This window comes from Pseudomonas sp. WC2 (assembly GCF_050586545.1).
GTDB lineage: Bacteria > Pseudomonadota > Gammaproteobacteria > Pseudomonadales > Pseudomonadaceae > Aquipseudomonas.
In genome coordinates this window covers 1-56,687 of record NZ_JBOBDR010000027.1, presented here as the reverse complement: position 1 = coordinate 56,687, position 56,687 = coordinate 1, and the positions used below count along the sequence as shown (strand labels likewise).

Sequence of the window (56,687 nt, the reverse complement as noted above, 5' to 3'; positions counted from 1 at the left end):
CTTTATCGACTCCACCAACCAGAACGACGTGGTGCTGATCGACGCCTCCAGCCTCGGCACCAAGGTCAAAGAGGGCAAAACCCAAAAAACATCGCTAACAGTAGCCGAAGAAGACCGCATCATCGCCACCTTCAACGGCAAAGAGACGGTAGAGGAATTCTCGGTAGTGGTGAGCTACGAGGCTGTCGCCGCCAAGAACTATAGCTTGAGTGCCGGACAGTATTTCGACGTGAAGATTGAATATACCGATCTGACGCCGTCGCAGTTCGCTTCGAAAATGCAGGGATTTAGTGCCAATCTGGATGAGCTGTTCAAGGAGTCGGCCGGGCTGGAGCAGGAAATTCGTAAGCAAATGGCGGGGTTGCAGTATGAGTAAGGTTCTCAACCACCTGCCACTTGGCGAGATCGCTGTTTTTAGAAACGGCCTTAACTTTGGGAAAGAGAGTCGCGGCAACGGGTGTATGTTAGTTGGCGTGCCAGATTTTCAGAACCGATTCTCGCCAGATTATGAGTCATTATCAGAAATAAATCCCGATGGAATTGTTAGAGCGGATGATTATCTCCAACAAGGAGACATTGTTTTTGTTAGGTCAAATGGAAACAAGGCACTTGTTGGAAGAAGTCTCTACATTAGCAAAGACGTTAAGGCACTTTTTTCTGGGTTCTGCATACGTGCTAGATTAATATCGGAGGATGTCGATAAGCTATTCTTTGCATACTACACCAAGACGAAGAATTTTAAGTCGCAAATATCCTCTTCCTCTGGAACCAATATTAATAACCTGAATCAGGGGATTCTTAGTCAAGTAAAAATACCCGTATTCCACAAAAGCTATCAGCAGAAAATCGCCGCAGTCCTTTCCGTCCTCGATTCCAAAATCGACTGCAACAATCGAATAAATGCCGAGTTAAAGGCAATCGCCAAGACTCTGTACGACTACTGGTTTGTACAGTTCGACTTCCCCGATGCCAACGGCAAACCCTATAAGTCCTCTGGCGGCAAGATGGAATACAACGCCACGCTGAAACGGGAAATTCCGGCTGGATGGAAGGTTAAACAGTTAAGTCAGATTGCCAATATAACCATGGGACAGTCTCCACCTGGGGAGTCCTTGACTGATTCCGGAGACGGGGTGGAGTTTTTCCAAGGGTCTACCGATTTTGGCTGGCAGTTCCCGACTGTGCGCCAGTTTACGACCCAACCTGCGCGTATGGCGAAACGCGGTGACATCCTGCTCAGCGTCCGAGCCCCGGTCGGAGACTTGAATGTTGCACACCTTGATTGTTGCATCGGGCGTGGATTGGCAGCGCTGAACAGCAGGGATGGATTTGACGGCTTCCTATTTTATGTCATGCAATATTTCAAGACCGTTTTCGACAGGCGAAACAGCGAGGGGACCACGTTCGGCTCCATTACCAAGGATGATCTGTATTCACTGCCACTCGCCTATCCGTCGACTGAACTACTAACGGAGTATGACAAGGTTGTGTTGAGGTATAACCAGATGGTCTTCACACGAAGCATGGAAAATCAACATCTCACACAACTCCGCGACTGGCTGTTGCCCATGCTGATGAACGGCCAGGTCACGGCGGCGTAAGGTGGTCTGTTATAACTGAAAATCACAAACGCACATCCGCAATCTCGCCGCCAAGCTTCTCGTTTTATTGGATTGGCCGGCGAGTCGGCGTGTACTGGGCCGGCGGATTGTCAGTAACAACGAGGAAGATAAGCAGTATGAGGCTGCAGACGCCGCGCCTATCGAGATTTTCTATCTTATGGCCCTGGGCCTACTGAGGTTGGCAGAGAAGCCATAACCTACTTGATCGCTCCTAATGATTCTGGCAAGACGGCTGCACTCCGAGCTCTATGCAGACTGTTCGCTTTCGATCCGTCCCCGCGTCGCATCCAGCGTTCTGACTTCCACGTTCCATCCGATGAGGAGGTTATTCCAGAAGAGCGTCCGCTATGTATCGAAGCAGATTCCTTTTTCCCTGAACTTGCGAATGACGAAGACAACACCACGGTTGTTCCTCATTTTTGTCACGTGCGCCTACGCAGCGCCTTAGTGTGGGTCAAAGTGTGGGTCAAAGATTATATTTTTTATGCAGCCCTTCTATTACGTGCCCTTCAGGCATTAAAAAGCCGGCTTGTGGCCGGCTTCTCGGGGACTGGCTTGGTTTATTTTTGGTAAACCGCGCCAGCCTTCAAAACGTACATCCGGATCTGCGTCCGGCTGTGGGACTTGGTCAGACGTTGGTCTGCCGCGTCGGGCGCTGTCTGAGCCGCGGGGCGGTCGATGCGCAAATGTGGGGCGCAGGATACTGAGTTTTGTCTGGAATTCCCAGTGCGGAGTGCGGTTTAGAGCGACTGCTGCGGTAGAAATTTGGGATTTGTACTGCTTTTCAGGGCCTCATCGAGAGCAGGCTCACTCCTACAGGGGGAGGTGCCAGCCGTCAGGTCAAAGAAACGGCACCACCGGCCGGCGTTTGCTCAGGGTCGACCACCAGAAGACCCAGCCCAATATGTGAATCCTTTGCGCTTCGATCTGTGCCGGATGGAAGACTTCGTCCGGGTATTCGGCGCTGTTGTGGCTGCGCAGTCGCAGGCCGTTGCCGGGCATGCGGTGCAGGTATTTGATGCGCAGCATGCCGTCGTGTTCGATGGCGTAGATTTCGCCGTCGACGACCTGGGTCAGGCCGCGGTCGATCGCGACGATGGAGCCGTCTTCGATGCGCTCGGCCATGCTGTTGCCGATCATTTGCGCGCAGATAGCGTCTGCATGCCGGATTTCCAGTTGATCAAGCTGGGCGCGAAGCAAGCGGATGGATTGATCCGGGTCCTGAATGACGTGGGTTTTTCCGGAGCCGTTGGTGAGCGGGGTTTCCTTGAGGAACGCCAGGTCGATGTCGTTGGGGTCGATGACGGTATAGACACCGCGAATGGCTTGGGCGTCGAAGGTGTCGCCGTTGCTGGCGTTCTGCAGACGCGGCGATTCTTTGGTGCCTTCGCCGCTTTTCAGCCATTCACTGTTGACCGAGAGCAGGCGCGCGACTTCTTCCAGTCGATAGGCCGGCACACCGCGGGTATACCAGTTGTGGACGTTTTGGGCTTCCGTGCCCCAGAACTTGGCGAATCCCGTGGTGGTGATGTTCGCTGCTTCCAGGAGTGCCTTGAATCGTGGACCGCTAGTGTTCTTTCTCATAAACACGGAGTCTACGGCCGTGCTAGAGCGGTTTGAATAAACCGGGCGTTCAAAAAGCGCCTGTATTTTGCGACGGGATGTAAGACCGTCTTGTGGGAAATTACACAGGTTAAAACTTTTCTGTAGTCCGCTATAAACACCCTGTTTAAAGCGGCATTTCCCAGACACAAAAAACCCCGGATCAACCGGGGTTTTCTTTAAGCGTCACGCGGGTCGCAGATGCTTAGCCTTTGTAGGCAGCAACCGACTTGGTGATCGCTTCGCGGGCGGCGTCAGCACCGGCCCAGCCTTCGATCTTGACCCATTTGCCTTTTTCGAGATCTTTGTAGTTAGCAAAGAAGTGCTCGATCTGCTGGATCAGCAGCGGTGGCAGGTCGGTGTATTCCTTCACGTCGACGTACAGCTGGGACAGCTTGTCGTGTGGGACTGCGATGACTTTGGCATCGCCGCCGCCGTCGTCGGTCATGTTCAGGATGCCGACTGGACGCGCGCGGATTACCGAGCCTGGAGCAACCGGGTAAGGTGTTACAACCAGCACGTCGAGGGGATCACCGTCATCAGCCAGAGTGTTCGGGATGTAACCGTAGTTGGCCGGGTAGAACATTGGGGTGGCCATGAAACGGTCAACGAACAGGCAATCGCTGTCTTTGTCGATTTCGTATTTGATCGGCGCGTGGTTGGCCGGGATCTCGATCGCGACGTAGATGTCGTTCGGCAGGTCTTTGCCAGCCGGAATCTTGCTGTAGCTCATTGGGCGTTGCCCCCGTAGTTGACCAAAAACACTTGGCCGGATTGACCAAAAAGTGGCGGCGATTATAGGCATATTCTGCCGTGGACGCCATGTGCCGAAAGTCGCGCAGCGCTTAGTCGTGCGCCTGATAGACCGGGTCTGTGGCCTGAAGTTGCCGCAACCTGCCCAACGGGTCCTGACGGTAGAAAAGCTGCAGTTGCGCATAGACCTGCGGATAAGCCTCGTGCAGCAGATCCGGGGCGCTGAAGAAGTATTCGCTGGTGACCGCAAAGAACTCCGCCGGATTTTCGGCGGCGTAAGGATCGATGGCCGTCTCGGCATCGGGGTTGCGCTCAAGCTGACCATCAAGATCGTCATAAGCGGCCTGCATCACCTTGGCCCACTCGCTGACACGCATGTCGGCGTGCAGCGGCGGCAGGCCGTTGGCGTCGCCGTTGAGCATGTCGAGTTTGTGCGCCAGTTCGTGGATCACCAGGTTGTAGCCTTCCCAGCCACCACTGGCCATGACACCAGGCCAGGCGAGAATGATCGGCCCCTGTTGCCAGGCTTCGCCGCTGTGTTCGCCGTCCCATTCGTGTTCAACGCCGCTGGCATCGCGATGGCGCTGCGGGCTGAGGAAGTCATCGGGGTATAGAACGATTTCGTGGAAACCCTGATACCAATTCAAATCACCCAGATTGAGCAGCGGCAATTGCGCTTGAGCGGCGAGCAACAAGCGTTGCTCCTGATGCAGCTCGACGCCGGGCAGGGCGGTCAGGTGTTTTTCTTCGAGAAACAGCACGCAGGCTTCGCGCAGCCACTGATCCTGCGCGGCGGTGATGCCGTCGAGAAAGCTCAGATGATGGCGCACCCGTTGCCACATATCGTCAGCAATCGGGTGCTTGGCCAGAATGCGCCGGCGTCGCCAAGCGCTCAGTGACCACATGGATTTAGTGCGATTCGGCTTTGCTGCCGCCGAAACGGCTGCGCACCACGCCAAGGATCATCGGTATCAGCGACAGCAGAATAATTGCGACCACCAGCAACGACAGGTTTTTCTTGATGAACGGTACGTTGCCGAAGAAGTAGCCCAGTGTGACCAGTCCGCCCACCCAGAGGATGGTGCCGAGCACGCTGAAGCCGAAAAAGCGCGGGTAAGGCATCCGCGCCACACCGGCGACGAACGGCGCGAAGGTGCGGATGATCGGCAGGAAGCGCGCCAGCGTTACGGTTTTGCCACCGTGCTTGTCATAGAAATCGTGGGTTTTTTGCAGGTAGTCGCGACGGAAGATTTTCGAGTTGGGATTGCTGAAGAGTTTTTCCCCCGCCGTTCGTCCGATCACGTAGTTGGTGCTGTCGCCCATGATCGCTGCCAGCATCAGCAAGCCGCCCAGCAGCACCGGATCCATACCACCGCCCGCCGCCACGGCACCGGCAATGAACAGCAGGGAATCGCCCGGCAGGAACGGCATCACCACCAGGCCGGTTTCACAGAAGATCACCAGAAACAGGATGGCGTAGATCCATGGCCCATAGTTGTTCACCAGCAAATCGAGGTAAACGTCGAGATGCAGGATAAGGTCGAGCGGGTTGAAATCCATGGGGGCACCTGTTTGACGGCCCAACTCGGCAGGCCTGTGCGGATGACTTCGTGTAAGCCTACAGCGGGGTGTAGTTTTTCTTACAAGCCGGAAAGATCGGGATTATACGGTTTGAGCGATGAAAAGCGTGTTGGTTTTGTAGCGAGGGATGTCGAGGTGTGAACAATTGTCAGCAAGGGGGAAGATGTTGCCAGAGCGAAAAGATCGCAGCCTTCGGCGGCTCCCGGAGGGGCATGCCTCGAACGCTGCGATCTTTTGCTGTCAGAGCTCGTCGCTGATCGGCAATACGTAGTTCTTGAATTCGGTGTCTTCCTTGAACCCGATGGATTCATAGGTTTTCTGCGCGACTTCGTTGTTGCTGCTGGTCGATACACGCATGCGCACGGCCTGGGTTTCCTTGGCCATTTTCTTCGCGGTGCGGATCAGGTTGTCGGCGACCAGTTGGCGGCGGGCGTCTTCGGCGACATAGATGTCATTGAGGATCCACACGCGTTTGAGCGATAGAGAGGAGAAGCTCGGATACAGCTGACAGAAACCCATCAGTTTCTTGTCGTCATCATCGGCCAGGGCCAGATAAATCACCGACTCCTTGCGGCGCAGGCGTTTTTCGAGAAACGCACGTGACGAATCCGGGTAAGGCAGGGAACCGTAGAACTCGCGATATTTGACGAACAACGGAGTCAACAAATCCAGATGTTCGAGGGTCGCTTGAATAATCCGCATGATAGGTCTCGTCTTCAAGTGGCTGTCTTCAACTGCTCTGACGGCGATGGGAAACCCTGGCGGCCGTGCATCGATCCTGCCTGAAACCTGCGCCGAAACGCAATGCGGAAACGGTTCAGGTTGTGGGCGGATCGAGTAGGAAATTGCTTTTCATGTCGACACCGGCGTCCGATTCCAGCGTGTGAACCTGTGCTTCGTCCTTCAGGTTGACCCCCGACAACTGTCGCCGAGAGGCTTCGCGCATCAGATACAGCAAGCGATGCGCCGCCATGCCGTAACTCAAGCCTTCGAGTCGCACGTTGGAGATGCAATTGCGGTAGGCATCGGTCAGCCCGACCTTTGGATTGTAGGTGAAATACAAACCCAGGCTGTCCGGCGAACTGAGGCCCGGCCGCTCGCCGATCAGCATCACCAGCATTTTCGCGCCGAGCAATTGACCGATTTCATCGCCGACGGCAACGCGTCCCTGTTCCACCAGAACCACCGGTGCTATCGACCAGCCGTCAGCGCTCATTTGCTCTTCCAGTCGGTTGAGAAACGGCAGCGTGTGGCGATGCACCGCCAGCGCCGACAAGCCGTCGGCCACGACAATCGCCAGATCAACACCGCCCGGATGCGCTGCGGCGTAGTCACGCAGGGTCTGCGCGGAGTCATCGCTGAGCTTGCGGCCCAGATCCGGACGTTGCAGGTAGCTGTTGCGATCCACGGCGGCGCTGTGCAGCAGCAGGCTCTCGCGCCCGCGTTCAGTCAATTGCGCACTGAGTCCGGCATGATCAAAAGGCAGATGCACGGCATCCCGCGCCTGGGCGTGGGCGAATTGGAAATCCAGTTGCGCACTCGTCGGCAAACTGGTGCCGGTGCGGCCCAGGGCGATCCGCGCCGGGGTCAGGCGGCGCAGTTCCAGCCAAGGGTTTTGCGGGTCGATGGGCGGCTTTTCCATATGACTCATCCCAGTTGCGCCAGCGCTTGGCGGAAGGCCGGTGGCAGGTTGTTACCGAAGCGAACCTTGCCGTCCGCCTGAGTGAAGATGCCCATGTTCGCCAGCCACTGCTCGAATTCCGGCGCCGGTTTCAAGCCCAGCGTCTGGCGCGCGTAGAGCGCGTCATGGAACGAGGTGGTCTGGTAGTTGAGCATGATGTCGTCGGAGCCGGGGATGCCCATGATGAAGTTGATCCCGGCGACGCCCAGCAGGGTCAGTAGGGTGTCCATGTCGTCCTGATCGGCTTCGGCGTGGTTGGTGTAGCAGATGTCGCAGCCCATCGGCACGCCGAGCAGCTTGCCGCAGAAATGGTCTTCGAGGCCGGCGCGGATGATTTGCTTACCGTTGTAGAGGTATTCCGGGCCGATAAATCCTACGACGGTGTTCACCAGAAACGGTTTGAAATGCCGTGCCACGGCATAGGCTCGGGTTTCGCAGGTCTGCTGATCGACGTCGTGGTGGGCGTTGGCCGACAGCGCGCTGCCCTGACCGGTCTCGAAATACATCAGGTTCTGCCCAAGGGTGCCGCGATTCAGGCTCAGGCCTGCGTCATAACCCTCCTGCAACACGTTCAGGTTGATGCCGAAACTGGCGTTGGCCGCTTCGGTGCCGGCGATGGACTGGAACACCAGATCCAGTGGCACGCCACGATTGATCGCCTCGATGGAGGTGGTGACGTGAGTCAGCACGCAGGCCTGAGTCGGAATGTCGTAGCGCTGGATGATCGCGTCGAGCATTTCCAGCATCGCGCAAATCGAAGCGATGCTGTCGGTGGCCGGGTTGATGCCGATCATCGCGTCGCCGTTACCGTAAAGCAGACCATCGAGAATGCTCGCGGCGATGCCGGACGGTTCGTCGGTCGGATGATTGGGTTGCAGGCGCGTCGACAGGCGACCGCGCAAGCCGAGGGTGCCGCGGAACTTCGTTACCACGCGAATTTTCTGCGCCACCAGCACCAGATCCTGCACGCGCATGATCTTCGATACGGCGGCGACCATTTCCGGGGTCAGACCGGGGGCGAGGTTGCGCAGGCTGGTTTCATCGGCGGCGTCGCTGAGCAGCCAGTCGCGAAAGCCGCCGACGGTGAGGTGGCTGACCACGGCGAAGGCCTGTGGATCGTGGGTGTCGATGATCAGGCGGGTGACTTCATCGGACTCGTAAGGAATCAACGCTTCGTGCAGGAAGTGCGCGAGCGGGATGTCGGCCAGCGCCATTTGCGCGGCCACGCGCTCGCCATCGTTGAGCGCGGCGACGCCGGCGAGAAAATCCCCCGAACGGGCCGGGCTGGCCTTGGCCATGACGTCCTTGAGGCTGTCGAAGCGATAGGTCTGGGCGCCGACCGTGTGTGCAAAACTGGCCATACAGAATTCTCCGTGACGGCGCGGGCCAAGCCTGCGCCGTGGTTTTCGGCAATCAGTGCAGTGCTTCTTCAGCTTTCTGAATCGCCGCGAATTCCTCTTCCGGCGTGCCTGCTACCAAGTGATGCCGACTGTAGAAAGCAAAGTAAGCAATTAACACTCCATAGATGACGGCGGCACCGATTACCACCCGTGGGTCGACCAGGAAGCCCGCAACCACGGCGATGCACGCCAGCACCAAGGCCACTCCTGAGGTAAATATGCCCCCTGGTGTGCGGTACGGTCGGTCCATTTTGGGGCGGCGAATCCGCAAGGTGATGTGCGCGGCCATCATCAGTACGTAGGAAATGGTTGCGCCGAACACCGCCACCAGAATCAGCAGGTCACCTTGGCCGGTCAGCGACAGGGCGAAACCGATGATGCCGGGAATCACCAGCGCCAGTACCGGAGCTTTGCTTTTATTGGTTTCGGACAATTTGCGTGGCAGATAGCCTGCACGGGACAGCGCGAAAATCTGCCGCGAGTAGGCATAAATGATCGAGAAGAAACTGGCGATCAGCCCGGCCAGCCCAACGAGGTTGACGAAACTGCCCATCCAGGTCGAGCCGCCGTAGGCTTTGCTCAACGCTTCGACTAGCGGGTTGCCGGACGTCAGCAGCGAGTTGGCGCCCGCACCGCCGGGGCCGACGATCAAAATCAGCAGGGCAAACATCAGCAGCACCAACATGGCGCCGATCAGGCCGCGTGGCAGGTCTCGCTTGGGATTCTTGGTTTCCTCGGCGGCCAGCGGCACGCCTTCAACGGCAAGGAAGAACCAGATCGCATAGGGAATCGCCGCCCAGACGCCGACGTAGCCGAATGGCAGAAACGGACTGGCTCCCGTAGCGGCAGTCACCGGAATGTCGAGCAGGTTGGCAATGTCGAAGTGCGGCACCATCGCCACCAAAAACACCCCCAGCGCCAGCGCGGCGATGGCGGTGATGACAAACATCAGCTTGAGCGCTTCGCCGACCCCGAAAATGTGGATGGCAATGAAGATGATGTAGAAGGCCAGATAGATCATCCAGCCGCCGATGCCAAATAAAGACTCGCAGTAGGCGCCGATGAACACCGCGATGGCCGCAGGGGCAATGGCGTATTCGATGAGGATCGCCGTGCCGGTGAGAAATCCGCCCCACGGCCCGAATGCGCTGCGGGCAAAACCGTAGCCACCCCCGGCGGTAGGGATCATCGAAGACAGTTCGGCGAGAGAGAAGCACATGCACAGATACATGGTGGCCATCAGCAGCGTGGCGAGAAACATGCCCCCCCAGCCACCTTGCGCCAAGCCGAAGTTCCAGCCGGCGTAGTCGCCGGAAATCACGTAAGCAACGCCCAGACCCACCAGCAATACCCAGCCGGCGGCACCCTTTTTCAGCTCGCGTTGTTGGAAGTAATCCGAACCGACTTTCTCAAAATCGACGGAGGCACCGGTCGCCGGAGCACCCGTCGGAAATTCGCTAGGCATAGGGTTCACCTTTCTTATTGTTGTATTGGCCCCGCAATTCGGTCAGGAACTGTCGGGGTTGAATAGCACACCGCTTTCGCGAGCAGGCTCGCTCCAACATTGGAGTTGTGTCGGGTCGAACATTGCGGGTGCACGCAACTCCCTGTGGGAGCGAGCCTGCTCGCGAAAGCTATCTGAGGGGCGTTGCAGAAACGACTGCCTCGCCCCTCATCCGCTTAGAAGAAGCCCAATGGATTGATGTCGTAGCTCACCAGCAGGTTCTTGGTCTGCTGATAGTGATCGAGCATCATCTTGTGGGTCTCACGGCCAACGCCGGACTTCTTGTACCCGCCGAACGCGGCGTGCGCCGGGTACAGGTGATAGCAGTTGGTCCAGACGCGACCGGCCTTGATCGCGCGGCCCATGCGGTAGGCGCGGTTGATGTCGCGGGTCCACAGGCCGGCGCCGAGGCCGAACTCGGTGTCGTTGGCGATCGCCAGCGCTTCGGCTTCGTCCTTGAACGTGGTGATGCTCACCACTGGGCCGAAGATTTCTTCCTGGAACACGCGCATCTTGTTGGTGCCCTTGAGCAGGGTCGGCTGGATGTAATAGCCGGTGGACAGATTGCCCTCGAGTTTTTCCACCTTGCCGCCAGTCAGCAGTTCGGCGCCTTCGCCCTTGGCAATTTCCAGGTACGAAAGAATCTTGTCGAATTGCTGTTCGGACGCCTGCGCGCCGACCATGGTGTCGGTGTCCAGCGGATCGCCGCGTTTGATTTGCAGGACTTTCTTCATCACAACGGCCATGAACTCGTCGTAGATCGATTCCTGGACCAGTGCGCGGGATGGGCAGGTACAGACTTCGCCCTGGTTGAAGAACGCCAGCACCAGACCTTCAGCGGCTTTTTCAATGAAGGTCGGCTCGGCCTGCATGATGTCTTCGAAGAAGATGTTCGGCGACTTGCCGCCCAGTTCCACGGTCGACGGAATGATGTTTTCGGCCGCACATTTCATGATGTGCGAGCCGACCGGGGTCGAGCCGGTGAAGGCGATCTTGGCGATGCGTTTGCTGGTCGCCAGCGCTTCGCCGGCTTCTTTGCCATAGCCCTGAACAATGTTCAGTACGCCTGGCGGCAGCAGGTCGCCGATGAGTTCCAGCAACACGGTGATGCCCAGCGGGGTTTGCTCGGCAGGCTTGAGCACGACACAGTTACCGGCGGCCAGCGCTGGGGCCAGTTTCCACGCGGCCATCAGGATCGGGAAGTTCCACGGGATGATCTGGCCGACCACGCCCAGCGGTTCATGAATGTGATACGCGACAGTGTTGCCGTCGATTTCGGCAGCGCTGCCTTCCTGGGCGCGCAGGCAGCCAGCGAAGTAGCGGAAGTGGTCGGCCGCCAGCGGGATGTCGGCGTTGAGGGTTTCGCGGATGGCTTTGCCGTTGTCCCAGGTTTCGGTGATCGCCAGTAGTTCGAGGTTCGCTTCAATGCGGTCGGCGATTTTCAGCAGGATCAGCGAGCGCGCCTGCACGGAAGTGGAACCCCACGCATCGGCTGCGGCGTGGGCGGCGTCCAGAGCCTTGTCGATATCTTCGGCAGTGGAACGCGGAAATTCGGCAATTGGCTGGCCATTCACTGGCGAGGTGTTGGTGAAGTACTGACCTTTGACAGGCGCGACGAACTCGCCGCCGATGTAGTTACCGTACTTGGCTTTGAACGAGACTTTGGCGCCTTCAGTACCGGGGTGAGCGTAACGCATGATGATGTTCTCCTTGGCTTTGTACTTATTAGAGAAACGCGCAAGTGCGCTTGCTATAAGCGTAGAGCAAGGGTCGGGCCACTGCCGTGCGGGGCAGTTAAATCAAGGGTTTAAGCGGTTTATGTCGGACGAGTGGATGACACCTGTGACGCTTTCGGTACAGCTAGGGTGACAGTCTGTACCGCTTCTGGCACAACCTGTGACCGGACAGTCTTGCCAGCATTGCAATGCGTCGGTGGCTGGAGGATGCTGGGCGTCACCTCAGCAGTGGGCCGTCGAGCCTCGGGGAGAACAATAAGAAATGCACGACAACCATTTGAGTCGCCATGCCCAACAGGTTCTCACCGTTACCCAGGGCAAATCGCACTTGCACGGGCCCGGATCTGATCCGTCGATTGCCCGGTCGTGGCTGCGGTGTCTGGAGGATTACCACCTCGATCCGGCCTTGGCCATCGCGCCCACTGTGCTCGAACACGGGCGCGTCCTCGAGAGCCGCGAACGTCTGCAACAGGTCTTGCAGATCGCCGGCAATGAAATGAGCAGCCTGCATCAACAACTCTCCGGCGCCGGCCACGCGGTGCTGCTGACCGACGCGCGCGGGGTGATCCTCAACTGCGTCACCGCACCCGCCGAACGCAAGATCTTTGAGCGCGCCGGCCTTTGGCTCGGCGCCGACTGGAGTGAGGCCTGCGAAGGCACCAACGGCATCGGCACCTGCCTGGTCGAGCGTCAGGCGCTGACCATCCATCAGGATGAACACTTTCGCGGTCGCCACACCGGCCTGACCTGCTCGGCGAGCCCGGTGTTCGATCCTCACGGCGAACTGCTCGCCGTCCTCGACGTGTCTTCGGCTCGCCATGATGTCTCGCGGCAGAGCCAGTTCCACACCATGGCGCTGGTCAATCTGTCGGCGAAGATGATCGAGAGTTGCTACTTCCTGCGCTGTTTCGATAACCAATGGTTGCTGCGTTTCCACCTGCAAGCCGAGTCCGTCGGGCTGTTCAGCGAAGGCTTGCTGGCGTTTGACGGGGAAGGGCGGATCAGCGCGGTCAACCAGAGTGCGCTGAACTTGCTCGGGCACATTCGTGGCGGTTTGCTGGGCAAACCGGTCGAAGCGTTCTTCGATTGCTCGCTGGATGAATTGCTCGGTCGCGCCAGCGCTCACGCCAGCGCCAGTTGGCCGCTGCGCACCCGCGATGGCCGGCATCTGTTTGCGGTGTTGCGCGGCGAGTCGCGCAAATCTCTGCCGATCATGCCGGCCCCGGTTGTGGCCAAGGCGCAACCATTGTCGGGCATTTGCCTCGGTGATCAGGCGCTGCAGGCCGATTTCCGCAAAGCCTTGCGCGTGTTCGAGCGTGATGTGCCGCTGTTGATCAACGGCGAAACCGGTTCCGGCAAAGAAGCCTTCGCCAAGGCTGTGCATCACGCCAGCCAGCGTTCGAACAAAGCCTTCGTCGCCCTCAACTGCGCGGCCATCCCTGAAAGCCTGATCGAGAGCGAACTGTTCGGCTATCGCGGCGGCAGTTTTACCGGCGCGCGCAAGGACGGCATGCGCGGCAAGTTGCAGCAGGCGGATGGCGGCACCTTGTTCCTCGATGAAATCGGCGACATGCCGCTGGCCTTGCAGACGCGGTTGTTGCGAGTGCTCGAAGACCGGCAGGTGGTGCCGATCGGTGGCGAGCCGGAAGCGGTCAATGTGCGGATCATCAGCGCCACCCACCGCAATCTGCTGGAGCGGGTCGCGGACGGCAGTTTCCGTGAGGATCTGTATTACCGGCTCAACGGTTTGGAAGTGGCATTGCCGGCGCTGCGCGCGCGCAGCGATAAATCGCAGTTGCTGGATTTTCTCCTGGCCGAGGAGGCGGGCGCTGAAACGATTGTGATCGACGAGGCGGCGCGTCAGGCCTTGCTGGCGTTCAACTGGCCGGGGAATGTGCGGCAATTGCGCAATGTGCTGCGTACGTTGGCGGCGCTGTGCGATGAAGGGCGAATCGGCATGGAGGATTTGCCGGTGATGATTCGGCTGGGGAGTCCGGCGATTTCACAGGTCGAGTGCTCGGAGCATCCGCTGGAAGACGCCGAGCGACTGGCGTTGCTCAATGCGCTGGAGCAAACCCGCTGGCACATGACCCAGACGGCGCAGCAACTGGGTGTCAGCCGCAATACCCTCTATAGAAAGCTGCGCAAACACGGTATCGCCCGATCTGCGTGATCTGATCGTTCCCACGCGGAGCGTGGGAACGATCATGTCGAGGCAGCTAAAGAGTGCGATTTCCCCCTCCCTACGCTAACCTGCGGCCATGTTTTACGAGGTCGACTATGCACATTCATATTCTGGGTATCTGCGGGACTTTCATGGGCTCGATGGCAGTGTTGGCCAAAGAACTGGGCCATCACGTGACCGGCTCCGACGCCAACGTCTATCCACCGATGAGCACGCAGCTTGAAGCCCAAGGCATTCAACTGACGCAGGGTTACGACCCGGCGCAGCTCGATCCGGCGCCGGATCTGGTGGTGATCGGCAACGCCATGTCGCGCGGCAATCCGGCGGTGGAATATGTGCTGAACAAAGGCCTGCCGTACGTCTCCGGCCCGCAGTGGCTGGCCGACCACGTGCTGCAAGGTCGCTGGGTGCTGGCGGTTGCCGGCACGCATGGCAAAACCACCACCAGCAGCATGCTCGCCTGGGTGCTGGAACACGCGGGCATGAGCCCGGGTTTCCTCATTGGCGGCGTACCGCAGAACTTCTCGGTGTCCGCTCGCTTGGGCGGCACGCCGTTCTTCGTGATTGAAGCCGACGAATACGACAGCGCCTTCTTCGACAAACGCTCGAAATTCGTTCACTACCGTCCGCGCACCGCGATCCTCAATAACCTTGAGTTCGATCACGCCGACATCTTCCCGGATCTGCCAGCGATCGAGCGGCAATTCCATCACTTGGTGCGCACCATTCCGAGTGAAGGCCTGGTCATTCATCCGACCACCGAGCCTGCCCTGCAGCGTGTCATCGAAATGGGCTGCTGGACCCCGGTGCAGACCACCGGTGCTGGCGGTCAATGGCAGGTCAAGTTGCTCAGCGAAGACGGCTCGGCGTTCGAAGTGATGTTCGAAGGCGTGTCCCAAGGCACTGTCGAGTGGGAGCTGACCGGTCAGCACAACGTCGCCAACGCCTTGGCTGCGCTTGCCGCCGCGCGCCATGTCGGCGTGGTGCCATCGATGGGCATCGCCGGGTTGAGCGCCTTCAAGAACGTCAAACGCCGGATGGAGAAAGTCGCCGAGGTACGTGGCATCACCATCTATGACGACTTCGCCCACCACCCGACCGCCATCGCCACCACCCTCGACGGTCTGCGCAAACGCATTGGCGACGCACCGCTGATCGCGATCATCGAGCCGCGCTCCAATTCGATGAAGCTCGGCGCGCACCGTGACGGCTTGCCGGACAGCGTGGTCGATGCCGACCAAGTGATCTGGTACGCCCCGGCCAACCTCGGCTGGGATCTGGCCGGCACCGCCGCGTTGTGCACTGTGCCATCGATTGTCAGCGATTCGCTGGAAGGCATCATCGAGCGCGTGAAGAGCCAGGCTCAGCCCGGCACCCACGTGGTGATCATGAGCAACGGCGGCTTCGGCGGCCTGCACGGCAAACTCGCCGAGGCGCTGCAATGAACACTCGTTTCGAGAGCAATGGCCCCGAGCGCATCACACTGGCGATGACCGGCGCGTCCGGCGCCCAGTACGGTTTGCGCCTGCTTGATTGTCTGGTGCGTGAAGATCGCGAAGTGCACTTCCTGATCTCCAAGGCTGCGCAATTGGTCATGGCCACCGAGACCGATGTAACGCTGCCACCGAAACCGCAGACCATGCAGGCGTTCCTCACCGAATACACCGGGGCGGCTGCCGGGCAGATCCGTGTGTATGGCAAGGAAGACTGGATGTCGCCGGTCGCTTCGGGTTCCGGCGCACCCGCGGCGATGGTGGTGGTGCCGTGTTCGACCGGCACGTTGTCGGCGATCGCCACGGGCGCCTGCAACAACCTGATCGAACGCGCTGCCGATGTCACTTTGAAAGAACGCCGCCAGTTGATTCTGGTGCCGCGTGAGGCGCCGTATTCGAGCATTCATCTGGAGCACATGCTCAAGCTGTCGAACATGGGCGTGACCATTCTGCCGGCGTCGCCGGGTTTCTATCACCAGCCGCAGACCATCGATGACCTGATCGATTTCGTCGTGGCGCGGATTCTCAATCTGCTCGGCATTCCTCAAGACATGCTGCCGCGTTGGGGCGAGCATCACCTGAGCAGCGATGAATAAACTGCTGGTAATCGTGCTGGCGCTGCAACTGGCTGGCTGCGCCACCGCGCGCACCCTCGATGCGGCAAAACCGGGCGCGCCGGTGGTGTATTCGGGAACGCGCCTGGATTTGTATGCGCTCAATGGCGGCTGTTGCGCGATGGATCGCTTTGGCGCCGAGGCCCCGAGTTACCCGGGCGTGGATCTGCCGGCCAGCGCGTTGCTCGACACGTTGCTGCTGCCGTTGTCATTGCTCACCGTGATCGGCGTGAGCTTCCAGGCCACTGGCGGCTTGTAAAACCCCGTTACGGCAGCGTGATCAATGGGGGCGGAAAGTGAATGCCGTCGGCAACCGTCTCCGCGCCTTTGTTCAACACGATGATGCGTTTGCCCGCGGCTGCCACCGCGTCGATCAAGGCATCGTATTCGTGCTGATTGGAGGCGCCACTCCAGGTGCGCGCCTCGATGGCATCAGCGTGGCTTTGTCCGGAAGTCCCGGCGCGTTCCAAGGTCTGGATAAACACATCCTCGACCAGTGCCGCACGGCTCATCTGTGAATTGACCAGCCAGATCCGCGCCGCGCTCAAGCCCCGCGCGGACATGGACACATGCCCTTCCTGATCACCCTCCGGAAACCAGGTTTTGCTGCCCTTTGGCCGCGGGTTGATGGCGTGCGCGTTGTACACCTGATTGTCTCGTCCCAATACCACCTCGACGTCGCGGGTGTCGAGCAAATAGCAGAAAGCGAACTTCTGTGCGCGGCGTTTCGGCGTGTAATCGTGGGTCAGGTGCAGCTCGCTGTCGGTCTGCGACTGTTGTCCGGAGTCTTCCGGTTTGCCAGGAAAGCGGTGCAATTGTGAGTCGTAGGCCAGCGCCTGGGCATTGGTCTGCTGAGCAAGCTTCATCGCGACCCCGAGACTGAGCGTTGCGCTGACCGCGATCTGGCTGGTGGTGCCTTCGGCGAGCGTTGTGCGGGGCAGCATGGTGCCGTCCCGGACAAACTCGAACGGGGAACGGTCATCGCCCCTGAACATCGCTGGAATATCCGTCCTGAACAGGCAGTTGTGGGTGTTGCGCTGAAAGCCGCTGTGCAAGAGCAAACCCTGGAAAAATGTCGCCGTCAGACTGGCCTGCAAGAAACTTTGGCGTTTTTCCCCATAGCGCAGTGTGAGGATTTCAGTGCGCAACTCCGGCATCAAGGCGTCGAAGCGTCGCGAGTTGGTGTCATCGAGCATGCTATCGCGATGGGCTTCCGCCCAACGCGGTAACCCGTCATCGATCCGGTGGGCAAATTGTCCGGAGATCTTCACCTCGTCGCACAGTTGCGCAAGTTGCTCGGTGGTCAGGTTGTAGTGGCGCAATGTTGTAATGAAGGCCGGGAGCTGCTTGAGCAAGGTTTGCGGGCTGCACCACAATCGCAGGTAATCGATCAACTGCTCTCGGCGCGATGCGTATTCGCGAATTTTTACCCATGTTGGCGGCTTGCCTGTCTGGGCCACTTCCGTGCGAAAACGCACGATGTCCGCGCCTTGGATTCGGTACAGATTCCAGATGTCGACATCACGCCAATAGGTACAAAAAGGGGCGACAACTGCAGCCGAATAGGGGGTGGGCTCGACAATGAACAGGTGCGCGCCGCTGCGAAATGCCAGTTGCAGCACCGGGCCGGCATCGTCGGTCAGTCCGGGCTTGCGGTGCAGTTCGATATAACCCTGAAAGTTCGGCTCGGCACGGTCCCATTGATAGTGTTTGGCATGACCGTACCCCGGTGGTTTGCTACTGGCTTGCGGCATTTTAGGGGCTGGCGCCGTTGCTGATGGCGTGGGCATATATGCAGCTTTCCAGTTCAGACTGACGTTGCCGATCTTCTTCGCCAGTTGCACGGGGGAGAAGTTGAAAGCCTGCAAGGTGCTGAGGAATAACTCGCGATCCATGTCGGGCGACGTCCAGCGCCGCAGTTCGTCCAGCAGATAGACGTTGTCCATGCGGTCGGCACGAATATTGGCCCAATGCGGTTTTTTACCGGTGGCGTGCGCTTCGCTGCGAAACTGCGTGATGTCGGCGCCCTCAAGTCCGTACAGGTTCCACAAATCGCGATCAGCCCAGGCCGGCAACAGTTCAGCCGGTTCATCAATGCGCGGGGCAGAAGGTTCAACACGAATCATCAGGCCGTTTTCGTCGCGAAACGCGTGGATTGGCGTGGATTCGGTGACGTCGCCCCAGCCCTTTTTGCGATAAAGCAACACATAGCCGTGGTGATTGGCAGCGGCGTCATTCCAAATGTATTGGCTGATGTCGATGTGGCCGGCAGCGGCCGTGACCGGCGGCACAGGTGTCAGCTCAATGCGGGGTTGTTTGGCGGACGATGCGCCGTCGTTGATGCCCGCTGGCGCAGCGGTAACATCTTCGATGCGAAAACCCGACCCAACCTCTTCTTGCTGCACCCTCGGCACCGTAACAACCGGCTCGGGGATCAACGGCAGGGTCGGTTCCAGGGCGGGGTTTGGCCCGGTATTGTCCTGGCGGATCAGCCTGGGAGTGTCGATGCTTGCAAGGTCAGGATTTGAATCAGGCGGGCGCGGCGCCGCCGTCGGGGGCTTTTTCGGAGACATCAAGGAGTCCTTTCATTGATTGCGTGAACGTTTATGGCGAGTGCGGCCCAGGCCAAAAAGGGCGGCGCAGCGCACCCGTCTTATGCAGGACACGCTAACGATCGAAAGGAGGGGGAATGTGGTATCGGGATATAGCGTGCGGGGGGATGTGCTTCAGTTTATTGCTGCTGATGAGTCGTCGAGCGCAGACAACGCAGAGCCTGCACTCGACGGTTCAATGGGACGGATCACTTGCCGAGTTTGCGCAAATCATCCGACTCGATCACCCGCACGCCATCCTGTTCTTCCAGCGCCAGACGCCACATCGCCCGGGCCAGTTGGCAGGCTTCGATGCCGCGATATTTGCCGGGAATCAGCTTCGACAACGGCCCGGCCAATTGCTCGGCCAGGCGCGGTTCGGTGCGCTCGCCCAACAACAGCGAAGGCCGGCAGATGGTCAGTTGCGGCCAGTCTTGCGCGCGCAAGGCCTGCTCCATTTCACCTTTGACCCGGTTGTAGAACACCGAGGACTTGGGATCGGCACCGATCGCGCTGATGACAATAAGATGCCGCGCGCCCATTTCCCGCGCACGCTTGCCGAAGGCCACGACCATATCCAGATCCACGGCGCGGAACGCCGCTTCCGAGCCTGCCTGCTTGATGGTGGTGCCCAGGCAGCAATAGGCGATATCGACGCGGCCACTGAGTTGTGGCAGAAACGTCTGCGGATCGCCGACCGGGTTTTCCAGGTGTGGATGTTCCGCCAGTGGTCGACGCGAGGGGGCAAGCACGCGAGAAATCGTTGGCTCGTTGAGCAAACGGTCGAGTAGATGTTCACCGGTCAAACCGGTGGCTCCGGCAAGCAATACGTGCTGAGGCGTCAAGTACATAGTGTCTCTCCCTTGATACTGTTCAGCTTAGTTGCTCTTTATCGCTCCGTCGTTCAATGCAGCACTTTGCAAAGCTTTTCTTGCTTGCTGTTTGCGCAGCAGTTGCCAGTGCGACAGCACGGTTTTCGGCGCCCAGATCTGCGGCTCCGAGGCTTCGAAATTGTCCGCCAGTTCACGCTCGGCGACGGTAGCTTTGGCCAGTTTGAAGGCTTGCTCCAGATCGTCGGTCTGGTTCAGCGCCTGGGCGAACAGCGCATCGCCGAAGTAGGTGAAGTTGGCTTCTTCCGAACATCCGAAGGACACCCGATCGGCGCGCGAGGCGGTCATGATCAGCGTGCGTTCGTCTTTCAGCGCCGGGATAAATCCGCCGGAGTAGCACGATGAAATCACGATGATCTTGTCACGGTTTTTCAGCGGCGCGAGCACGGCGGCGAGCTCGTCGGCGGGCAGGTCGGCCAACTCCATGCGCGGCTGGTCGAGCACCAGTTCATGTTCGGCAGTGCCGTGGCTGGTCAGGTAGATGAACAGCAGATCTTCCGGGCCGCTGCGTTCGGCCAGGGTTTGTGCGGCGCGGCGCAGGTTCTCGCGGGTGGCCATCGGCCGGTCGCCGAGGTGGTCGCGGTGGTTGACCAGACGAATCTGGCCATAGGCGCCGAAGCGCGTGCCGAGCATGTTGGCGACGTAGTCGGATTCGCGCAGGAATACGCTTTGCTTGCCGTCGCCACCGAGGGTCAAGGTGTACAGTTCGATTGCCGGGGTCGAGTGCGGAATGGCCGCCAGTGCATCGTCGAGCAAGCGGCCCTGCGCGAGCAGACCGAGTTCCAGCGTGTCGGGCAGCAACTTGCCATCGGCGTCACGCACGCGCTGGCCATTGATCCAGCTGCCGCTCATCACGCTGCCATCGGTCAGCACCAGGGTCCCGCGTCCGGAATAACTGTCGTTGTCGAAACCGCCGATGTAGAAGCTGCCGTCAGACAGATTCAAACGGCCCTGACCGCTGAAGCGCCAATCGCTGAATGTGCCGATGTAATGGCTGCCGTCGGCGCCGATCAGTTCGCCCTTGCCGCTCAGCGCACCTTCCTTGAATTGGCCGAGCCAGACATCGCCGTCAGCGTTTTCGTAGCGGCCCTTGCCGTGCAATTGATTGTTCTTGAAACCGCCGACATAGATGTCGCCGTCAGCGCTGTTGAAGGTGCCGTTGCCTTCCAGCTGACCGTTGACGAAGCGCCCGGTGAACGAGTTGCCGCTGGCGTCGCCACGCTGACCTTCGCCGTTGGGTTTGCCGTGGGCGAACTGGCCTTGATAAGAGCTGCCGTCATCCATTTCCAGCCGGCCGAGCCCGGAATACTGGTCGGACTTGAATTCACCACGGTAGGTCATGGCGTTTTCTTTCAGCGTGCCTTCGCCTTCGCGCCGGCCCTGCTTGAAGCCGCCGGTGTAATTGCTGGCGTTGGTGGTCAGGCTGCCCTGGCCGTCGAACAACCCTTGCTGGAACTGCCCGCGATAGACTTCGCCATTGCTGCCGTGCCATTCGCCCTGACCGTGCCACTGACCCTTGTCGAACTGCCCGGCATACCAACTGCCGTTGGGGTAATCGACGCGCCCCTGACCTTGCAGCAAGCCGTCGACCAGTTCACCGCGATAGCGTCCGCCGTCGGGCAGGCGCGCATCCGGAGGCAACAGCGATTCGCCGTCGCCGCAAGCGGTGAGCATCAGGGTCAAGGCAATGGGTGCAAGAGAAGCGAGTGAGCGCATAGCGGGATCCGGGCAATTAGGCGACCGAGTATGCCGCAGCTATGCGTCGCATAAATAGAGACGTGACGCGAAACAGCGTGCGCTGCTTCGCATCCAGAGCGATCAGACGAAGCAGAGCGACAGCGGCTCGGCGATATACGCCGGTTTGTCCGAACCTTCTATCTCAAGCGTTGCGGTGGCTTTGAGCAGCCACTGGCCCGGTTTTTTCTCGGTCACTTCGCCCAGATCGACCTTCAGGCGGACTTTCGAATTGACCTTCACTGGCTGGATGAAACGCACGCTGTCCAGGCCATAGTTGACCACCATCTTCACGCCTTGCGGCAGGACGAGGATATCTTCCATCAATTTCGGGATCAGCGACAACGACAGGAAACCGTGGGCAATGGTGCTGCCAAATGGCGTTTGCGCGGCTTTGACCGGGTCGACGTGAATGAACTGATAATCACCGGTGGCTTCAGCGAACAGGTTGATGCGCTCCTGATCGATGGTGAGCCATTCGGAACGTCCAAGTTCCTTGCCGACATAATCTTTGAGCTCTGCAACGGGAACATAGGGCATTGAGACTCTCCTTGGGTTCATCGGTTTTATAGTTTTTTCGGTGGGGGATTTGACCGCCCTGCGAACCACTGTAGATCATCATGGCGATTTGCTCCGGTCAACCGACCATGCTTTTGGCGAATGCCGATCCATAGCGCAGGCGTGCTTATAATGCGGGCGAATTGCACAGTGGAAAGTAAGACGGAGATGTCGGATGTTGCTACGTGGCCTGACCCTGCTGGTGCTGTTTCAATTGCTCGGCACCGCGCTCAATCACTTGCTGTTGCCGGTGCTGCCGGGGCCGATCATCGGCCTGCTGCTGTTGCTGATCTTCCTGATCGTGCGCGGTGAAGTCGGCGAGCCGCTGAACCTTGCGGCCGGCAGCCTGCTGCGTTATCTGCCGTTGCTGCTGGTGCCGCCGGCGGTGGGCGTGATGGTGTATGCGAGCGACATTGCCGCCGATTTCTGGGCAATTGTCGGCGCGTTGGTGTTGTCGCTGATCCTGTCGATGGCCTTCGCCGGCGTGCTGATGCAGCGCCTGGTCAAGCGCCACGCGCCGTCGTCGCCGGAGGAGTCCTGATGCTCTTTGATTGGCAGGGCGCCTGGGCCTCCGTTATCCACCACCCATTGTTCGGCATCGGCATCACCCTCGGCGCCTATCAGCTGGTGCTGGCGGCGTTCGAGAAAACCCGCTGGATCTTTCTGCAACCGGTGCTGGTCTCCATGCTGTTGGTGATCGGTGTGTTGGTCGGTTGCGGCCTGACTTACGCCGAGTACCGCAAGAGCACCGAGATCCTCAGCATTCTGCTCGGCCCGGCGACCGTCGCACTGGCCGTGCCGCTGTATCTCAACCTGCGACGTATTCGGCAATTGTTCTGGCCGATTTTTACTACGCTGGTGATAGGCGGGGTGGTCGCCACGGGCATGGGCGTGTTGCTGGGCTGGTGGTTCGGTGCCGAGCACATGATCCTGATGACCATGGCGCCGAAATCGGTGACCTCACCGATTGCCATGCTGGTCGCCGAGCAGATCGGTGGTGTTGCAGCATTGGCGGCGGTGTTCGTGTTGATCACCGGAGTGATCGGCGCGATCTTCGGCCCGGCCCTGCTGACGCGCCTCGGCGTGCACAGCCCCGAGGCGCGCGGCATGGCGCTGGGCATGACTGCGCACGCGGTGGGCACTTCGGTGGCGCTGCAGGAAAGTGATGAGTGCGGTGCCTTCGCGGCGCTGGCGATGAGTCTGATGGGCGTGGCCACGGCGGTGTTCCTGCCGTTGGCGGTGTCGATGGTGGTGTAAGGAAATGTCTATGAGTCTGCCGCTTTTCCCGCTGAACACAGTGCTGTTTCCCGGCTGCAATCTGGATTTGCAGATCTTCGAAGCGCGCTACCTCGACATGATTGGCCGCTGCATGAAACAAGGTGGTGGCTTCGGCGTCGTGTGCATCCTTGAGGGCAGCGAAGTCGGCCTCGCCCCGGAAGGTTTCGCGCTGGTGGGCTGCGAAGCGCGGATCACTGATTTCCAGCAGCAGGATAACGGTCTGCTGGGGATTCGTGTGCAGGGCGGGCGTCGCTTCAATGTGTTGCGCACCGAAGTGCAACGCGATCAGTTGATCCTCGCCGACGTCGAGTGGCTCGACGAAGAGCCCGAGCAACCGCTGCAGGACGAAGACGCCGATCTGGTCGCGCTGCTCAAGGCCTTGGCCGAGCACCCGATGGTCGAGGCGTTGAACATGGGCACCGACGCGGTTGGCCAGCAATCGCTGGCCAACCAGTTGGCGTACCTGCTGCCGTTCGCTGAGGAAGACAAGATCGACCTGCTGCAACTCGACGATCCACAGCAGCGGCTGGATGCGATCCAGGCGCTGCTCGACGAGTTGCAGGGCGAGTTGTTTGCCTGATAGCGTCTGGCGCCGGGCGTGCAATCAATGCGTGCGCGAGTCGATCCTCTCTGGGAAGACGACGTCGTCGGCAAACGCATCCGGGCTCAGCCTGAGAATCGGCTTGCCGGCGCGGTCCAGTGATTCGATCAGATCATCGTATTCAAACTTGTTGCGCTGACCCTCGTGGGTGCGCGTCTCGATATCGGCGCCGGTGTCTCCTGCGTGAGCAGCAATGTCCTTGATGTTGGCCGCTTTGGTGCGGCTTGAGTTCAGCAGCCAGAGCCGGTCGGCGGGAATGCCGTCGTCTTTCGGTACGGACAGATGCACCTCCAGGTCGTCATCCGGAAGCCAGGAATCCTTGCTGCCGCCCTTCGCGTTGAAAACGCTGTTCTCGTCGCGCAACACCACTTCCATGCCGCGGCTGTCGATGACGTAAACGAAATTGACCTGCTGCTTGTGGCGGATCATGGCGGTGTTGTCATCCGAGCCGGAGGTCTGCGAGGACATCGAGCTGTCGTCATCCGATGACGCGGAATCATCGTCGGATCTATTCGGATCTCGCACTGGACGAAGGTCGGTCTGGTAGTTGTATTTCAAGTATTCGGCAGGCGGCGCCCAGTTGTAGCCATAATTGGCGAGGTGGTTGTGCGCCAGGCTCAATGTCGCGCTCATGGGGGTGCCCGTTGTCGACCCGTCGGTGTGTTTCATTCGCGGCAGCATTACGCCGTCCCTGCTCAGCTCGAACAACGTGCGGTCATCGACCCTGAACAGCGCGGGAATATCGCTGCGATAAAGCAAGCCGTTGACGTTGCGACGGTAGCCCAGCGAGTCCAGAAACCCCTGCAGAAACCCGGAACTGACGCTGTCCTCAAAGCCGTCGAAGGTTTTCCAATCGTAGGTTTCATTGCGGATCGAGCGGATCAGCGGCGCGATTTCCTGTTGCAGCTGGACGAAGCGCTGCGGGTTGGCCGGATCTTCGGATTGCCGTTGATGCTGCTGCACCCAAGAAGGGAGTTGCAGGTTCGCGGTCAAATCCTGGAGCAGGCGCACGTGCTGCTGCGGCGACAGGTTGTAAGCACGCAACAGTTGCCGGCGTTCTTCAGGTGTTGCCTGCGGGTGCAGTCGTTTGAACGCGCCTTCGAGCAGCGCGGTTCTGGCGCGGATGGCGGTCGGTCGGGTGGTGGTCCAGGTGGCAGCGTCGTAGTTTTTATACAGCGCGGGCCCCGGCGGTAATTTTTTCAGAAAGTCCGTCGCGCGATACGCACCGATGCTGGTATCGAACTCAACGTGCACGGTGCCGCCCTGTTCCAGGTCGACGAACTTGCGTGACACGATGTAGCGAAGGCCTTCGGGATTGGCCATTTGCATACCGCGCAGCATTGCGGGTTTCAAAAGGTAGCTGGCGAGTTCGCCGCTGTCGGGTTGCGGGGTGTGCACGCTCGGCAGGTCGACGACTTCGATCGTCGATGTACCCATGTGAGCCTCTACATCTGTTACCGCGCCGGTCGTGTCCAGATGGGGCATGCCCTCACGTGGCAAAACTGCGGCACCGCCGAGCGGAGGGCGCAACAGCGGCAGGTCATTCGCAGAATCCCGAGGGGAGGTTGTATCGGGTATGTCGAGTTTGGGGCGCTTCGGGGCAGGTGGCTTGGGTCGCATGGCGTCATTCCTTGACGGTCGGGTCGATTGTTTTCGATGTTGAATCGGCGGGCTTTTGCAGTGCTGGGGGCTTGCCGATGTTCAGGTCCTGAAGCAGCACAGTGCGCGCCGGATGCTGAGTGACATGCCAGGTTTTGCTGCTCGCGTTGTAGTGGATTTTTTCCGAGGGGGTGGCTGTCAGGTACAGGTTATCCACCGGGGTTTCTTCACTTTCCAGCTCTTCTGCCAGGTGGTGACGATTGATCTCCTCGGCGATGGCTGCGACCGACGAATAGACAGTGGCATCCATCGAAAAAAGACTGATCGTCTCGAACAGATTGTTGACCCTGTAGCGGTGTCCGGAGGCGAGGCAGACATCCACGGTTTCAATCGGCAACTCAGGGTCGTCACTGTCCGGCAGGTAAACATGAATACTGTTGATCTTGAGCAAACTGCCGGTGATGCTCAGTTGACTTCGCAGCACCGGCTTTTCAAGTTGTGCGGTGTAGATGACCCAGTTGGAAGAGCCATAAGTGCGGGCGTCTTTTTCAGCGGTCGATAAGTGAATGGAAATATTGCTGCTCGGGTAAATCTCGTAATGCGCTGAACGACCTTCCAGGTAATAGTCGCTGGCGTGGCTCATGTTTTTGAAGTCGATACGCTGAGCGGTGTTTTTCAAGGTGATTTGCTTGATGCCGGGTTTGACGAACAGATATTTGCCGGCGCGTTCGTGCAAGGCAAAACGGCTCTCGACAACTTTAATACCTTGGGTCTGCGCATCATCCAGATAGGGGAGATTGGGGCAGTCAACTCGGTAGGAAACGCCGTCACGCATGACCAGAATAAATCCGTGCGTGGTAAACCAGCGGCCCATCCTGATGGATGGATAAGGCTCGTACGCGCCGTTCTTGAAACCCAGGAACATGCTGTTATCCAGCGACAGTACTGTTGCGCCACCCTTGAACAGAAGGGTGAGAGAAACATTCTTGTGAATGAGTTTTTTGTAGATGTGCTCGGGCACCATTTCGACATGGTAATGCGCACGAACTTCAGAAATATCCTGGCTGTCGTAATCGATGTAGACGGTACTCAAACGAACTTTGTCGTGTTTGCTGGCGTTCAAGGTCGCGATGGCGGTGTCCGCACTGATGTAATAAAACGAGTCCGCATCGGTGGGAACGGTCTGATAGTTGTTCAATACCGTGGGTGATGCCTTGGGAATGCCGGGGCTCAGCACTATTGTCTTGATGGAAAAGTTTTCGAGGTCTGCCGTTTCGCCCGGCAAGTCCGGCTGCAGGTAGTAGCCGTCTTGAGTGATGAAGGTCCATTTATCATTGCGCAGTGTGCGTTTGCCGTTGATGGTCTGGTAGGCGCCTTCGATCGTCAGTGTCCGGCGTGGTAGCCCTTGGGCATCGCCGCGCAATGATTCGATGATCAGTGCGTTGTCGCGAATCAGCCAGCTCTGTATGGACTCGAGTGAAACCCCCAGATACACCGTGCTGTGCTCCAGGCCCTCCTCGAAGAGCGAGACGTCGAGACTGTTGCCATTGATCAGAAAGGTGTCGTTGCCGCGTCCGCCATCGACGATGGCGCTGTGGCTATTGACGGAAATCTGGTCATCCCCGCCGCCAGCCTTGATGTAATCGTTGCCATTGACGCCGATTTCTTCCGCGTTGTCAGTTCCGTATACGCGGTTAGACCCGCGTTTCAATGTCTGAATTTTTTCAAAGGACTGGATTGTGGAGTGCACTGCGTCCTGTTCCGATGATTGCGAAGATCGCAGACTCAGCTTGCCCTTTGGCAGATCAACGATGAAGCCTTTGTAGGGCGGTTCTGTCGAACTGTAGTTACGTGGAACTTCGCCCTGTAGCCAAAGAAGATCCTTGCCGTCACCACCATGCAGCTTGCCGACTTCGATCACCGAGGGAGGTTTTTCGAGTTTCAGTGCCTCATGGGATTGCTGGAAAACAAAAGTGTCGTCGGCCCAACCACCCTGCAGGATTTTCTTGCCCGAGCCGTACATGAAGGTGTTGGGTTTGGCGCCTACCCCGGTGACATCGTCGTTGCCGCCACCCAGTTGCCACAAGATGCCCTTGGGGTTGTCCGGATCGATCTTGCCGAAGGTGATCTGCTCGTTGTCGGTCGGCAGACCGTACCAGCAGTTGTAGTTGTCGTCGGCGTCTTCCAGGGTTGGCGTGTTGACGGTGACGTAGGGGAGTTCACCGGCGGCCGGATCCCACGAGAATTTGGCGATCTGCTCGGATTTGAGCGACTTGTTGATTCGGCCGGTGACGATGGCTTCCATCGAATCTTTCAGCTCATTCTCAAGCCATTTGACGTTGCGCTTTTTGGTGGCTTTAAAGTTGTCGGCAAAGGTCTTTTCCAGTTTGTAACGGTCCATCACGTCCTGGTCCAGATCCTGCCCGGTGAACGCGAACCAGCCGGAACGCAGGTTTTCGTGGAACGTCAGTTCGATGTAATCGTCGATGTCATCGACGACGCGCGCGGCGGCGTAAATCTTCGCGCCCAGAATCATGATGGCAGCGGCGCCGAGGCCTACGGGGCCGGCGTAGGAAAACCCCGCCAGCGCGGCAACACCCAAGGCGAGCGACAGGCCGGCGCTGACCACGCTCATGGCGCCGGTCACGTACAGATCCTGCGCCTTCTTGCCTTCGGCGACGGCCGCTTCGCTGAACGATTTGACGGCGGTGTAGATATCAAAGGGCAGGGTCAGGACACTGGCGATCAACCCGGCGCCTCTGATCAATCGAAGGCCGGCGGTGGTTTTGCCGAATTGCTCGAAGGCCAGGGCACCGTTTCGAATCATGGCTTCGCCGGTTTTGCTCAGGGCGTATTCCAGACCCAGGGACGCGATCTCCGCCATACCGCCACCGGCGTTGAGCCCCGCTTCAACCCAGTCGCGATTTTTCAGTGCTTCCAGCGTTCCCCGGTAAGCGCTGTACAGACCAAACGCCTGCATCCCGGCCCCCATCGAGGTCATCGCGCGGCTTTTGGCCCGGTCGACCCAGCCCGGCATCTGATCAAGATGGGAGGCGTCGTGTATTTGCAGGCGTTGCACGGTGTTGAGGGTGTTGCTGATCTTGTCCATCTGCGCGGCGTTATCTCCCGCCGGCATTTTGCGCATCAGTGGGCCAGCGGTGTCGGAGCGCAGGGTGGCGAGTTCGAACATGAAGGTGGAGACGTTGTGGCTGTCTGCGTCGGCGGCCGAGATCATGCGTGCCGCGACCTTGGCCGGATCCAGCTCAAGTGCATCGTAAAAAGCTTGATCGGCAGTCTTGAAGTAAGTGTTGGCTGCGGTGATTTCCTGTCCGCTGATCTTGGCGCCGAGTACGTGGAGTTCTTCGCGGCTGACGGTGACCTGGCCAAATCGCAGGGAGCCGAAAAACTTATCGACGTCTTTCAGTTTCGGCATCTTGCCGGGAGGCAGTGAAGTGTCCATTGCGGGCGTTGTTTGCGCGGTGGCTTCGGTTGCGGCGCTTTCGCCTGACGCCACGATGTCAGTGATTTGCACCGCTTCGGCGAACAAGGTTTCTGACGTGTTTTCGAAAAATGGTTTTGCCACGTTTATTACTCTCTTCCGTGAGAATGATTTATAGGGTGAGCGCCATCAATGTCGCACGACAGGATATTAATGATCAGCCGCTTTTGTTTTGCAGGTTGTGTTGTTGTGTTTTGTAAGAATGATGTTTGTGGTGTTTGTTGTGCGCGCGATTAACTCGGTTGTAGGGTGAGTGATCACGGAAACTCGTCCGGGGTGACAACAAGGAAGTGTCAGTCAATGAATATATATGAAGATGAATGGGCGTTCTGGGACGATGTAGCCGGTAAATACCTGCTTAAACACGCGGGGACCAATAACAATGCGAATTATCTTATCGAGTCGGCAGGGGTATACGCGGATCTGATGGTGATTGAACGTCGTAAACGCAGGGTCGTACAGATCCCCAACGGTGAGTTGCCGCGTGTCTCGGCGACCGCCGCAAGTCTGGCCTCGCCTTTTCTGACGGAAAAACCCGTCTAGGTTATTTGTTATTTGTTATTTGTTATTTGTTGTTTCTTGGTTATTAAGTGTCAGGTGAAATCATGAGTATCAATTCAAATAATAACGTCTCGTTTTTGGCAAACCTTTTTCTTGACGGTCGTCCTGTCGTACTTAATCAACAGCGTTTGAAGTCGCGATTGCGCGATCCTCGATTGACTCGACGTGAACGTCTGGATACGGAAGTAAGTCTGGCCAGTGGAGACGGAGCGAACTTTCTGACATTGGCTGATCATGAAGATGACAAGCCTTTGCTGATGAAGTTTGTATCGATGGACGACGGCTATGCCGTGATGACAATCCTGAAGGGGGAGTATGACGAACGCTTTCTGAGCATCGCCCAAGGTGCGCGTCATGTGTTTGCAGGTAATGATCGAAACAGCCTGTTCAGTCTGTCCACCAGCAAAACCGCAGCAGCGAGTTTCACTGACCTGCAAAAAGGCCCGAGTTACGTTCACTTGGGTGTAGCCGGCCGATTGCTTTACCTGGGGCTCGAAGACGGCAAACACTATTTCAAGGATGCCGATCCCAATGCCACTGGGCACGACGCATTCAACGGAAAGCCAGCGGTGTTTGTGCTGAAAATCGTTGCTCAATCGTCCTGAACGCACGCAGTGCAAGGGGGGGAAGCGCTGCGTCCGGTTCAATCAATAGGCGTAGCGCGTCATCACGTGGGGCAAATAGCGCAACAGGAAGAAACCGAACAGGGCAACCAGCGCCGGCAACAGCAGCCACCAGACTTTCTGTGGCATGGCCACCAGTGGCTCGCGCCGCTGGCTGAGCCACAGACTAGCGGCGCAGACACAAGCCGCAAGCATCGCCCCGGCGAGAATGTCCGTCGGCCAGTGCGCGCCCAGATAGACCCGCGACAGGGCAATCGCCAGCGCCGGAATGCAGCCGACCAGCAGCCAGGTCAGGCGCATCCTCGGCGGTTGCCCGCGACCGGCCAGCACTGCCAGGGTCAGAAACAGCGCAAATGAGCCGGACGCATGGCCGCTGGGCATGCTGTAACTGGTCAGCGGTTCGGTCAGAACTTCCGGGCGCACCCGGGCGAAGAAGTATTTGGTGCCGGTGTTGGCCAGCGCCGTGACCAGCAGCGTGCTGCCGGCAAAGATAGCCTGACGCCATTGCCGGCACAGCAGCAAAATACCGGTCAGCAGGGCGCTGAACATGAACATGTTGCGAAATTCACCGATCAGGGTGAAGGCCACTGCCAGTTCGTCCAGCACCGGTTGGCGATGCTCCTGCACCAAGGTCATTACGCCTTGGTCGAGCGCGGTCAGGTACGGGTAGCCGATGAACAGGCCGATCAGGATCGCCAGGCTCATGCTGCTGATCCACACCGTCGCGCGACGGTGGCGACGCAGGCTGCTGTTGACGCTGAGGCCGACCATCACCGCGATGCTGGCGGCGACGATGCCGGCTTCAAGCCAGAAACCTTCCGGTAGCGGCAGACGAATCGCCGCTCCGGTCGCCCAGCCCGGCAGCAGATAAACGATGCTCCAGCCGGCGGCGGCCAGCAGGCTGACGGCGGCGAACCGCGGGAAAGGCATGTCGCACATGCCGGCAACCATCGGCAGCATCGGGCGCAACGGACCGATGAAGCGCCCGACCAGCAGGCTGGCGATGCCGTAGCGCTGGAAGTAGGTTTCCGCGCCAGCCATCCATTCCGGGTGATGCCGCAAGCCTGGCAGGCGCCGGATGTTCTGGTGGAAGTGGCGACCGAGGAAATACGAAATCACATCACCGAGAATTCCGCCCAGGAAACCCAGTAGCAGGGTTTCGCTCAACGACAGCGCGCCGCTGCCGGCCAGCACTGCCACGGCAAACAGCAACACCGTGCCGGGCACGATCAACCCGGCAATCGCCAGGCATTCGACAAACGCCACAATCAACACCGCAGCGGCCAGCCACTGCGGATTGGCGGCGAGCCACCCGGTTACGCTATCGAGCCATGGGCCCATAAAACCACTCCATCAAATCTTTAATTGGCACCTGTGGGAACGAGCCTGCTCGCGAAGAGGGCGTGTCAGAAACGAATTCGTTCAATGAAACACCGCATTCGCGAGCCGGCTCGCTCCCACCGGGGGATTCCATTTATTCCAGAACTGCTGTCATTTCAGGGCAACACCAAATAGTCGCGGCCTTCGACCTGACCGCGGCGCAACGGGTTCCGCGTGCACCATTGTGCATAAGCAGCATCCACGAAGCGGTACATCAGGTGTTCGTCACGGCCATGGGGAATGCCCAGACGCGTAGTTTGAATAATGTGCGTGGGCGCCGGACCTGTGTCCTCAACCAGAATCAATTCATGGTCGAAACGCTTGGCGTCCCACATCGGCACCTTCAGGCCCAGCGCCTTGCACAATAGCGTTTGCCCGGCGCAGAGCTTCTGCGACGGCCGCGCGCGACCTTGAGCGTCCGGATTGTTCAACAGCATTTGCGCCAGACTCGCCGGGCCGCTGACTTCATCGACCCACGGATAGGCCGATTTGATCAGCACCGCATTGCCCGGCCCCTGCGCGCTGAAGTTAAGCGAGTCGCCGCCACGGGCGTAATACATATAGATGTGGCCGCCATCCAGAAACAAAGCCTTACGCTTTTCCGTGTAGCCAAGGGAGGCGTGGCTGCCTTTTTCCGCGCAGTAATAAGCTTCGGTTTCGATGATCCGCGCGCTCAGCCACAGATCGCCGACCCGGTGGCGGATGACTTTGCCGAGCAGATCCTTGGCCAACACTTGGGCATCACGGTCGAAAAAAGCGTCCGGAAGCCCCTGCGGCGGGTGCTCGGCGTGGTTGCGAACAGTCAGAGTGGACATGGCAAACGTGGTTTATCCAGGCTGCAGAGGTGGTGATGATAACAATGCGCAGCTTAATTACGTCTGAACGTCGGCGATTCACGGCTGATTTTGACCATCCGCCCGTCACCGCTGTTAGTCCCGGGACGCGACAGCTATAATCTGCCGCTTTCCTCTTTGCCAAGACCCCAGCAGACCATGACTGAGTCCGTTCTTGACTACATGACCCGATTGGGTCGCGCCGCCCGCGAAGCCTCCCGGGTCATCGGCCGTGCCAGCACCGCGCAGAAAAACCGCGCCTTGCAGGCCGCTGCCAATGCCTTGGACGCTGCGCGTGCCGAGCTTGCTGCAGCCAATGAACAGGATCTGGCCGCCGGTCGCGCCAATGGTCTGGAGCCAGCATTGCTGGAGCGTCTGGAACTGACCCCGGCGCGCATCGACGGCATGATCGTCGGTCTGCGTCAGGTGGCTGCGCTGCCGGACCCGGTCGGTGCGATACGTGACATGAGCTTCCGTCCGTCGGGCATTCAGGTCGGCAAGATGCGCGTGCCGCTGGGCGTGATCGGGATCATCTACGAATCCCGGCCGAACGTGACCATCGATGCAGCGAGCCTGTGCCTGAAGTCCGGTAATGCGACCATTCTGCGCGGTGGCTCCGAGGCGATTCACTCCAACCGCGCGATTGCCGCGTGCATTCAACGCGGTCTGGCCGAGGCTGAATTGCCCGCCGCCGTGGTGCAAGTGGTTGAAACCACCGACCGCGCCGCCGTTGGCGCGATGATCACCATGCCCGAGTACGTCGATGTGATCGTGCCGCGCGGTGGCCGTGGCCTGATCGAGCGCATCAGCCGCGACGCCCGCGTGCCGGTGATCAAACACCTCGATGGCATCTGCCACGTTTACGTCAGTGCCCACGCCGATCTGCCGAAAGCCCAGCGCATCGCCTTCAACGCCAAGACTTATCGCTACGGCATTTGCGGTGCGATGGAGACCTTGCTGGTCGATCAAACTGTTGCGAAGGATTTCCTGCCGTCGATGGCGGCGCAGTTCCGCGAAAAAGGCGTTGAACTGCGTGGCTGCGAGCGCACCCGGGCGATCATCGATGCCGTTGCCGCCAGCGATGAAGACTGGGGCACCGAGTATCTGGCGCCGATTCTGTCGATCCGCGTGGTCGACGGTCTGGACCAGGCGATCGAGCACATCAACCATTACGGCTCTCATCACACTGATTCGATTGTCAGCGAAAACCTCGCCGACACCCGTCGTTTTGTCGCGGAAGTCGACTCGGCGTCGGTGATGATCAACACCCCGACGTGCTTCGCCGATGGATTTGAATACGGATTGGGTGCCGAGATCGGCATTTCTACTGATAAGCTGCACGCCCGCGGCCCGGTCGGCCTGGAAGGATTGACCTGCGAGAAGTATGTCGTGGTCGGTGATGGCCAGTTGCGCGGCCAGGCGACGATCTGACTTGACCGACCTCGACCTGACAGCGCCGGCACCCGGCAGCGAAGTCCGACCTCGACGCATTGGCGTCCTGGGCGGCACGTTCGATCCGGTGCACATCGGCCATTTGCGCGGTGGGCTGGAAGTCGCCGAAGCGCTGGCGCTCGATGAGCTGCGCCTGACGCCGAACGCGCGGCCACCGCATCGCGATACGCCGCAGGTGTCGGCGCAGGATCGGCTGGCGATGGTCGAGTGCGCGGTGGCCGGAGTGCCGCCGCTGGTGGTGGACGCCCGCGAACTGCAGCGGGACAAACCGTCCTACACCATTGATACCCTGGAGTTGATGCGCGCCGAAATGCCCGCAGACACCCAGGTTTTTCTGCTTTTGGGCTGGGACGCATTTTGCGGCCTGCCCACTTGGCACCGCTGGGAAGAGTTGCTCCAGCATTGCCACATCCTGGTGCTACAGCGCCCGGACGCCGACAGCGAACCGCCGGATGCCTTGCGCAACCTGCTGGCAGCGCGTTCGGTGAGCGACCCGCTGGCCCTGAAGGGGCCGAGCGGACAGATTGCATTCGTCTGGCAGACACCGCTCGCGGTTTCCGCCACCCAGATCCGTCAACTGCTGGCCAGCGGTAAGTCGGTACGTTTCCTGGTGCCCGACGCGGTCCTGGCCTACATCGATGCGCACGGTCTTTACCGTGCGTCGAACTGAACAAGGCGTGCTTCACTGATACGAATCACCGTATCCCCAAGCCGCCGAATATATGAGCAAAACGAGTTTTATATGACTGACAAAGACCAAACCAAAGTAAAGCGCAAAGGCACATTCAAGAGCGCTCCGCTGCCAGAACCGGTCAACACCAACGAGCCGCTGAAGGGCGACGAACTGGTCAAACTGGCCGTCGCTGCGCTGGAAGACGTCAAGGCACAAGACATTCAGATCATCGATGTTCGCGACAAGCAGAGCATCACTGACTACATGATCATCGCCACCGGTACGTCCAACCGCCAGATCAACGCGATGCTCGACAAGGTTCGCGAAGAAGTCAAAAAGCAGGGCGCCAAGCCCCTGGGCGAAGAAGGCAAGGGCGACAGCGACTGGGTTCTCTTGGACCTGGACCTGGTAATCGTGCACATGATGACCGCCTCGGCACGTCAGTTCTACGACCTGGAACGCCTGTGGGCCGGTGCCGAGCAAAGCCGTGCGGCCGACGCCAAGCATCACAGCCCGGAAAACACCCACGAGCATTTCACCAAGCTCAACAAAGACCAGCTGTAAGGGATTGCTGTGCGACTGCGCCTGATCGCCGTCGGTTCACGCATGCCCAAGTGGGTGGAAGAAGGCTGGCATGAATATGCCAAGCGTCTTCCGTCCGAGCTGGCGCTGGAACTGGTGGAAATACCGCTCAATACCCGTGGCAAAAATGCCGACGTGGCCCGATTCATCCGCCAGGAAGGCGAAGCCATGCTGGCCAAGGTCGGGCAGAACGAGCGGATCGTCACGCTGGAAGTCCACGGCAAACCCTGGAGCACCGAGCAGCTTGCGGTCGAACTGGACCGTTGGCGGCTGGATTCGCGCACGGTCAACTTCATGGTTGGGGGCCCGGAAGGGCTGGCGCCGGAAGTCTGTGCCCGCGCCGATCAGCGCTGGTCGTTGTCGCCGCTGACGTTGCCGCACCCGCTGGTGCGGATCCTGATCGGCGAACAGTTGTATCGTGCCTGGACCGTGCTGTCCGGTCACCCTTACCACAAGTAATCCTGCCCTCATGTCTCAGCCGATCCGCATCAAGGACCACGAAAAGGACGCACGCCTGGTGCGTAGCCGCGTCGTGTTCGGGGCCATTGCGATCATGCTGTTGATCGGCGTGCTGATCGCGCGGCTGTATTACTTGCAGGTGATCCAGTACGAGTACCACTCGACACTGTCGGAGAACAATCGCGTCCACGTGCAGCCGATTCCGCCGACCCGCGGGCTGATTTTCGACCGCAACGGCGTGGTGGTGGCGGACAACCGTCCAAGCTTCAGCCTGAGCATGACCCGCGAACGCTCCGGCGACTGGCAGCAAGTGCTCGACGTCATCGTCGAAGTGCTGGAGCTGACGCCCGAGGACCGGGTGATCTTCGAGAAACGCATGCGTCAGGGGCGCCGGCCGTTCGAGCCGGTGCCGATCCTGTTCGAGCTGACCGAAGAGCAGATCGCCCGCATCGCGGTGAACCAGTTCCGCCTGCCAGGCGTGGAAGTGGTCGCGCAGCTGGTCCGTCACTACCCGCAGGGTGCGCATTTTGCGCACTCGGTGGGCTACATGGGACGGATCAACGAAAAAGAGCTGAAGAGCCTCGATCCGGTCAACTACAGCGGCACCCACCACATCGGCAAAACCGGCATCGAGCGTTTCTACGAGCCGGAATTGCACGGTCAGGTCGGTTACGAAGAAGTCGAAACCAACGCTCGTGGCCGCGTCTTGCGTGTGCTCAAACGCACTGACCCGATTCCGGGCAAGGACATTGTCCTCAGCCTCGACATCAAGTTGCAGGAAGCGGCCGAGGCGGCGCTGGGCGGCCGCCGTGGGGCAGTGGTGGCGCTCGATCCGAAGACCGGTGAAGTGCTGGCGATGGTCAGCCAGCCGAGCTTCGACCCGAACCTGTTCGTCACCGGTATCAGCTTCAAGGCCTACGCCGAGTTGCGCGATTCCATTGACCGGCCACTGTTCAACCGCGTGCTGCGCGGTCTGTACCCGCCGGGCTCGACGATCAAACCGGCGGTGGCGATTGCCGGTCTCGATTCTGGCGTAGTCACGGCTTCGAGCCGGGTGTTCGACCCGGGCTACTACATGCTGCCCAACTACGATCACAAATACCGCAACTGGAACCGCACCGGTGACGGCTTCGTCGACCTCGACACGGCGATCATGCGGTCCAACGACACCTACTTCTATGACCTGGCACACAAGCTCGGCATCGATCGGTTGTCGACCTACATGAACAAGTTCGGCATCGGCCAGAAGGTCTCGCTGGACATGTTCGAAGAATCCCCCGGCCTGATGCCGTCCCGCGAATGGAAGCGGGCGACGCGCAAACAGGCGTGGTTCCCCGGCGAAACCCTGATCCTCGGGATCGGCCAGGGCTATATGCAATCGACCCCGCTGCAACTGGCCCAGGCCACAGCGCTGGTTGCCAACAAAGGCATCTGGAACCGTCCGCACCTGGCCAAATCCCTCGAAGGGGTGAAGCCGGTGGATGAAAACCCGATGCCGGACATTATCCTGCGTGATCCGTCGGACTGGACCAAGGTCAACCACGGCATGCAGCAGGTAATGCACGGTGCACGTGGCACCGCGCGCAAAGCCGCCATCGGTGCGCAATACCGCATCGCCGGCAAGTCGGGTACCGCGCAGGTGGTCGCGATCAAGCAGGGCGAGAAGTACGACCGCTCCAAGGTGCAGGAACGCCATCGTGACCACGCCTTGTTCGTCGGTTTCGCCCCGGCCGATGACCCGCGCATCGTGGTCTCGGTGATGGTCGAGAACGGTGAGTCCGGTTCCGGCGTCGCCGCGCCCGTGGTGCGTCAGGTCATGGACGCCTGGCTGCTCGATCAGGACGGACGTTTGAAGGCCGAATACGCCAGCCCAATCAGTGCGGAGGCTACGGCCCGTGATGAATAATTTTGATCGCATGCTCTCCAGTGAGGATGTGATGCGTCGCCGTGCGACGTTGCTGCAACGACTGCATATCGATGGCCCGCTGTTGATCCTGTTGCTGATCCTCGCCGCTGGCAGCCTGTTCGTGCTGTATTCGGCCAGCGGCAAGAGCTGGGATCTGTTGGCCAAACAGGCCACTTCCTTCGGTATCGGGCTGGTCTCGATGATCATCATCGCCCAGTTCGAGCCGCGCTTCATGGCGCGCTGGGTGCCGCTCGGCTATGTGATCGGCGTGGTGCTGCTGTTGGTGGTGGACATCATGGGCCACAACGCCATGGGCGCGACCCGCTGGATCAACATCCCCGGAGTGATCCGCTTCCAGCCTTCGGAATTCATGAAAATCCTCATGCCGGCGACCATCGCCTGGTATCTATCCAAGCGCACGCTGCCGCCGCAACTCAAGCATGTCGGCATCAGCCTGATGTTGATCGGTGTGCCGTTCGCGCTGATCGTGCGTCAGCCCGACCTCGGCACTTCGCTGCTGATTCTGGCGGGCGGTGCGTTCGTGTTGTTCATGGGCGGGCTGCGCTGGCGCTGGATTCTCAGCGTGCTGGCGGCGGCGATCCCGGTGTCGGTGGCGATGTGGTTTTTCATCATGCACGACTACCAGAAGCAGCGGATTCTGACCTTCCTCGATCCTGAGAGTGATCCGTTGGGGACGGGCTGGAACATCATTCAGTCGAAAGCTGCGATCGGATCGGGCGGCGTGTTCGGCAAAGGCTGGCTGCTCGGCACCCAGTCGCACCTCGACTTTTTGCCGGAAAGCCACACCGACTTCATCATTGCGGTACTCGGCGAAGAGTTCGGTCTGGTAGGCATCTGCGCCTTGTTGCTGATCTATCTGTTGCTGATTGGCCGGGGGCTGGTGATCACCGCTCAGGCGCAAACCCTGTTCGGCAAATTGCTCGCCGGTGCGTTGACCATGACGTTTTTTGTTTACGTTTTCGTCAACATCGGTATGGTCAGTGGCCTGTTGCCGGTTGTAGGGGTGCCGTTGCCATTCATTAGCTACGGAGGAACTTCGCTGGTGACGCTGCTGTCAGCGTTTGGGGTTTTGATGTCGATCCATACCCATCGCAAGTGGATCGCACAGGTTTGAATAAGGTGAAGAGTGCAATGCAAGTAATGCGTGGCTGGGCGTCTCGATGCGCGCCAGTGGTAGGCCTGATGGGCCTCCTGGGCAGCATGCAGGAAGCGCTGGCTGGCGAATACGAAGGCTCGCCTCAGGTGGCTGAATTCGTCGGCGAAATGACCCGCGACTATGGCTTCGCCGGTGAGCAATTGATGGCGGTATTGCGCGAGGCTCAGCGTAAGCAGGCGATTCTCGATGCAATCTCCCGACCTGCCGAGCGGGTCAAGCAGTGGAAAGAATATCGCCCGATGTTCATCACCGACGCGCGCATTGCCCGTGGTGTGGATTTCTGGCGACAGCACGAGGCCACGCTGGCCCGTGCCGAACAGGAATACGGCGTGCCGGCACAAGTCATCGTCTCGATCATCGGCGTTGAAACCTTTTTCGGACGTAATACCGGTAATTACCGGGTGATCGATGCCTTGTCGACGCTCGGTTTCGACTATCCTCCCCGTGCCGAATTTTTCCGCAAGGAACTGCGTGAGTTTCTGCTGCTGGCCCGCGAAGAGCAGGTCGATCCATTGACCCTCAAAGGCTCGTACGCCGGGGCCATGGGTTTGCCGCAGTTCATGCCGAGCAGCTTTCGCGCCTATGCGGTGGATTTTGACGGTGACGGCCACATCAATATCTGGAACAACCCGGATGATGCGATCGGCAGCGTCGCCAGTTACTTCAAGCATCATGGCTGGGTCGCCGGTGAGCCGGTGGTCAGCCGCGCCGATGTCCATGGCGAGCAGGTCGATGAAGGCCTGACCACTGGCATCGAGCCGACGAAGACGGTCGGAGAGTTGCGGGCGCTGGGCTGGTCAAGTCATGATGCGCTGCGCGATGATATGCCGGTGACTGCATTTCGCCTCGAAGGCGACAACGGCCCTGAATACTGGATGGGCCTGAAGAATTTCTACGCGATCACGCGTTATAACCGCAGCGTGATGTACGCCATGGCCGTACATCAACTGTCTGAACAGCTGGTACAAGCACGGGGCGTCAAGTAATGCAGGCATTGCCTAACAGTAAACCCCTGAAGCTGGTGGCCTTCGCTGCGTTGGCAGTTCTGGTCGCGAGTTGTTCGACCAGCCGTTCGCCGACGCAGAAAACTTCGAATACCGCTGTGCGAGCGCAGCCGGGGTTGGACATCAACCGTGCGCACAAAGACGGCGCGCCTTGGTGGGACGTCGATGTTTCGCGCATCCCGGATGCCACGCCGACCCTGCACACCGGCCCGTACAAAGCCAACCCTTACACTGTGTTGGGCAAGACTTACTTCCCGTTGCAGGAATCCAAGACCTACGTCGCTTCCGGCACCGCGTCCTGGTACGGCACCAAGTTTCACGGGCAGAACACCGCGAACGGCGAGGTCTATGACCTGTACGGCATGAGTGCCGCCCACAAGACATTGCCACTGCCAAGTTACGTTCGGGTGACCAACCTGGACAATAACCGCACCGTGATTCTGCGCGTCAACGACCGTGGGCCGTTCTACTCCGACCGCATCATCGACTTGTCCTATGCCGCCGCGAAAAAGCTCGGCTATGCCGAAACCGGCACCGCGCGGGTCAAGGTCGAAGGCATCGATCCGCAGCAATATTGGGCCGCGAAAGGCCGTCCGGCGCCGCTGATGCTTAACGAGCCGCAAGTGGCGCAGAATAGCGCCCCGGTGATCACGGCCTCAGCCGGCACTGTCGAGCAATGGACACCGCCGCCACAGCAGCACGCTTCGGATACCGTCCCCGTGCCGATGAGTGCAAAAAAAAACGCTTCTGCAACAGCAACTGGCCAGTATCTGCAGGTGGGCGCGTTCGCCAACCCGGACGCTGCAGAGCTCCTGAGGTCGAAGCTCAGCGGGATGGTGAGCGCTCCGGTGTTCATCAGCTCGATCGTGCGCAATCAGCAGACTCTGCACCGGGTGCGCCTGGGGCCGATCGGCTCGCCGGGTGAAATCGCTCAGGTACAGAACAGCGTGCGCCTGGCCAACCTTGGTTCGCCAAGTGTGGTCACCGAGTAAGCAAAACGTAGATCTTGATTGACGGTTCGCCAGCGATTGGGGGGTGAATCAGGTTGTTGGCTCGTCAAAGAACAAAAGCCCGGCAAGGGTGCCTGGAGTGAGCAACTGAACACGCGATGGCTCGTTAGAAAGTCATCTGATTAAATTTTGTCCGCAAGGACAGTTTCCATTAGCGATTTCGAGAGACGGATGAACATCACCACCTTTGCCAAACGCCTGTGTCTGCTAGTCCCGCTGCTCCTCTCGCCAGCCGCCTTCGCGGCCGAGATGATGCCGTCGCCACCGCAACTGGCCGCTAAAGCCTACGTTCTGATGGATGCCAGCAGCGGCAACGTGCTGGTCGAGAACAATGGCGACCAGCGTCTGCCACCGGCCAGCCTGACCAAGCTGATGACCGCGTACATCGCGACCCTGGAAATCCGTCGTGGCCAGATCGGTGAAAACGATCCGGTGACCGTCAGCGAAAACGCCTGGCGCACCGGCGGTTCGCGGATGTTCATCAAAGTCGGCTCGCAGGTCACCGTCAGCGACCTGCTGCACGGCATCATCATCCAGTCCGGCAACGACGCCAGCGTCGCGCTGTCCGAGCACATCGCCGGCAGCGAAGATGCCTTCGCTGACCTGATGAACAAGACTGTGACTGATCTGGGCATGACCAATACCCACTTCATGAACCCGACCGGTCTGCCGAACCCTGAGCACTACTCGTCGGCTCACGACATGGCGATTCTGGCCCGTGCGATCATCCACGAAGATCCGGCTCACTACGCGATCTACTCGCAGAAAGAGTTCTTCTGGAACGGCATCAAGCAGCCTAACCGCAACCTGTTGCTGTGGCGCGACAAGACCGTTGACGGTCTGAAAACCGGTCACACCGACGAAGCCGGCTACTGCATGGTGTCTTCGGCAGTACGTGACGGCCAGCGCCTGATCGCCGTGGTGTTCGGCACCAACAGCGAAGTGGCTCGCGCTGCTGAAACTCAGAAGTTGCTGACCTACGGTTTCCGCTTCTTCGAAACCCAGACCTTCTATCAGAAGGGCACCGAACTGGCTCAGGCCCCGGTGTGGAAAGGCACCACCAATCAAGTCAAGGCCGGCCTGGCTGAAGACCTGACCATGACCCTGCCAAAAGGCCAGCTGAAGAAGCTTGCTGCGAGCATGACCATGAACCCGCAACTGGTTGCGCCAATCGCCAAGGGCGACGTGATCGGTAAAGTCGAAGTCAAACTGGAAGACAAGGTCGTGCACAGCGCTGACCTGATCGCTCTGGATGGCGTCGAGGAGGGTGGTATCTTCCGCCGCATGTGGGATAGCATCCGTCTATTCTTCTACGGCTTGTTCAACTGATTTGTGTTGACCTGCATGGCCCCGCCCCGATCCGGTGCGGGGCCATGTGCGTTACCACGGCTTGCGCTATAGAGGCCGTTACGCCATGACCGATACCGAAGTAAAGGCGCCAAAGATCGAATTCCCTGTCACGGATTATCCCGTTAAGGTGATCAGCGATACCGGTGTGGGCAACAAAGACAAGATCATCGACATCGTCAAGAAACACGCGACCATCAATGATGAGCGCATCGACGAGCGTCAAAGCACCAACGGCAAATACACCACGATTCAGTTGCACATCGTCGCGACCGATCAGGATCAGCTGTACAACATCAACAGCGAACTGCGGGCGACCGGCTTCGTGCACATGGTGTTGTGATGCCGGGCACGCTGGGCTTTCGTGAGCTCGGCCAGATGGCTTACGAGCCCGTCTGGCATGCCATGCAACGCTTTACCAACGAACGCGGCAGCGATGCCGCCGACGAAATCTGGCTCGTTGAACACCCGCCGGTATTCACCCAGGGCCAGGCCGGCAAGGCCGAACACTTGTTGCTGCCGGGCGATATCCCGGTGGTGCAGGTCGATCGCGGCGGGCAGGTGACTTATCATGGTCCCGGCCAGTTGGTGGCCTATCTGCTGCTGGATGTGCGCAAGCTGGGTTTCGGCGTGCGGGATCTGGTCAGTCGCATGGAGCTTTGCCTGATTGAATTGCTGGCCAGTTACGGCGTGAGCGCCGCGGCCAAGCCAGACGCTCCCGGCGTGTACGTCGACGGAGCGAAAATCGCTTCTCTGGGTTTGCGGATTCGCCACGGTTGTTCCTTTCATGGCCTGGCCCTGAACGTGGATATGAACCTGGAACCGTTTCGACGGATTAATCCCTGCGGCTATGCCGGGCTGGCGATGACCCAGCTGAGCGACCACGCAGGATCGATTGAATTTGCCGAGGTAAGTGCCCGGCTGCGCGCGCAGCTCGTCAAACACCTCGACTATGCTGAGCAGACGACCCTGACGGGCGGAATCGACTGATATGACTACTGATGCAGTGCAAACCATGATCCCGACGCTCGACGTGACCGAGCGCCCGGCCCCGCGTCCCAAGGTTGAAGCCGGCGTCAAGCTGCGCGGCGCCGAGAAGGTTGCACGCATCCCGGTAAAGATCATTCCGACCACCGAGCTGCCGAAGAAGCCTGACTGGATTCGTGTACGCATCCCGGTTTCGCCGGAAGTCGACCGTATCAAGAGCCTGCTGCGCAAACACAAGCTGCACAGCGTCTGCGAAGAAGCGTCCTGCCCGAACCTTGGCGAATGCTTCTCTGGCGGCACTGCCACTTTCATGATCATGGGCGATATTTGCACCCGTCGCTGCCCGTTCTGCGACGTCGGTCACGGTCGTCCGAAACCACTGGACGTCAATGAGCCGGAAAGCCTGGCCATCGCCATCGCCGATCTCAAGCTCAAGTACGTGGTGATCACCTCGGTTGACCGCGACGACCTGCGTGACGGCGGTGCCCAGCACTTTGCCGATTGCATCCGCGAGATCCGCAAACTGTCGCCGAACGTGCAGCTCGAGACACTGGTCCCGGACTACCGTGGCCGCATGGACGTCGCCCTGGAAATCACCGCAGCCGAGCCGCCGGATGTGTTCAACCACAACCTGGAAACCGTGCCGCGCCTGTACAAGGCTGCGCGTCCGGGCTCGGACTACCAGTGGTCGCTGACCCTGCTGCAACGCTTTAAGCAGATGATGCCGCACATTCCGACCAAATCCGGCCTGATGCTGGGTCTGGGCGAGACTGACGAGGAAGTCATCGAAGTGATGAAGCGCATGCGCGAACACGACATCGACATGCTGACCCTCGGTCAGTACCTGCAACCGTCGCGCAGCCACTTGCCGGTGCAGCGTTTCGTGCACCCGGACACCTTCGCCTGGTTCGCCGAGGAAGGTTACAAGATGGGGTTCAAGAACGTGGCTTCCGGCCCGTTGGTGCGTTCTTCGTACCATGCCGACGAGCAAGCCAAGCTGGTCAAGGCTGAGCTGCTGGGTTCCTGATCCGGCGCTGAACGCTGAAATGCCCGCGAGACTTCCGGTCTTCGCGGGCATTTTTTTGCCTGTCCTACGCCAGACGCTTACTTTTCCTGCAACCTGCGGGGCAGCGGAGCCTCTTCTGTTTATCCCCGTTCCTGACTACTGTGTGGGCATGAGTTCACACAGGGAGATCCATGGATGACTGTTCGACCCAGCCACACGCTTTTTCCCCATAAACCGGTGCCGGCACTGCCGTCAGAAGGCCTGATCGGCGTCATTGCGCCCGCCGGTCCCGGCGCGCTGGATACCGACAAGGCAACGCAATGGATGCGCGCTCGGGGTTATGGGCTGAAAGTATTTCCCGGCGTCTATGAGAAGGACGGTTACCTGGCCGGCAGCGATGACGTTCGCCTCAATGATCTGCACGCAGCGTTTGCCGACCGTGACGTCGACGCGATCATCTGCCTGCGCGGTGGTTACGGCACGCCACGTTTGCTCGACCGGATCGACTACGACCTGCTGAGCCGCAACGCCAAGCCGTTTGTCGGCTACAGCGACATCACCGCTCTGCACTTGGCGATCAGTCGTTATGCCGGGTTCGTGACCTTTCACGGCCCGCTGCTGAACGCCGATCTGCTTGGCGACAAGGAGCCACCGACGGTCACTTCATTCTTTGCCATGCTGCGCGGCCAGTTGAAGGCGGGGAGTGTGCTCAGCCACCCGGTGGCTTATCCGCTGACCACCGTTGAGCCCGGTGTTGCGCATGGGCGCTTGCTGGGCGGCAATCTGGCGATGATCGCGGCAACCTTGGGCACACCCTACGAAATTGATGTCGAAGGGGTGATTCTGCTGATCGAAGACATCAACGAGCCGCTGTATCGCATCGACCGCTTGCTGACCCAGATGCGTCTGGCGGGCAAGTTGGCGAAGTTGCGTGGCGTGTTGGTCGGGGATGTCGCGGGAGTGGATATGCAAGCGCTGAACCGCTTGCTCAAGCAAACCTTCGAGCCGTTGCGGATTCCGGTGCTCTCGGGGTGGCGCAGCGGCCATTGCGATCCGAACCTGACGCTGCCGATGGGTGCGTTGGTGCGGCTGGATGCCGGGAAGCAGGAATTGATGCTGGAGCAGGATGTAGTGACCCGATAAAGCAAAAGATCGCAGCCTGCGGCAGCTCCTACATTGGAATGCGATCCCTGTAGGAGCTGCCGCAGGCTGCGATCTTTTGATCTTGCTTTATTGTCCTCGCAGGCTTTCCAGCAACTTGTGCGTCGGATACCCATCCGCCGGCCAGCCAAACGACTGCTGTGCGCTGCGGATCGCCTTGCGCGTATTCGCGCCGATAATCCCGTCCGCCGTGCCCGCATCGTAATTACGCGCACTCAGCAGGGTTTGCAGCTCGATGCGTTCGGTGCGGCTCAGCGGCAGATCGTCTTTCGGCCAGGTGCCATTGATCAAGCCACCGCCATTGAAACGCTCTGACAACAGGCTCACCGCTAGCGCGTACGACGACGAGTTGTTGTACTTGAGGATCGCCCGGAAGTTGTCGAGGATCAGGAACGCCGGCCCGCGATAGCCAGCTGGCAGCAGCAGGGCGGCGGACAGTTGTTCTGAACCTGCCGGGACCTGAGCGCCGTTCGGCAGGATCACGCCCAGTTGACGCCATTCGGCGACACTTTTGCGAATCGCACCATCGGCCAGGGTGTAGTTGAAACTGCTTGGCAGCTGCACTTCAAAACCCCAAGGCTGGCCACGTTGCCAGCCGGAGCTTTGCAGATAGTGCGCGGTGGATGCCAACGCATCGGCCGGGCTGCCCCAGATGTCGCGGCGACCGTCACCGTCGAAATCCACGGCGTGAGTGTTATAGGTGGTCGGAATGAATTGGGTCTGGCCCATCGCGCCGGCCCAGGAACCGAGCATCTTCTCTGGCGTGATATCGCCCTGTTGCAGGATTTGCAGGGCAGCAATCAGTTGCGCGTGGGCAAAACCCGGACGCCGGCCTTCGTAGGCGAGAGTGGCGAGTGAATTTATCACCGACTTGCTGCCCTGGAACTGGCCGAAGTTGCTTTCCATGCCCCACACCGACACCAGCGCCTGACGATCAACACCATAACGCTGCTCGATGCTTTGCAGAATGTCGGCGTACTGATTGATCAGCGCCTGACCTTTACGCACGCGCAGCGGCGACAGCGCGCCATCGAGGTATTCCCAAACCGGGCGGGAAAATTCCGGCTGACTGCGGTCGGCGCGAATCACGCTGGCATCGAAGCTGACATTGGCAAAGGCGCGATCGAACAGATCAGGGCTAACCCCGGCGGCCAGTGCGTCCTTGCGGAAGCCTGCCTGCCATTCGGCAAAGGTCTGGGTCGGTTGAAGATCAAGAGGGTCGGCGGACGGCACTACCGGCGGGATGATCGCTGGGGCCGTGGCGACAGGGGCGGCTTGAAGAGGTTGCGCGTCGGCGGCGGTAGGTTTTTCCGCGCAGGCGACAAGCAGAATGAAGCTGGAGGCAGCGATCATCTGGCGGACAGGCCAGCGACGGGAAAGACTTGGGAGCATGCACAGTTCCAGGAAAACGAATCAGGTGCAGACCTTAACATGACCGGGGGGTGCTGCGCTTTAAGCGGCCAGAAAGTAAGAAGCCTCCCAGCTGTCAGACTGGAAGGCTTCGCGGCGGTAGCTGCCTTTGCCCTTGGTTGGTCGTTCCTGACGACTGCGGAACAAGGGTTGGGCGACGATGGATTTGGCTTTATTGGGGCCGTGTTTCGCTGGCTTTTTGCTCATGAGGGTTCTCTCGAGTGAGTGGTTTTGCGGGGGAAATAATCTGCCTATGTCGGGCGTCTGTCTATAGTGCAAATGCAGGCGTGCATTGTAGGAAATAAGATCAAAAGATCGCAGCGTGCCGCAGCTCCTACACCGAGCTGCGGTACGCTGCGATCTTTGATTCTATTCAGCAGGCAGGGAAAGGCGTTGGCCGGCCATCAACAACGCCAAGCGACTCAGGCTCATCCACGGCGAACCCGCCGCCTGACCTTTGATCTGCGCGTCGATGCGCTGGGCTTCGAGCAACAACTGCGCCCAGCGTGGCGCGGAGTAGCGTTGCAGGGCTTTGCTCATCAGTGGTTTGCGCTTGTCCCAGACCGGCGGTTTCGCCTGACTGAAGCACTTGTCCAGTGGCGTGCCCTGGCTGTACTGCAGCGAGATATTGGCCAGCAGGCGCAACTCCCGCGCCAGTGCCCAGAGAATCACCGGCGGTTCGACACCCTCACCGCGCAAGCCTTCGAGCATGCGCAGCGCGTGCGCCGGCTCGCCGTTCAGCACAGCATCGGTCAGACCAAACACATCAAAACGCGCACTGTCGGCGACGGCAGCCTGCACGGTTTCAACGGTGATCTGGCCACCCTCGGCCATCAGTTTGAGCTTTTCGATTTCCTGCGCTGCAGCGAGCAGGTTGCCCTCGACACGCGCAGCAATCAATTCGACCGCGTCCTGGCTGGCCGACAAACCGGCCTGCGACAGACGCTGACGAATCCAGCTCGGCAGTTGATTGGCATCAACTGGCCAGATCTGGATGAACTGGGTCTGCTGGCCTTCGACCAGCGCCTTGCCCCATTTGGTTTTCTGCGCACTGCCATCGAGCTTGGGCAAGCTGATCAACAGCACCGTGTCTTCAGCGGGGCGCGAGCAGTATTCGATGAAAGCGGCGGCGCCCTTGTCACCCGGCTTGCCCGAGGGCAGGCGCAGTTCCAAAAGGCGTTTTTCCGCGAACAACGACATGCTCGCGCCGGCTTGCAACAACGTGCCCCAATCGAAATTGGCGTCGGCCGCAAAAACCTGGCGTTCGTCGAACCCTTGCTGGCGGGCGGCACTGCGAATGGCGTCGGCGGCTTCCTGACATAACAGCGGGTCATCGCCGCTGATGATGTAGACCGGCGCAAGGGCGCCTTGCAGGTGCTTGCCGAGTTGGGCGGGAGCGAGCTTCATAAGAAATACCGTACGGGGCGCCTGAGCACCCCGAACGTCTTACTGCTGCGGAACTTCGAGCGGCGACTGGCGCGGGGTTTCCGCTTCAGCCTTTTGCGCCGCTTTCAGCGCGTCGGCTTCAGCCCGGGCACGGTCGTTGGCTGCTTGCTGCAGTTGCTCCAGTTGACCCGGAGTCAGCTGCTGCAGACGCAGCATCATGCGCTGAACCAGCTCACGGCGGCTCTCGCGACGGGAGTCATTGGCTTCCTGGTCGGAGCCGACCAGGTTGTTGCCGTCGTGGATGAACACTTTCTGCACTTCAAGCTTGTCGCTCAACAGGTTCAGATTGTGTTCGCCAACGATGTCGTAGCTCAGGACGGTATTGACCTGGTATTCGCCAGTACGGCCGGCACCGGCGTAGCTGAGAATACGCTGGTTTTCCTGCTCGTCAGACAGATACAGCTTGTACGGTGCGCCGCTGTAGACCTTGACGCCGCTCGATTCGAGGACCTGACGCAGCTCGGTGACGGTCTCGCCGTAGGCGTTACGGGCACTCAGGTCGAGTTCCTTGATGGTCAGCTCAGTGGTGCCAGTGCCACGCAGCTGGAAACCGCAGGCGCTCAGCAGCACAGCGAGGCCCATCACCAGCAGATTGCGTTTGATCATTGTGTTGCTCCCCTTGAAACCGTGTGGGCCGATCGTGCGGCCCGAAAGGTTTTACAGGGCGCCAGGCTGACCTGACGCCCAATCCAATTTAGCTGGCGACGATGTTGACCAGTTTGCCCGGCACCACAATCACTTTGCGAATGGTCAGACCGTCGACGAAACGCAGCACGTTTTCGTTGATGCGTGCAGCGGCTTCGACTTCTTCACGGGTTGCGCTGGCCGGCATTTCGATCTGGCCGCGCAGTTTGCCGTTGACCTGGATAACCAGAGTCAGGCTGTCCTGCACCAAAGCGCTTTCGTCGACTGCAGGCCAACCGGCGTCGATCACGGCATCGGCGTGACCCAGTTGCTTCCACAGGTCATGGCTGATGTGCGGCGTGATAGGCGCCAGCAGCAGCGTCACGGCTTCGAGACCTTCGTGAACCAGCGCGCGATCCTGTTCAGTACCTTGCGCGGCTTTTTCCAGCACGTTCATCAGCGTCATCACCTGGGCGATGGCGGTGTTGAATTTGTGGTTCTGACCAACGTCGTGGCTGGCCTGTTTGATGGCCAGGTGGATCGAACGACGCACGGCTTTCTGCTCTTCGGTCAGCGCGGCGATGTCGAGCTTGCCCGGCAGGCCCTGGGTGACATGCGCTTGCGCCAGACGCCAGACGCGCTTGAGGAAACGGTGCGAGCCTTCAACGCCGGAGTCCGACCATTCGGCGCTCATGTCAGGCGGCGAGGCGAACATCATGAACAGGCGGCAGGTATCGGCACCGAACTGATCGATCATCGACTGTGGGTCGACGCCGTTGTTCTTCGACTTGGCCATTTTCTCGGTGCCACCGATTTCCACCGGCAGGCCGTCGGATTTCAGTTTGGCGCTGATGACCTTGGCTTTGCTGTCACGTTCGAGTTCCACGTCCGCTGGGTTAAACCAGGTGTAGGCACCGTTGGCTTCGCGACGATAGTAGGTCTCGGCGATGACCATGCCTTGGGTCAGCAGGTTCTTGAACGGCTCGTTGGAACTCACCAGGCCTTCGTCACGCATCAGCTTGTGGAAGAAGCGCGCGTAGAGCAGGTGCAGAATCGCGTGTTCGATACCACCGATGTACTGATCGACCGGCAGCCAATGGTCAGCGGCGGATTTTTCCACCAGACCGCCTTCAAAGTGCGGCGAGGCGTAACGAGCGTAGTACCACGACGACTCGACGAAGGTGTCCATGGTGTCGGTTTCACGCTTGGCAGGCTGGCCGCATTTCGGGCAGCTGCATTCGTAAAACTCGGGCATGCGCGCCAGTGGCGAACCGGCGCCGTCCGGCACCACGTCTTCCGGCAGAACGACAGGCAGTTGATCTTCCGGCACCGGCACGTCACCGCAAGTTTCGCAGTGGATGATCGGGATCGGGCAGCCCCAGTAGCGCTGGCGGCTGATGCCCCAGTCGCGCAGACGGAACTGGGTGCGCGAGGCGCCCAGTTCTTTCTTGATCAGGGCGACTTCCATGGCGTCGAACGCGCCAGCGAAATCGAGACCGTCGAACTCGCCGGAATTGATCAGCGTGCCGTGCTCGCCGTAGGCGTCTTGCCATGGCTCAGGGTTGGTCTCGCCGGAGCTGGTACGCACTACCGATTTAACCGGCAGGTCGTACTTGTGGGCGAACTCGAAATCGCGCTCGTCGTGCGCCGGAACTGCCATGACAGCGCCGTCGCCGTAGTGCATCAGGACGTAGTTGGCGACCCAGACCGGCAGCTTTTCACCGGTCAGAGGGTGCTCGACGAACAGGCCGGTCGGCAGGCCTTTCTTCTCTTGCGTGGCGACGTCGGCTTCAGCGACGCTGCCGCCCTTGCATTCAGCGATGAACGCTTGCAGCTCAGGGTTGTTCTGCGCGGCCAGGGTGGCCAGCGGGTGTTCGGCAGCCACGGCGACATAGGTCGCGCCCATCAGGGTGTCCGGACGGGTGGTGAAGACTTTGAGGGTGCCGGCTTCGCCGATCGAATCGACGTTGTACGGGAACTGCACTTCCATGCCACGGGATTTGCCGATCCAGTTGCGCTGCATGGTCTTGACCTGTTCAGGCCAGCCCGTCAGTTCGTCGAGGCTCTCCAGCAGCTCATCCGCATAGGCGGTGATCTTGAAGTAGTACATCGGGATTTCGCGCTTTTCGATCAGCGCGCCGGAACGCCAGCCGCGACCGTCGATCACCTGTTCGTTGGCCAGAACGGTCTGGTCGACCGGGTCCCAGTTCACGGTGCCGTTTTTACGGTAGATCACACCTTTTTCGAACAGGCGAGTGAACAGCCATTGTTCCCAGCGGTAGTAATCGGGCTTGCAGGTGGTCACTTCGCGCGACCAGTCGACCGCCAGGCCGAGGCTGCGCAGCTGCGACTTCATGTAAGCGATGTTTTCGTAGGTCCATTTGGCCGGTGCTACGTTGTTCTTCATCGCGGCGTTTTCTGCCGGCATGCCGAAGGCGTCCCAACCCATCGGTTGCAGAACGTTTTTGCCTTGCATGCGCTGGTAGCGGGAGATCACGTCGCCGATGGTGTAGTTGCGCACGTGCCCCATGTGTAGCTTGCCGCTGGGGTAAGGGAACATCGACAGGCAGTAGTAGGTTTCCTTGCCTGGCTGTTCACTGACTTCAAAGGACTTTTGCTCGTCCCAGAACGACTGGGCGGCGGCTTCGATTTCACGGGGCTGATATTGTTCGTGCATGGCTACTTTTGTACTGGATAGGGGTGGCCTAATCCTCTTCAACGCAGGTTCCGGGGTGGCCCGGACGAGCTGGAAGTGGAATTACAGGAAGCGCCGTAGCATACATGACCGCGCTTGGCCTAGGGAAACCCTGATTACAGCTACATACGCCGCAATACATGCAGCAGGGGCCGTTGGTCGCGGCGTGCAGCCGGTTTGTGCAGCGAAGCTAAGCTCTAACTGGGGAGTGAGTCTTATCTTCAATGAGGTGAGGGATGGTGGAGCAACGGCAAAAAAACGTGACGAAACCCGAGTTGTACGAGAGGTTGATCGATCGTCTGGGTGTGGCCCTGGACGCAGTAAAAACCGCTGACCGGCTGCGCGACGAGCGCCCCCTGGAACTGGAATTGCGTGGCTTGAGCCCCGCTGAGTTCAAACTGGTCAAGGCCTATCTGGATCGCAGTGAACGTGAATCGCATGGATGCCTGTCGCAGGCAGTGAAGCAGCTCGATGCAGCACATTCGGCCAAGGTCATCTGGCTCAAGGACAAGGCGCCCGGCAGAGACAACGTCAAGGTACGTGCTCTGCAGGCCAAGTAAGCGCATGGCAGGTCAAGAACCGGATCTTTTTCAACAGGATCCCACCTATCGGTTGTAACGCATTATTAACACTCTTAGGCTTCGGGCATCTCTGGAGATGCCCGATGCCCATTCGTTATTTCATCAAACAACTTCTATTGCCGCCCGGCATTCTTTTGCTGCTGTTGCTGGCCGCGTGGTGGCTGCGCCGCTCGCGACCGCGATTGGCCGGGTTGTGTTTTGCCCTTGGCTTCGGCGGATTCTGCCTGATGAGTCTGCCGGTGGTGGTGCAATGGGGCGCCAAGGCGCTGGAACGCGAGCCTCCGCTGGCCCGGGAAGAGTGGGCAACGCTGGCGCAACGCGCGGATGCGATTGTGGTGCTGGGTTCCGGTCGCGAACGCGGTGATCTGGCGTGGGGTGAGGATCAACCGACTGGGGTCGGGCTTGAGCGCCAGCGCTATGCAGCACGGTTGGCCAAAGCGTCGGGGTTGCCGATCCTGACCACGGGCGGCCTGCATTATGGAACGCCACCGACCGAGGCAAAACTGATGGCCGATTCGTTGCGCGACGATTTCGGCGTCACCGTGCGTTGGCAGGAAGGCGAAAGCCGCACTACGTGGGAAAACGCCACATTCAGCGCCGATATCTTGCTGCCGCAGGGAATCAAGCGCGTGGTCGTGGTGACGCAGGCCTGGCACATGCCGCGCTCGGTGTGGAGTTTTCAGCGGGCGGGTTTTGAAGTGGTGCCGGCGCCGGTCGGCTTCTTGGGCACGGATAACGCGAGACCGTTTGGTGGCTGGTTGCCGGAGTTCAAGTCGATCTGGCAGAGCGGGCAGTTGCTCAATGAAGCGGTGGGGCAGGTGGGGTATTCGCTGTTTTATCAGGCTGACTGATTGATCGTTCCCACGCTCTGCGGGGGAACGATCATGTCGGGGGGCTTTAAAGGGTTTTCGACATCCGGCTCGCCATCAACGCCCAGCCAAACAACAGCAGGCAAACAATCATCAGCGGCCACGAGCGGTATTGCAGATACGGCGTCAGGTTGTGCATCGGCACCACTTCGCCGTAGAGCACGCCCTGTTCAAACTGCGGAATCTGCTCGGTGATCTGCCCGAACGGGTTGATCAACCCGGTGACACCGTTGTTGGTCGCGCGAATCATCCAGCGGCCCGCCTCCAGCGCCCGCATCTGCGCCATCTGCAAATGTTGCAGAGGGCCGATCGAGGTGCCGAACCAGGTGTCGTTACTGATCGTCAGCAGCAGATCGCTGCGCGCTGACAGACCGGCCGCGAAGTCCGGGTAAACCACTTCGTAGCAGATGAATGGCGCGATCTGATAACCCTTGGCCTGCAACAGCGCCTGATCGGCCGGGCCACGGGCGAAGTCGGACATCGGCAAATCGAAGAACGCGATCAAGCCACGCAGAATGTCCTGCAGCGGCACGTATTCGCCGAACGGCACCAGTTTCTGCTTGAGGTAAGTGCCATCGCCTTCGCCGACCACGGTAATCCCGTTGAAGAAGCGTCGTTCGTGACGGACCATTTCGCGAATCGGCACGCCGGTGATCAGCGCTGATTTACGCTCGGCGGCGAAGTTGCCCATCATGCTCAGGTAGCCCTCGGCGGACTCCTTGAGCACCGGCACGGCGGTTTCCGGCCAGATCAGCAGATCCACCGGTTTCGAGCGGAAACTCAGATCGCGGTACAGCGCCAGTTGCGCGTTGAGCTCGGCCGGATCCCATTTCATGCTTTGCGCGACGTTGCCCTGAATCGCGGCAACACTCAGCGGCGCGCCCGACGGGCTGGTCCAGGCGTGGCCCTTGAGCGCGATACCGGCAGCCCACGGCGCGATCAGCAATACCAGACCGGCCACGACAAAACCTTTGCGTCCGGTTTGCAGCAAGCGCGGTGCGTTGTAGATCAACGCAGCAGTCAGTGCCAGCACGAACCCCACGAGCCACATGCCGCCGACTGGCGCAAGCCCGGCCAACGGGCCATCGAGCTGGCTGTAACCCGAGTACAACCACGGGAAACCGGTGAGGAACCAGCCACGGAACATTTCCTGAGCAACCCACAGCGCGGCGAACGCCAAGGCATCAGCGAGCGGCGCTTCGTTACGACGCAGCCAGCGCGCCCAAATCCAGGCGGGCAGGGCGAAGAACCAGGCAATCGCCGCCGTGAACAGCAGCATCAGGAACCCGGCCAGCAGCACCGAAGCGCCACCGAAATGGTGAATGCTGTAATAGATCCAGCTGGTGCCGGCGCCGAACAGGCCGAAACCGAAACACCAGCCACGGCCCAGCGCCTGCCGCGGGCTCAGCTCACGCAGACCGGCGTAGAACAGACCGACCGCCAGCAACGCCAGTGGCCAGATGTTGAACGGTGCCAGAGCGAAGGTGGTGATTGCACCGGCCGCCACGGCCAGCAGGTTACCGGGCCAGCCGGGGCGGGTTGTCCAGCGCATTTCAGTCCTTAGATGTATTACCGAGCGATTGGCGTGAGTCGCAGCAAATGAATCCGACGGCTGTCGGCGTTCAGGATGCGGAAACGATAGGCGCCGATTTCAGTGATTTCGTTGCGTTTTGGCAAGTGCCCGAATGCGCTCATCACCAGACCGCCGACGGTGTCGAACTCGTCGTCGGAGAACTCGCTGTCGAAGAACTCGTTGAAGTTCTCGATCGGCGTCAGGGCCTTGATCAGGAAATCACCACTTGGCAGCGGCTTGATGTAGCTGTCTTCTTCGACGTCGTGCTCGTCTTCGATGTCGCCAACGATTTGCTCCAGCACGTCTTCGATGGTCACCAGGCCGGCCACACCGCCGTATTCGTCGATAACGATGGCCATGTGGTTGTGGTTGGCGCGGAACTCACGCAGCAACACGTTCAGGCGCTTGGATTCCGGCACGAAGGTGGCCGGGCGCAGCAGATCCTTGATGTTGAAGCTGTCGCCGTTCTCCTTGAGGATCAGCGGCAGCAGATCCTTGGCCAGCAGCACGCCCATCACGTCGTCGTGGCTTTCGCCGATGACCGGATAGCGCGAGTGGGCCGAGTCGACCACGGCCGGGAGGAATTCACGGGGTGTCTGGGTCGCCTTGATGCTGATCATCTGCGAACGCGGCACCATGATGTCGCGTACTTGCAGGTCAGCCACCTGAATGGCGCCTTCGACGATGGCCAGCGCTTCGCTGTCCAGCAGTTTGTTCTGATGTGCATCACGCAGCAGCTCGAGGAGCTCCTGACGGTTCTTCGGCTCGTGGGCAAAAGCCTGGGTCAGTTTACCCAGCCATGACTTCTGCCCGTTGCTCGATCGATCTTCGCTCATAGCGATTACTCTGAATCCTTTGTTGTAACGATAGGGGATGTTTCGGGTTCGTCGTCCGCGTACGGATCGGGATAGCCCAATTCGGCAAGCAACTCGCGTTCCAGTGCTTCCATTTCTTCGGCTTCCTCATCATCTATATGGTCGTAACCGAGCAGATGCAAGCAACCGTGAATGACCAGATGTGCCCAGTGCGCCTTTAGTTCCTTGCCTTGTTCGGCGGCTTCGCGCTCAACCACCGCTACACAGATCACCAGATCGCCGAGCAATGGGATGTCGAGAAACTCGTCGGGCACTTCAGCCGGGAACGACAGGACGTTGGTCGCGTAATCCTTGTGGCGCCAGGTGTGATTGAGCTCGCGACCTTCTTCCTCGTCGACCAGACGAATGGTCATCTCCGAGTCGGCGGTGCGTTGGCGCAGGGCCAGTTCGCACCACAGGCGGAAGTCAGCCTCGCTCGGCGCGCTCGCTTCAGTCGCGATTTGCAGGTCTAGCTCAAGCATTTCGCGGGGTGTCCTTGGGCGCTTCGTCGCGGTTTTCGAAGCGCTCGTAGGCTTCGACAATCCGCTGGACCAAAGGATGGCGCACGACGTCTTTAGGCTGGAAGTGCGTGAAGCTGATGCCCGGCACGTCTTTGAGCACTTCGATCACATGGTGCAGACCCGATTTGGTGCCTTTCGGCAGGTCGACCTGGGTGATGTCACCAGTGATGACCGCTGTTGAGCCGAAGCCGATCCGCGTGAGGAACATCTTCATCTGCTCGACGGTGGTGTTCTGGCTTTCGTCGAGGATGATGAAACTGTTGTTCAACGTACGGCCACGCATGTAGGCCAGCGGCGCGACTTCGATCACCTGACGCTCGATCAGCTTGGCCACGTATTCAAAACCGAGCATCTCGTAGAGTGCGTCGTAGAGCGGGCGCAGGTACGGGTCGATCTTCTGCGACAGGTCGCCGGGCAAGAAGCCGAGTTTTTCACCCGCTTCAACCGCCGGACGCACCAGCAGGATGCGACGAATCTGCTCGCGCTCCAGGGCATCGACAGCGCAGGCCACGGCCAGATAGGTCTTGCCGGTACCGGCCGGGCCAATGCCGAAGTTGATGTCGTTGCCGAGGACTTCCTTCACATAGCGCAGCTGATTCAAGCCGCGCGGGCGAATCATGCCTTTCTTGGTGCGCAGGGCGACGGAGGCTTCGGCGGGGGCGTGATTGTCCAGCTCGACGACGGCCGATTCCTGCAGGAACAGGTGAACCGTATCTGGCGACAGCTCTGAACCTTTGGTTTCCCGGTACAGGCGACGAATCAGATTTTCCGCAGACGTGGTGTGTTTGGGGTCGCCGATCAGCTCGAACTGGTTTCCGCGGTTGCGGATCTCGATCGTCAGGCGCTGTTCGATCAAGCGCAAATGCTCGTCGAATTGCCCGCACAGATTGGCGAAGCGGCGAGCCTCAAAGGGCTCGAGAATAAAACGATGTGGTTCTATGGGAGCGTTCAAGGTCGTATTTAGCCGCCCTGGGGCAATTAAGATGAAATCAAGGATAACGCCAGAGGCGTGGGTGCGAAAGCTCTTAAATC

53 protein-coding genes (1 of these 53 running past the window's edge) are annotated in these 56,687 nt (G+C 59.6%); 27 read left to right on the top strand and 26 right to left on the bottom strand.

What is annotated here, in order from left to right:
* From ACQ4OE_RS25280 to ACQ4OE_RS25270, 3 genes are all read left to right on the top strand, one after another.
* Positions 1-376 carry the 3' end of an HsdM family class I SAM-dependent methyltransferase gene (locus ACQ4OE_RS25280; RefSeq protein WP_430948287.1) on the top strand. 1,259 nt of this gene lie to the left of the window's left edge, so the window shows 376 of its 1,635 coding nt (coding positions 1,260-1,635); its start codon lies off the left edge, out of view; the stop codon is at positions 374-376.
* Positions 369-1,601, top strand: a complete 1,233-nt coding sequence (locus ACQ4OE_RS25275; protein ID WP_430948286.1) for a restriction endonuclease subunit S — start codon at positions 369-371, stop codon at positions 1,599-1,601. The genes ACQ4OE_RS25280 and ACQ4OE_RS25275 overlap by 8 nt, the downstream gene beginning before the upstream one ends.
* Positions 1,602-1,823: 222 nt before the next feature.
* A complete protein-coding gene (locus ACQ4OE_RS25270; RefSeq protein WP_430948285.1) occupies positions 1,824-2,195 on the top strand; it encodes a hypothetical protein in 372 nt (123 codons plus the stop codon).
* Between the two features lie 267 nt (positions 2,196-2,462).
* Here the strand turns inward: ACQ4OE_RS25270 and ACQ4OE_RS25265 are convergent, their stop codons facing one another.
* The 9 genes from ACQ4OE_RS25265 to exaC form a co-directional block, all read right to left on the bottom strand.
* Complete coding sequence (locus tag ACQ4OE_RS25265; RefSeq protein ID WP_430948284.1) at positions 2,463-3,206, bottom strand: S24 family peptidase; 744 nt, start codon at positions 3,204-3,206, stop codon at positions 2,463-2,465.
* 223 nt (positions 3,207-3,429) lie between these two features.
* Positions 3,430-3,957, bottom strand: coding sequence for an inorganic diphosphatase (gene ppa, locus ACQ4OE_RS25260; RefSeq protein WP_003205933.1), 528 nt, complete (start codon positions 3,955-3,957; stop codon positions 3,430-3,432).
* Positions 3,958-4,069: 112 nt separating this feature from the next.
* A complete protein-coding gene (locus ACQ4OE_RS25255; protein ID WP_430948283.1) occupies positions 4,070-4,882 on the bottom strand; it encodes a zinc-dependent peptidase in 813 nt (270 codons plus the stop codon).
* A gap of 4 nt (positions 4,883-4,886) precedes the next feature.
* Entirely contained in the window at positions 4,887-5,537 is a 651-nt protein-coding gene (locus ACQ4OE_RS25250) for a DedA family protein (RefSeq protein ID WP_122592673.1), read from the bottom strand.
* 261 nt (positions 5,538-5,798) lie between these two features.
* Positions 5,799-6,260: a GNAT family N-acetyltransferase gene (locus tag ACQ4OE_RS25245; RefSeq protein WP_003228592.1), complete on the bottom strand. Its 462-nt coding sequence runs from the start codon at positions 6,258-6,260 to the stop codon at positions 5,799-5,801.
* A 115-nt stretch (positions 6,261-6,375) separates the two neighbouring features.
* On the bottom strand, positions 6,376-7,209 hold the full coding sequence (eutC, locus tag ACQ4OE_RS25240) for an ethanolamine ammonia-lyase subunit EutC (RefSeq protein WP_430948282.1): 834 nt from the start codon (positions 7,207-7,209) through the stop codon (positions 6,376-6,378).
* Positions 7,206-8,600 carry an ethanolamine ammonia-lyase subunit EutB gene (locus ACQ4OE_RS25235; protein ID WP_430948281.1) on the bottom strand — a complete coding sequence of 465 codons (1,395 nt, stop codon included), beginning with the start codon at positions 8,598-8,600 and terminating at the stop codon, positions 7,206-7,208. Before ACQ4OE_RS25235 ends, eutC begins: the two co-directional genes overlap by 4 nt.
* A 52-nt stretch (positions 8,601-8,652) precedes the next feature.
* Positions 8,653-10,104 (bottom strand): ethanolamine permease, encoded by a 1,452-nt coding sequence (eat, locus tag ACQ4OE_RS25230; RefSeq protein WP_430948280.1) that lies wholly within the window; start codon positions 10,102-10,104, stop codon positions 8,653-8,655.
* Between the two features lie 215 nt (positions 10,105-10,319).
* Positions 10,320-11,840: an acetaldehyde dehydrogenase ExaC gene (exaC, locus tag ACQ4OE_RS25225; protein ID WP_430948279.1), complete on the bottom strand. Its 1,521-nt coding sequence runs from the start codon at positions 11,838-11,840 to the stop codon at positions 10,320-10,322.
* 301 nt (positions 11,841-12,141) lie between these two features.
* On the opposite strand from exaC, the gene ACQ4OE_RS25220 reads away from it, so the two are divergent.
* The 4 genes from ACQ4OE_RS25220 to ACQ4OE_RS25205 all read left to right on the top strand — a co-directional run bounded on the left by ACQ4OE_RS25220 (position 12,142) and on the right by ACQ4OE_RS25205 (position 16,430).
* Positions 12,142-14,052: a sigma-54-dependent Fis family transcriptional regulator gene (locus tag ACQ4OE_RS25220; RefSeq protein ID WP_430948278.1), complete on the top strand. Its 1,911-nt coding sequence runs from the start codon at positions 12,142-12,144 to the stop codon at positions 14,050-14,052.
* Positions 14,053-14,159: 107 nt separating this feature from the next.
* Positions 14,160-15,509 carry a UDP-N-acetylmuramate:L-alanyl-gamma-D-glutamyl-meso-diaminopimelate ligase gene (gene mpl / locus ACQ4OE_RS25215; protein ID WP_007909560.1) on the top strand — a complete coding sequence of 450 codons (1,350 nt, stop codon included), beginning with the start codon at positions 14,160-14,162 and terminating at the stop codon, positions 15,507-15,509.
* Complete coding sequence (ubiX, locus tag ACQ4OE_RS25210; protein ID WP_158956780.1) at positions 15,506-16,153, top strand: flavin prenyltransferase UbiX; 648 nt, start codon at positions 15,506-15,508, stop codon at positions 16,151-16,153. Before mpl ends, ubiX begins: the two co-directional genes overlap by 4 nt.
* A complete protein-coding gene (locus tag ACQ4OE_RS25205; protein WP_122592679.1) occupies positions 16,146-16,430 on the top strand; it encodes a YceK/YidQ family lipoprotein in 285 nt (94 codons plus the stop codon). Before ubiX ends, ACQ4OE_RS25205 begins: the two co-directional genes overlap by 8 nt.
* Before the next feature lie 7 nt (positions 16,431-16,437).
* Here the strand turns inward: ACQ4OE_RS25205 and ACQ4OE_RS25200 are convergent, their stop codons facing one another.
* The 4 genes from ACQ4OE_RS25200 to ACQ4OE_RS25185 all read right to left on the bottom strand — a co-directional run bounded on the left by ACQ4OE_RS25200 (position 16,438) and on the right by ACQ4OE_RS25185 (position 21,926).
* The gene (locus ACQ4OE_RS25200) at positions 16,438-18,744 is read right to left on the bottom strand and encodes a hypothetical protein (protein WP_430948277.1); all 2,307 of its coding nucleotides are present in this window, start codon (positions 18,742-18,744) and stop codon (positions 16,438-16,440) included.
* Between the two features lie 227 nt (positions 18,745-18,971).
* Positions 18,972-19,613, bottom strand: a complete 642-nt coding sequence (locus ACQ4OE_RS25195; RefSeq protein WP_122592681.1) for an oxidoreductase — start codon at positions 19,611-19,613, stop codon at positions 18,972-18,974.
* 27 nt (positions 19,614-19,640) lie between these two features.
* Complete coding sequence (locus tag ACQ4OE_RS25190; protein ID WP_430948276.1) at positions 19,641-21,368, bottom strand: C13 family peptidase; 1,728 nt, start codon at positions 21,366-21,368, stop codon at positions 19,641-19,643.
* Between the two features lie 102 nt (positions 21,369-21,470).
* Entirely contained in the window at positions 21,471-21,926 is a 456-nt protein-coding gene (locus ACQ4OE_RS25185) for a MaoC family dehydratase (protein ID WP_034153755.1), read from the bottom strand.
* Between the two features lie 193 nt (positions 21,927-22,119).
* On the opposite strand from ACQ4OE_RS25185, the gene ACQ4OE_RS25180 reads away from it, so the two are divergent.
* From ACQ4OE_RS25180 to ACQ4OE_RS25170, 3 genes are read left to right on the top strand one after another with little or no spacing between them, the layout of a single operon-like run.
* The gene (locus ACQ4OE_RS25180) at positions 22,120-22,485 is read left to right on the top strand and encodes a CidA/LrgA family protein (RefSeq protein WP_122592683.1); all 366 of its coding nucleotides are present in this window, start codon (positions 22,120-22,122) and stop codon (positions 22,483-22,485) included.
* Positions 22,485-23,201 carry an LrgB family protein gene (locus ACQ4OE_RS25175; RefSeq protein ID WP_053124192.1) on the top strand — a complete coding sequence of 239 codons (717 nt, stop codon included), beginning with the start codon at positions 22,485-22,487 and terminating at the stop codon, positions 23,199-23,201. Before ACQ4OE_RS25180 ends, ACQ4OE_RS25175 begins: the two co-directional genes overlap by 1 nt.
* Positions 23,202-23,211: 10 nt before the next feature.
* Positions 23,212-23,802 carry an LON peptidase substrate-binding domain-containing protein gene (locus ACQ4OE_RS25170; protein ID WP_122592684.1) on the top strand — a complete coding sequence of 197 codons (591 nt, stop codon included), beginning with the start codon at positions 23,212-23,214 and terminating at the stop codon, positions 23,800-23,802.
* Between the two features lie 24 nt (positions 23,803-23,826).
* Here the strand turns inward: ACQ4OE_RS25170 and ACQ4OE_RS25165 are convergent, their stop codons facing one another.
* On the bottom strand, positions 23,827-25,443 hold the full coding sequence (locus ACQ4OE_RS25165; protein ID WP_430948275.1) for a hypothetical protein: 1,617 nt from the start codon (positions 25,441-25,443) through the stop codon (positions 23,827-23,829).
* A gap of 4 nt (positions 25,444-25,447) precedes the next feature.
* Positions 25,448-29,005 (bottom strand): calcium-binding protein, encoded by a 3,558-nt coding sequence (locus ACQ4OE_RS25160; RefSeq protein WP_430948274.1) that lies wholly within the window; start codon positions 29,003-29,005, stop codon positions 25,448-25,450.
* A 216-nt stretch (positions 29,006-29,221) separates the two neighbouring features.
* Here ACQ4OE_RS25160 and ACQ4OE_RS25155 point away from each other — a divergent pair, with 216 nt between their 5' ends.
* Entirely contained in the window at positions 29,222-29,464 is a 243-nt protein-coding gene (locus ACQ4OE_RS25155) for a hypothetical protein (protein ID WP_430948273.1), read from the top strand.
* 62 nt (positions 29,465-29,526) lie between these two features.
* A complete protein-coding gene (locus ACQ4OE_RS25150) occupies positions 29,527-30,087 on the top strand; it encodes a hypothetical protein (protein ID WP_430948272.1) in 561 nt (186 codons plus the stop codon).
* A gap of 42 nt (positions 30,088-30,129) precedes the next feature.
* Here the strand turns inward: ACQ4OE_RS25150 and ACQ4OE_RS25145 are convergent, their stop codons facing one another.
* Together ACQ4OE_RS25145 and ACQ4OE_RS25140 are read right to left on the bottom strand one after the other, a co-directional pair.
* On the bottom strand, positions 30,130-31,446 hold the full coding sequence (locus ACQ4OE_RS25145; protein ID WP_430948271.1) for a bifunctional DedA family/phosphatase PAP2 family protein: 1,317 nt from the start codon (positions 31,444-31,446) through the stop codon (positions 30,130-30,132).
* Between the two features lie 155 nt (positions 31,447-31,601).
* A complete protein-coding gene (locus ACQ4OE_RS25140) occupies positions 31,602-32,300 on the bottom strand; it encodes a DNA-3-methyladenine glycosylase (RefSeq protein ID WP_430948270.1) in 699 nt (232 codons plus the stop codon).
* A gap of 177 nt (positions 32,301-32,477) precedes the next feature.
* Here ACQ4OE_RS25140 and ACQ4OE_RS25135 point away from each other — a divergent pair, with 177 nt between their 5' ends.
* The 13 genes from ACQ4OE_RS25135 (at position 32,478) to ACQ4OE_RS25075 (ending at position 45,064) form a co-directional block, all read left to right on the top strand.
* Positions 32,478-33,749, top strand: a complete 1,272-nt coding sequence (locus tag ACQ4OE_RS25135) for a glutamate-5-semialdehyde dehydrogenase (protein ID WP_430948269.1) — start codon at positions 32,478-32,480, stop codon at positions 33,747-33,749.
* Positions 33,718-34,440, top strand: coding sequence for a nicotinate-nucleotide adenylyltransferase (gene nadD / locus ACQ4OE_RS25130; RefSeq protein ID WP_430948306.1), 723 nt, complete (start codon positions 33,718-33,720; stop codon positions 34,438-34,440). The genes ACQ4OE_RS25135 and nadD overlap by 32 nt, the downstream gene beginning before the upstream one ends.
* A gap of 72 nt (positions 34,441-34,512) precedes the next feature.
* Entirely contained in the window at positions 34,513-35,007 is a 495-nt protein-coding gene (gene rsfS, locus ACQ4OE_RS25125) for a ribosome silencing factor (RefSeq protein WP_016986117.1), read from the top strand.
* A gap of 9 nt (positions 35,008-35,016) precedes the next feature.
* Positions 35,017-35,484 (top strand): 23S rRNA (pseudouridine(1915)-N(3))-methyltransferase RlmH, encoded by a 468-nt coding sequence (gene rlmH / locus ACQ4OE_RS25120; RefSeq protein WP_009051038.1) that lies wholly within the window; start codon positions 35,017-35,019, stop codon positions 35,482-35,484.
* A gap of 10 nt (positions 35,485-35,494) precedes the next feature.
* A complete protein-coding gene (mrdA, locus tag ACQ4OE_RS25115; RefSeq protein ID WP_430948268.1) occupies positions 35,495-37,390 on the top strand; it encodes a penicillin-binding protein 2 in 1,896 nt (631 codons plus the stop codon).
* Positions 37,391-37,421: 31 nt separating this feature from the next.
* On the top strand, positions 37,422-38,525 hold the full coding sequence (rodA, locus tag ACQ4OE_RS25110) for a rod shape-determining protein RodA (protein WP_049802149.1): 1,104 nt from the start codon (positions 37,422-37,424) through the stop codon (positions 38,523-38,525).
* 17 nt (positions 38,526-38,542) lie between these two features.
* On the top strand, positions 38,543-39,553 hold the full coding sequence (mltB, locus tag ACQ4OE_RS25105) for a lytic murein transglycosylase B (protein ID WP_430948267.1): 1,011 nt from the start codon (positions 38,543-38,545) through the stop codon (positions 39,551-39,553).
* A complete protein-coding gene (locus ACQ4OE_RS25100) occupies positions 39,553-40,563 on the top strand; it encodes a septal ring lytic transglycosylase RlpA family protein (protein ID WP_122592695.1) in 1,011 nt (336 codons plus the stop codon). Before mltB ends, ACQ4OE_RS25100 begins: the two co-directional genes overlap by 1 nt.
* Before the next feature lie 189 nt (positions 40,564-40,752).
* A complete protein-coding gene (locus ACQ4OE_RS25095; protein ID WP_122592696.1) occupies positions 40,753-41,910 on the top strand; it encodes a D-alanyl-D-alanine carboxypeptidase family protein in 1,158 nt (385 codons plus the stop codon).
* Positions 41,911-41,995: 85 nt separating this feature from the next.
* Complete coding sequence (locus ACQ4OE_RS25090) at positions 41,996-42,271, top strand: DUF493 domain-containing protein (RefSeq protein ID WP_039761816.1); 276 nt, start codon at positions 41,996-41,998, stop codon at positions 42,269-42,271.
* On the top strand, positions 42,271-42,918 hold the full coding sequence (gene lipB / locus ACQ4OE_RS25085) for a lipoyl(octanoyl) transferase LipB (RefSeq protein ID WP_122592697.1): 648 nt from the start codon (positions 42,271-42,273) through the stop codon (positions 42,916-42,918). Before ACQ4OE_RS25090 ends, lipB begins: the two co-directional genes overlap by 1 nt.
* A 25-nt stretch (positions 42,919-42,943) precedes the next feature.
* Entirely contained in the window at positions 42,944-43,942 is a 999-nt protein-coding gene (lipA, locus tag ACQ4OE_RS25080) for a lipoyl synthase (protein WP_161986515.1), read from the top strand.
* Between the two features lie 174 nt (positions 43,943-44,116).
* Positions 44,117-45,064, top strand: a complete 948-nt coding sequence (locus tag ACQ4OE_RS25075; protein WP_430948266.1) for a S66 peptidase family protein — start codon at positions 44,117-44,119, stop codon at positions 45,062-45,064.
* Positions 45,065-45,151: 87 nt separating this feature from the next.
* Here the strand turns inward: ACQ4OE_RS25075 and ACQ4OE_RS25070 are convergent, their stop codons facing one another.
* The 5 genes from ACQ4OE_RS25070 to leuS all read right to left on the bottom strand — a co-directional run bounded on the left by ACQ4OE_RS25070 (position 45,152) and on the right by leuS (position 51,239).
* Positions 45,152-46,474: a lytic murein transglycosylase gene (locus ACQ4OE_RS25070; RefSeq protein ID WP_430948265.1), complete on the bottom strand. Its 1,323-nt coding sequence runs from the start codon at positions 46,472-46,474 to the stop codon at positions 45,152-45,154.
* A gap of 60 nt (positions 46,475-46,534) precedes the next feature.
* On the bottom strand, positions 46,535-46,699 hold the full coding sequence (gene arfA / locus ACQ4OE_RS25065) for an alternative ribosome rescue factor ArfA (RefSeq protein ID WP_053124158.1): 165 nt from the start codon (positions 46,697-46,699) through the stop codon (positions 46,535-46,537).
* A gap of 162 nt (positions 46,700-46,861) precedes the next feature.
* Positions 46,862-47,899 (bottom strand): DNA polymerase III subunit delta, encoded by a 1,038-nt coding sequence (holA, locus tag ACQ4OE_RS25060; protein WP_122592700.1) that lies wholly within the window; start codon positions 47,897-47,899, stop codon positions 46,862-46,864.
* Positions 47,900-47,938: 39 nt separating this feature from the next.
* Complete coding sequence (lptE, locus tag ACQ4OE_RS25055; protein WP_122592701.1) at positions 47,939-48,544, bottom strand: LPS assembly lipoprotein LptE; 606 nt, start codon at positions 48,542-48,544, stop codon at positions 47,939-47,941.
* Positions 48,545-48,632: 88 nt separating this feature from the next.
* Entirely contained in the window at positions 48,633-51,239 is a 2,607-nt protein-coding gene (gene leuS / locus ACQ4OE_RS25050) for a leucine--tRNA ligase (RefSeq protein ID WP_430948264.1), read from the bottom strand.
* 254 nt (positions 51,240-51,493) lie between these two features.
* Here leuS and ACQ4OE_RS25045 point away from each other — a divergent pair, with 254 nt between their 5' ends.
* A complete protein-coding gene (locus ACQ4OE_RS25045; protein ID WP_430948263.1) occupies positions 51,494-51,817 on the top strand; it encodes a hypothetical protein in 324 nt (107 codons plus the stop codon).
* A gap of 104 nt (positions 51,818-51,921) precedes the next feature.
* The gene (locus ACQ4OE_RS25040; protein ID WP_430948262.1) at positions 51,922-52,689 is read left to right on the top strand and encodes a YdcF family protein; all 768 of its coding nucleotides are present in this window, start codon (positions 51,922-51,924) and stop codon (positions 52,687-52,689) included.
* Positions 52,690-52,735: 46 nt separating this feature from the next.
* Here the strand turns inward: ACQ4OE_RS25040 and lnt are convergent, their stop codons facing one another.
* From lnt to ACQ4OE_RS25020, 4 genes are read right to left on the bottom strand one after another with little or no spacing between them, the layout of a single operon-like run.
* Positions 52,736-54,259 carry an apolipoprotein N-acyltransferase gene (gene lnt / locus ACQ4OE_RS25035; protein ID WP_430948261.1) on the bottom strand — a complete coding sequence of 508 codons (1,524 nt, stop codon included), beginning with the start codon at positions 54,257-54,259 and terminating at the stop codon, positions 52,736-52,738.
* 17 nt (positions 54,260-54,276) lie between these two features.
* Complete coding sequence (locus ACQ4OE_RS25030) at positions 54,277-55,116, bottom strand: HlyC/CorC family transporter (RefSeq protein WP_007909641.1); 840 nt, start codon at positions 55,114-55,116, stop codon at positions 54,277-54,279.
* 5 nt (positions 55,117-55,121) lie between these two features.
* Positions 55,122-55,616 (bottom strand): rRNA maturation RNase YbeY, encoded by a 495-nt coding sequence (gene ybeY / locus ACQ4OE_RS25025; protein ID WP_007909643.1) that lies wholly within the window; start codon positions 55,614-55,616, stop codon positions 55,122-55,124.
* Positions 55,609-56,607 (bottom strand): PhoH family protein, encoded by a 999-nt coding sequence (locus tag ACQ4OE_RS25020; protein ID WP_122592707.1) that lies wholly within the window; start codon positions 56,605-56,607, stop codon positions 55,609-55,611. Before ACQ4OE_RS25020 ends, ybeY begins: the two co-directional genes overlap by 8 nt.
* Between the last annotated feature and the right edge of the window lie 80 nt (positions 56,608-56,687).

Bases quoted from the DNA above. Each gene is read 5' to 3' on its own strand.
- ACQ4OE_RS25275 (WP_430948286.1), top strand. From the start codon at position 369: ATGAGTAAGGTTCTCAACCACCTGCCACTTGGCGAGATCGCTGTTTTT.
- ACQ4OE_RS25265 (WP_430948284.1), bottom strand. From the start codon at position 3,206: ATGAGAAAGAACACTAGCGGTCCACGATTCAAGGCACTCCTGGAAGCA.
- ppa (WP_003205933.1), bottom strand. From the start codon at position 3,957: ATGAGCTACAGCAAGATTCCGGCTGGCAAAGACCTGCCGAACGACATC.
- ACQ4OE_RS25255 (WP_430948283.1), bottom strand. From the start codon at position 4,882: ATGTGGTCACTGAGCGCTTGGCGACGCCGGCGCATTCTGGCCAAGCAC.
- ACQ4OE_RS25250 (WP_122592673.1), bottom strand. From the start codon at position 5,537: ATGGATTTCAACCCGCTCGACCTTATCCTGCATCTCGACGTTTACCTC.
- ACQ4OE_RS25245 (WP_003228592.1), bottom strand. From the start codon at position 6,260: ATGCGGATTATTCAAGCGACCCTCGAACATCTGGATTTGTTGACTCCG.
- eutC (WP_430948282.1), bottom strand. From the start codon at position 7,209: ATGAGTCATATGGAAAAGCCGCCCATCGACCCGCAAAACCCTTGGCTG.
- ACQ4OE_RS25235 (WP_430948281.1), bottom strand. From the start codon at position 8,600: ATGGCCAGTTTTGCACACACGGTCGGCGCCCAGACCTATCGCTTCGAC.
- eat (WP_430948280.1), bottom strand. From the start codon at position 10,104: ATGCCTAGCGAATTTCCGACGGGTGCTCCGGCGACCGGTGCCTCCGTC.
- exaC (WP_430948279.1), bottom strand. From the start codon at position 11,840: ATGCGTTACGCTCACCCCGGTACTGAAGGCGCCAAAGTCTCGTTCAAA.
- ACQ4OE_RS25220 (WP_430948278.1), top strand. From the start codon at position 12,142: ATGCACGACAACCATTTGAGTCGCCATGCCCAACAGGTTCTCACCGTT.
- mpl (WP_007909560.1), top strand. From the start codon at position 14,160: ATGCACATTCATATTCTGGGTATCTGCGGGACTTTCATGGGCTCGATG.
- ubiX (WP_158956780.1), top strand. From the start codon at position 15,506: ATGAACACTCGTTTCGAGAGCAATGGCCCCGAGCGCATCACACTGGCG.
- ACQ4OE_RS25205 (WP_122592679.1), top strand. From the start codon at position 16,146: ATGAATAAACTGCTGGTAATCGTGCTGGCGCTGCAACTGGCTGGCTGC.
- ACQ4OE_RS25200 (WP_430948277.1), bottom strand. From the start codon at position 18,744: ATGTCTCCGAAAAAGCCCCCGACGGCGGCGCCGCGCCCGCCTGATTCA.
- ACQ4OE_RS25195 (WP_122592681.1), bottom strand. From the start codon at position 19,613: ATGTACTTGACGCCTCAGCACGTATTGCTTGCCGGAGCCACCGGTTTG.
- ACQ4OE_RS25190 (WP_430948276.1), bottom strand. From the start codon at position 21,368: ATGCGCTCACTCGCTTCTCTTGCACCCATTGCCTTGACCCTGATGCTC.
- ACQ4OE_RS25185 (WP_034153755.1), bottom strand. From the start codon at position 21,926: ATGCCCTATGTTCCCGTTGCAGAGCTCAAAGATTATGTCGGCAAGGAA.
- ACQ4OE_RS25180 (WP_122592683.1), top strand. From the start codon at position 22,120: ATGTTGCTACGTGGCCTGACCCTGCTGGTGCTGTTTCAATTGCTCGGC.
- ACQ4OE_RS25175 (WP_053124192.1), top strand. From the start codon at position 22,485: ATGCTCTTTGATTGGCAGGGCGCCTGGGCCTCCGTTATCCACCACCCA.
- ACQ4OE_RS25170 (WP_122592684.1), top strand. From the start codon at position 23,212: ATGAGTCTGCCGCTTTTCCCGCTGAACACAGTGCTGTTTCCCGGCTGC.
- ACQ4OE_RS25165 (WP_430948275.1), bottom strand. From the start codon at position 25,443: ATGCGACCCAAGCCACCTGCCCCGAAGCGCCCCAAACTCGACATACCC.
- ACQ4OE_RS25155 (WP_430948273.1), top strand. From the start codon at position 29,222: ATGAATATATATGAAGATGAATGGGCGTTCTGGGACGATGTAGCCGGT.
- ACQ4OE_RS25150 (WP_430948272.1), top strand. From the start codon at position 29,527: ATGAGTATCAATTCAAATAATAACGTCTCGTTTTTGGCAAACCTTTTT.
- ACQ4OE_RS25145 (WP_430948271.1), bottom strand. From the start codon at position 31,446: ATGGGCCCATGGCTCGATAGCGTAACCGGGTGGCTCGCCGCCAATCCG.
- ACQ4OE_RS25140 (WP_430948270.1), bottom strand. From the start codon at position 32,300: ATGTCCACTCTGACTGTTCGCAACCACGCCGAGCACCCGCCGCAGGGG.
- ACQ4OE_RS25135 (WP_430948269.1), top strand. From the start codon at position 32,478: ATGACTGAGTCCGTTCTTGACTACATGACCCGATTGGGTCGCGCCGCC.
- nadD (WP_430948306.1), top strand. From the start codon at position 33,718: ATGGCCAGTTGCGCGGCCAGGCGACGATCTGACTTGACCGACCTCGAC.
- rsfS (WP_016986117.1), top strand. From the start codon at position 34,513: ATGACTGACAAAGACCAAACCAAAGTAAAGCGCAAAGGCACATTCAAG.
- mrdA (WP_430948268.1), top strand. From the start codon at position 35,495: ATGTCTCAGCCGATCCGCATCAAGGACCACGAAAAGGACGCACGCCTG.
- rodA (WP_049802149.1), top strand. From the start codon at position 37,422: ATGCGTCGCCGTGCGACGTTGCTGCAACGACTGCATATCGATGGCCCG.
- mltB (WP_430948267.1), top strand. From the start codon at position 38,543: ATGCAAGTAATGCGTGGCTGGGCGTCTCGATGCGCGCCAGTGGTAGGC.
- ACQ4OE_RS25100 (WP_122592695.1), top strand. From the start codon at position 39,553: ATGCAGGCATTGCCTAACAGTAAACCCCTGAAGCTGGTGGCCTTCGCT.
- ACQ4OE_RS25095 (WP_122592696.1), top strand. From the start codon at position 40,753: ATGAACATCACCACCTTTGCCAAACGCCTGTGTCTGCTAGTCCCGCTG.
- ACQ4OE_RS25090 (WP_039761816.1), top strand. From the start codon at position 41,996: ATGACCGATACCGAAGTAAAGGCGCCAAAGATCGAATTCCCTGTCACG.
- lipB (WP_122592697.1), top strand. From the start codon at position 42,271: ATGCCGGGCACGCTGGGCTTTCGTGAGCTCGGCCAGATGGCTTACGAG.
- lipA (WP_161986515.1), top strand. From the start codon at position 42,944: ATGATCCCGACGCTCGACGTGACCGAGCGCCCGGCCCCGCGTCCCAAG.
- ACQ4OE_RS25075 (WP_430948266.1), top strand. From the start codon at position 44,117: ATGACTGTTCGACCCAGCCACACGCTTTTTCCCCATAAACCGGTGCCG.
- ACQ4OE_RS25070 (WP_430948265.1), bottom strand. From the start codon at position 46,474: ATGCTCCCAAGTCTTTCCCGTCGCTGGCCTGTCCGCCAGATGATCGCT.
- arfA (WP_053124158.1), bottom strand. From the start codon at position 46,699: ATGAGCAAAAAGCCAGCGAAACACGGCCCCAATAAAGCCAAATCCATC.
- holA (WP_122592700.1), bottom strand. From the start codon at position 47,899: ATGAAGCTCGCTCCCGCCCAACTCGGCAAGCACCTGCAAGGCGCCCTT.
- lptE (WP_122592701.1), bottom strand. From the start codon at position 48,544: ATGATCAAACGCAATCTGCTGGTGATGGGCCTCGCTGTGCTGCTGAGC.
- leuS (WP_430948264.1), bottom strand. From the start codon at position 51,239: ATGCACGAACAATATCAGCCCCGTGAAATCGAAGCCGCCGCCCAGTCG.
- ACQ4OE_RS25045 (WP_430948263.1), top strand. From the start codon at position 51,494: ATGGTGGAGCAACGGCAAAAAAACGTGACGAAACCCGAGTTGTACGAG.
- ACQ4OE_RS25040 (WP_430948262.1), top strand. From the start codon at position 51,922: ATGCCCATTCGTTATTTCATCAAACAACTTCTATTGCCGCCCGGCATT.
- lnt (WP_430948261.1), bottom strand. From the start codon at position 54,259: ATGCGCTGGACAACCCGCCCCGGCTGGCCCGGTAACCTGCTGGCCGTG.
- ACQ4OE_RS25030 (WP_007909641.1), bottom strand. From the start codon at position 55,116: ATGAGCGAAGATCGATCGAGCAACGGGCAGAAGTCATGGCTGGGTAAA.
- ybeY (WP_007909643.1), bottom strand. From the start codon at position 55,616: ATGCTTGAGCTAGACCTGCAAATCGCGACTGAAGCGAGCGCGCCGAGC.